Genomic DNA, 57671 nt, shown 5'->3' with positions numbered 1-57671 from the left:
CAGTCACCGCTGCCGGCAAGAAGCACCGGGTTGCGATCACCGAAACCCGCTACCGCAACCTGCACCTGATCACCGCCAGCCCCGACCTCAGCGACCTGCAAGGCAAGCTGGAGAGCAAGTTCAAGATCAACAAGCTGCGCAAGCTGCTGGTGGAACTGGGCGAGGACTACGAGCGGATCTACATCGACACCCCGCCGGCGCTCAACTTCTATACCTTCAGCGCACTGGTGGCGGCCGAGCGGCTGTTGATCCCGTTCGACTGCGACAGCTTCTCGCGCCAGGCCCTGCACTGCGTCATGGCCGAGGTCGAAGAACTGCGCCAGGACCACAACCCGACGTTGCAAGTGGAAGGTGTGGTGGTCAACCAGTTCGCCGGGCGCACCGCGCTGCACCAGACCCTGGTCGAGCAATTGCGCGGTGAAGGCATGCCGGTGTTGCCGGTGTACCTGAGCAGTTCGATCAAGATGCGTGAATCGCACCAGGCCTCGGTGCCACTGGTACATCTGGCGCCGCGGCATAAACTGGCGCTGGAGTTTGTCGATTTGCTGGATGTACTGGAGCGTGCGGCCTGACAGAACCCTGGGTGCGCTTTGCGCCCCTTTCGCGACGCAAGGCCGGTACACAAAGACCGCGCCGCCTTTGAAAGCTGTGCACGGACTTGTGTCGCGATGGGCTGCAAGGCGGCCCCAAAATATCAATCCCGAAGCACTACCCGACCGTTCGTCCGGGTGGTAGATTCGCCGTCATGAAAACCACCCGGCACACCCGCACGCTGACCGCCTGGACGCTCTACGCCAGCGTCCTGTTCAGCCTGGTTCTGTGCGGCCTGCACCATGGCCAGATGGGTGGCCTGCGCCTGGCCGGCCTGGAAGGCGGTTTCTGCTCGATCAACAGCGAACACGGCGTAGCCATCGACCTGGATGGCGCCGGCGGCGACCAGCACATGGCACAGCTCGACTGCCCGGTGTGCTCCTCGTTCGGCATGGCCGTACCGCTCAGCAGCAGCGGCTGGTCGTTCACCCCGGCGCAAACCGTGGCCACCTCGCCCATCGTGGTGCGCAGCTGGGCGCAACCGCCACCGCGCTATCAACGCCCCGCCCTCAACCCCCGCGCCTCCCCCGTCGCTTTCCCCGCAGCCGTACTTCATTTCGCCTGACCTCAGCCGGGCGCGCCTGACTGCGCGCGCTCGCGGTCAGCCATGACCTTTGCGTGGAAGACACATCAACATGCTTCGCAATACCTCCCTGGTGCTCCTCATGGGCACCTGCAACCTTGCCTGGGCGGATGCTGCCCCGGTGGAACTGAACGCCACCACCATCGACGGTAAACGCGACGCCGCCAGCGGCGTGCAACTGGACGAGCCGATCCGCACCGGCTCGCGTCTGGCCCTCACCGCGCGGGAAACGCCGGCCTCGGTCAGTGTCTCGGACCGCCGCCTGATCGAAGAGCGCGGCGCCAAGGACAGCCAGGACGTGATCAACGCCATGACCGGCGTCAACGCCTCGGCCAACCCCGGCTTTGGCGGCTTCGTCGCCTATCGCGGCTTTACCCAGAACCAGGTTACCCAGTTGTACAACGGCATCAACCTGGGCTACAGCAGCGCCACACGGCCCGTGGATGCCTGGGTACTCGACCGCGTCGAACTGATTGGCGGGCCGTCGTCGTTCCTGCATGGTGCGGGCGCGGTGGGCGGCTCGATCAACTACATCACCAAGCTGGCCAGCCGCGATCAGCAGACCATCGATGGCCGCATCCGCTACGGCAGCTTCGACGACAGCGAAGTGGCGTTCGGCATCAACCAGGCTCTGGCCAGCAACCCCGCCGATGCCCGCCACTTCATGCGCCTGGACTTCAGCCGTGGGCATGGCAACGGCTACATCGACCGCAACGAACGGCACACCGACAGCCTGGCCTTCTCGTTGCTGAGCGACCTCACGCCGAACCTCACCCACACCCTGGCCCTGGAATACCAGGAAGACCGCGAAGACAGCCCTTACTGGGGCTCGCCGATCCTGCCTGGGCGCAGCACGATGAAGATCGACAACAGCCGCCGCTTCGAAAACTACAACGTCGGTGACGGGCGCTATGAGCAGCGGGTACGCTGGCTACGCTCGATCCTCGACTACCAGCTCAGCGACAGCACCAGCGTGCAGAACACGCTGTACCACTACAACGCCCAGCGCGATTACCGCAACCTCGAACGTTACAGCTACACCAACGATGACAAGGTACAGCGCAGCAGCCCTTACCTGCAGCGCCACGACCAGAACCTGCTGGGCGACCGCATCGAGCTGCGCCACGACAACCAGCTGTTCGGCCTGGCCAGCCAGTGGTCGCTGGGGTTGGAGTACTCGCGCATGCGCCAGACCCTCTACCCCACCTCGAGCAGCTGGAGCGATGTGGTCGATGCCGAGCACTTCGACCCCGGCAGTTTCGACGACATCCCCGGGGTGAACGCCGGCCTTACCAAGCAACGCCGCCACGAGGTGACCAACCGCGCGGTGTTTGCCGAAAACCGCGTGCAACTCACCGAACGCCTGGCCTTGCTGGCCGCCCTGCGCTACGACTACCTGGACATGCAGGTGACCAACTACGGCGCGGTAACGCCAACCTCGCCGGCGTTCTTCGAACGGCGCTGGGAACCGCTTTCCGGGCGTATCGGCCTGACCTATGCGCTGACCCCGTCCGCCAGTGTCTATGCACAGTACAGTACCTCTGCCGACTTGCCGGCCGGCTCGCTGGCGGCAGCGACCTATTCCAACGTCGGGCTGTTCGACCTGTCGAAGGGCGAGCAGTGGGAAGTGGGCAGCAAGTTCGACTTCCTCGACGGGCGCGGCGCGGCCACGCTGGCGCTGTACCAGATCGTGCGCAAGGACTTTGCCGTGCGCGACTCCAACGACGCCAACCTCACGGTCCAGGCCGGGCAGCAGACCTCGCGGGGTGTCGAGTTGTCCGGGCGCCTGCAGGTGACATCCAAGCTGCTGGCCGAGGCCAACTATGCCTATGTCGATGCGCAGTACGACGAGTTCAACGAGGCCGTCAACGGTGTATCGGTGTCGCGCAAGGGCAACGCACCGGTGAACGTACCCGCCAACGTCGCCAACCTGTGGCTGACCTACAGCCTGACCCCGGCATGGTCGGTGGGGGCGGACGGGCGCTACGTGGGCTCGGTGTATGCCGACAATGCCAACAGCCTCAAGGCCCCGGCCTACACCCTGTTCGGTGCGTTCGCCCGCTACCGGCTGGATGAACACACCACGCTCACCGGGCGGGTACGCAACCTGACCGATGAGGTGTATGCCAAGCAGGCCTACAACAGCCAGTACTACATGGGGCCGCCGCGTACCTTCGAACTGGCGCTGGATATGCGTTTCTGAGCTTATTGCCCGCGTTCCTGTAGGAGCGGCCTTGTGTCGCGAAGGGCTGCAACGCAGCCCCGGCGATGCCTGCGCCCACTTCAAGATCCTGGGGCTGCTGCGCAGCCCGATCGCGACACAAGGCCGCTCCTACAAGGCCTGCGTCAGCTGCATAGCTGGTGGTTGAATCAGGTATCCCGAGGTCGCCCTCGACAAAGCGCCCTGCAGCGCCCGGTTATCTACTGGCAAGCACAACAATGATGGCGCGGCCCGACCGCGCCACTTTCATCATGCCTGCCAATGGAACCGGAGAGCACTCGCATGCCCGCACCTCACGAGGTATCCCCCGCCACCCTGCGCCGGGTGATCGCCGCCTCGGCCATCGGCAATTTCGTCGAATGGTTCGACTTCGCCGTCTACGGCTTTCTCGCTACCCTGATCGCCAGCCAGTTCTTCGCAAGCGAAGACGCCAGCGTGGCCTTGCTCAAGACCTTTGCGGTGTTCGCCGTGGCCTTCGCCCTGCGCCCGCTGGGCGGCATCGTGTTCGGCGCGCTGGGTGACCGCCTGGGGCGCAAGCGCATCCTGTCGCTGACCATCCTGCTGATGGCCGGCTCCACGACCCTCATCGGCCTGTTGCCGACCTACGCCAGCATCGGCCTGGCAGCCCCTGCGCTGCTGACCCTGGCGCGCTGCCTGCAGGGGTTTTCCGCCGGTGGCGAATATGCCGGGGCCTGCGCCTACCTGATGGAGCACGCGCCCAACGACAAGCGCGCCTTCTATGGCAGCTTCGTGCCGGTGTCGACCTTTTCCGCCTTTGCCTGCGCGGCGGTGATCGCCTATGGCCTGGAAGCCAGCCTGTCGGCCGAGGCGATGAATGCCTGGGGCTGGCGCATACCGTTCCTGATCGCCGCGCCACTGGGGCTGGTTGGCCTGTACCTGCGCTGGCGCATGGAAGAAACCCCCGCGTTCCGCGAAGCCATCGCCCAAGGCAAGGAGCATGAACATTCGCCGCTCAAGGAAACCCTGCGCAACCATGGCCGAACGATCCGCAACCTGGGTGCCTTCATCTCGCTGACCGCGCTGTCGTTCTACATGTTCACCACCTACTTCGCCACCTACCTGCAACTGGTCGGCAACCTGACCCGCGCGCAATCGCTGCTGGTGACCACCGTGGCGCTGCTGTTCGCTGCGGTCGGCTGCCCGCTGGCCGGGGCATTCTCGGACCGCGTCGGGCGGCGCAAGACCATCGGCTTTACCTGCCTGTGGGTGATGCTGTGCGTGTTCCCGGCGTACTGGCTGGCCAGCTCCGGCTCGATGTCCGGTGCGCTGCTGGGGGTGATCCTGCTGGCGGTGGGGGCGTTGTGCAGTGGCGTGGTCACGGCGGCATTGCTGTCGGAAAGCTTCCCTACCCGCACCCGCTATACCGCTTCGGCAATTACCTACAACGTGGCCTATACGTTGTTTGGCGGCACCGCGCCATTGGTGGCGACCTGGCTGATCGGGCAGACCGGCAGCAGCCTGGCACCGGCGTTCTACCTGGTGGTGATTGCGCTGGTGGCGCTGGCGGGCGGGTTGGCGTTGCCGGAAACTTCGCGGATTTCGTTGCATGATGAGGCTAGGGGCGACAGTGCAAGAGCTGGGGCTCGTCGTACTGTTTGAGAATTTGGGGCCGCTTTGCGGCCCATCGCGACACAAGGCCGCTCCTACAGGGGATTGCGTCAATTTGCGGCTGATGCGATCCCCTGTAGGAGCGGCCTTGTGTCGCGATGGGCTGCAAAGCAGCCCCAAAACGCTCAACCCTCCTGCACCTCTTCCCGCCGATACGCCCACTGATACAACGCCGGCAACACCAGCAAAGTCAGTGCGGTGGACGACAGAATCCCGCCAATCACCACGGTCGCCAGCGGCCTCTGCACCTCGGCCCCGGTGCCGGTAGCCAAGGCCATCGGGATGAACCCCAGCGACGCCACCAGTGCCGTCATCAGCACCGGCCGCAAGCGCGTCAGCGCGCCCTCCTCGACCGCTGCCCGCAGCGTGCGCCCTTCTTCCCGCAGGCCACGGATAAAGGCAATCATCACCAGCCCGTTGAGCACCGCCACGCCCGACAAGGCAATGAACCCCACGCCAGCGGAAATGGACAACGGAATGTCCCGCAACCACAGCGCCAGCACCCCGCCGGTAAGGGCGAACGGGATGCCGGTGAATACCAGCAGGCCATCCCTGAGGTTGTTGAACATCATCAGCAACAGCGCCATGACCAGCAGCAAGGCCACCGGCACCACCACCTGCAGGCGCTTGGCCGCCGACTGCAGCTGCTCGAACTGGCCGCCCCAGCGAGTCCAGTAACCCGGCGGTATCTGCACCTGCTCGATCAGCGTCTGTTCGGCCTCCTCGACGAACGAGCCCAGGTCACGCCCACGCACGTTGGCGCTGACTACCACCACTCGCTTGCCATCCTCGCGGCTGACCTGGTTCGGCCCTAGCTGCAGGTTCAGCGTGGCTACCTGCGACAGCGGGATAAAGCCGATTTGCCCGGCACCCGCAGCCGTATTGGCCGGCACCGGAATCAGCAGGCTGGCCAGTCCGTCGACATCGGTGCGCAGGGTTTCCGACAGGCGTACCACCATGTCGAAACGGCGGTCACCTTCGTACAGCGTACCGGCCGTGCGGCCACCCACGGCAATGGCAATGGCGCCCTGCACATCACCCACGTTCAGGCCATGGCGGGCTGCCTTGTCGCGGTCGATATCGATGGTCAGCACTGGCAGGCCAGTCGTCTGCTCGACCTTTACCTCGGACGCGCCCGGCACGCCTTGCAGGCTGCTGGCGATCTGCGCGGCAGTGCGGTTGAGCACATCCATGTCATCACCGAAAAGCTTCACCGCCACATCGCTGCGTACCCCGGAAATCAGCTCGTTGAAGCGCAGCTGGATCGGCTGCGACAGTTCATGGTTGCTGCCCGGCACGCTGGCGGCGGCACGTTGTACCTCGGCAATCAGCTCATCACGCGGCTTGCCTGGGTCGGCCCATTGCTCACGCGGGCGCAGCATCACATAAGCATCGGAAATGTTCGGCGGCATCGGGTCGGAGGCGATCTCGGCAGTGCCCGTGCGGGCGAACACCCGCTCCACTTCCGGCACCTGGGCGATGATCGCCTGTTCCAGGCGCCGCTGCATGTCGACCGACTGCGACAGGCTGGTGCCCGGCACGCGCAAGGCCTGCAGGGCGAAGTCGCCTTCGCTGAGGCTGGGGATGAACTCGCTGCCCATGCGGCTGGCCATAACCCCGGACAACAACACCAGGGTAGCGGCGGCAGCGAACGCCAGCTTGCGCCGGCCCAGCACCCAGGCCAGCACTGGGGCATAGCGCTGACGCGCCGTGCGCATTACCAGGCCCTCCTCTTCGTTGACCTTGCCGGTGACGAACAGGGCAATGGCCGCCGGCACGAAGGTAACCGAGAGGATCATGGCACCGAGCAGGGCGGTGACCACGGTAAAGGCCATAGGGTGGAACATCTTGCCTTCCACCCCGGTCAGGGCAAAGATCGGCAGGTACACCACCATGATGATCAGCTGGCCGTAGATCAGCGGCCGGCGCGCCTCACGGGCGGCCGCGAACACTTCATGGAAGCGCTCGCTGCGGGTGAGCATGCGGCCATGGCGCTGCTGGGCGTGGGCCAGGCGGCGGATGGCGTTCTCCACGATCACCACCGCGCCGTCGACGATGATGCCGAAGTCCAGGGCGCCCAGGCTCATCAGGTTGGCGCTGACCTTGTTGCTGAACATGCCGGTGAAGGTGAACAGCATCGACAACGGAATGACCATGGCAGTGATCAGCGCAGCGCGGATGTTGCCCAGGAACAGGAACAACACGGCGATGACCAGGATGGCGCCTTCGACCAGGTTCTTCTTCACCGTGGCGATGGCCTTTTCCACCAGGTTGGTGCGGTCGTACACCGTAACGGCGACCACGCCCTTGGGCAGGTTGCGGTTGATATCGACCAGCTTGGCGGCGACCGCCTGGGACACCGTGCGGCTGTTCTCGCCGATCAGCATGAACACCGTGCCCAGCACCACTTCCCGACCGTTTTCGGTGGCCGCGCCCGAGCGCAGCTCTTCGCCCAGGCCGACCTGGGCAACATGGCTGACGCGGATTGGCGTGCCATCGACACTGGAGATGACGATATTGGCGATGTCCTCGGCCGACGCCACCTGGCCTGGCGCGCGAATCAGCAACTGCTCGCCATTGCGCTCGATGTAGCCGGCACCGACGTTGGCGTTGTTGCGCTCCAGCGCCGCGATCAGGTCATTGAGGGTGAGTTTGTAGGCCGCCAGGCGCTTGGGCTCCGGCGCAATCAGGTACTGCTTGGCATGGCCGCCGATGCTGTTGACCTCGGCCACCCCGGGCACGTTGCGCAGCTGCGGCTTGATGATCCAGTCCTGGATCACCCGCAGGTCGGTCTGGGTGTAGGGCGTGCCGTCCTCCTTCAGCGCGCCCTGCTCGGCTTCCACCGTCCACAGGAAGATTTCACCCAGCCCGGTGGAAATCGGCCCCATGCCCGCTTCGATGCCCTCGGGCAACTGCTCGCGTGCCACCTGCAGGCGCTCGTTGACCAGTTGACGGGCGAAGAACAAGTCGGTGTCGTCGTCGAAAATGACCGTGACCTGGGACAGGCCCGAACGCGACAGCGAGCGGGTCTGCTTGAGCCCGGGCAGCCCGGCCATGGCGGTCTCGATGGCGAAGGTGATGCGCTGCTCGGTCTCCAGCGGCGAATAGCCGGGCGCGGCGGTATTGATCTGCACCTGGACGTTGGTGATGTCCGGTACAGCGTCGATCGGCAGTTTCTGGTAGCTGTGAATACCCATCGCGGCCATCAGGACCACGGCCAGCATCACCACCAGGCGCTGCTCGATGGCGAATTGGATCAGGCGTTCGAACATACAGGTGTCCCCGTGATCAATGGCTATGCTCGGCCGAGCCCTTGCCCAGCTCGGACTTGAGGACAAAGCTGCCGGCAGCGGCCACCTGGGTTCCGGCGGCAAGGCCGGTGGTGATTTCCACCTGGCCGGCGTCGCGGCGGCCGGTCTTCACCGGGCGGGCCTCGAAGCCTTCCTCGGTACGGGCAAACACCACGGTCTGCTCCTCCCAGGTTTGCAGGGCGCTTTCCGGTACCACCACGGCGGCGTCGAAGCGTTCGACGCTGACCGCGATATTGACGAACAGGCCTGGGCGCCAGGCGCCGTTGGGGTTGGCCAGCGTGGCGCGGACAGTGGCGGCACGGTTCTGCTCGCCGAGCAGGCTGCCGACGTAGTTGACCTTGCCCTCGACCTGGGCGCCCAGGTCCGGCGCGCTGACCGTGACATTGCGGCCTGTGGTGACCTTGTCCAGGTCGCGCGGGGCGACGGCGAAAGTAGCCCAGACCCGGCTCAGGTCAGACAGGGTGAAGGCATTGCTGGTCTCATCGACCACCTCGCCTGCGGCCAGGTGTTTTTCCACCACCACGGCATCGAACGGCGCGCGCAGTTCATAGCGGTTGCCGGCGCCGGCCGGGCCCACGGCGGCGACCTTCTGCCGGGCGTTGGCCAAGGCAATCTCGGCTTCCTGCAACGCCTGACGAGCCTGCAGGTAATCCTGCTCGGCGCTGATGCGTTCCTGCCACAGCTGTTGTTCACGCTGGAAGGTCAGGCGCGCCAGTTCCAGGCGGCGCTGGGCAGCCTGCTGTTCGCTGCGCAAGTCGGAAATCTGCTGGCTGGCGATTACCGCCAGCACCTGACCACGCTTGACCGCCTGGCCCAGTTCGGCTTGCACCGACTCGACCACACCAGGCACGCGTGGCACGACGTGGGCGGTGCGGTCCTCGTCGAAGCGGATTTCACCCGGAAAGCTGATGGCGGTGCCCAGTTCACGAGGGCCGGCATCGGCCAATTGCACACCGGCGGCCTCGATCTGGGCGGTGGACAGGTGCAGCTTGCCCTCCTCCTCTTCGTGGCCTTCGCCAGTCTGTTGCTCGCCGTGGCCTTGGCTGTCTTCGCCGTGGTCATCGTGCCGGGTTTCAGTGCTCGACGCGTTGCCGAGGTTGCCGGTCCAGGCCAGGCCACCGAGGCCAAGCGCGGCAATGGCCACGGCCAGTAGGGCGAGCTTGCTTGGGTTGTTCATTGTTGCTCCTGCGGTTGAATGCAAAATCCTGCACTGATGCCATCGCCTGTTGGGGCGGCCTTGCGGCCCGATCGCGACACAAGGCCGCTCCTACAGTGAACCGAGGTCGCCATAAATCCGCTCGACCTGCGCCCGCGCGTCGGTCGCCGAAGCCAGTGCCTCGAGGTACAGCCCGCGCGCCTCGATCAGCGTGCGCTGGGCGTCGAGTACATCGAGAAAGGCGAACTTGCCCATTTCGAAACCGCGTGTGGCGGTGTCCACGGCCTGCTGGGCAGAGGGCAGGATGGTGCGGTCATAGGCCTGCACTTCCTGCATGGCCGTGGCCCACTGGCTCACGGCGCTGCGGGTTTCACTGCGCAGGCGCAGCTCCACGGCGTTGCGCAGGTCACGCGCCTGGTCGGCGCGGCGGGCCGCGGCCAGCACGTTGCCCTGGTTACGGTCGAACAGCGGCAAGGGCATCGACAGGCCCACCACATTGACCCGCTCGCGGTCTTCGCGGCTGTACTGGCTGCCCAGGCTGACGGTGAGGTTGGGAATGCGCAGGGCCTTTTCCGAACCCAGGGTCGCGTCGCCGCGCTCGACCTGGGCAGCAGCCAGGCGCCATTCGACTGTCTGCTCGACCTGATCGAGCAGGGCGTCGGCGCTGGGCGCATCGCCAGGGGACAGGTTGGCTGCCTGCAACTGGTCGAAGCTTGCCAACGGGCTGCCGGTCAACCATGCCAAGGCCTGGTAGGCCACACTGCGCTGGGTTTGCGCACGACGCACTTCGGCCTGGGCCTGAGCCAGCTGCACCTGGGCCCGGGTGGCCTCAACGGGCGATGACTGGCCAGCGGTCACCCGCCCCTGCACCACCCGCAGTCCACGCTCGGTCAATGCCTGCGATTGCTGCGCCAGCTCCAGCGCGGTCTGTGCGCGCAGGGCCGCGTGGAAGGCCTGCACCACATCGGCGCGCAGACCGTTGCGCTGGCGCTCCAGGTCCAGCTTGGCAATGGCTTGGCCGGCACCGGCCACGGCGACACGTGCGCCGCGCTTGCCGCCCAGCTCCAGCGGTTGGCTGAGAGTGACAGTGGTGGTGCCGGTGTCACGGCGGGTGTCCTCGACCTCCCAGGAAAGTTCCGGGTTGGGGATCAACCCGGCCTGGCGCCGCTCGCCATCGGCAATGCCGATTTCCCGGCCAGCCGCGGCCAGCTCCGGGTTCTGGGCAAAGGCGGCATCAAGCGCCTGGGGCAGGCTCAGGCTCTGGTTGCCCTGGGCGCTGGCGGCGCCGGCCAGCAACAGGCAGAGCAAGGCGGTCTTGCGGGGGATGGGCACGAAACAGGTCCTCGTCGGCGAGCTTTGGCGAGGGACTGTAGAAAGCCGTGCTTATCGGGGCGGTGGCGGGAAAATTACAATTTTGTAATTCAGCTGCTCCTACAGAGGGTGTGTTGAGGGTTCGATAATCGCCCACTTTCCGGGTACAGCGGTTTAGTCCAATTGACTAAACTAACCAGGCGGTACAAAACTAAACGCATCCAACAACAACAAAGCGATGCCCGTCATGAAGCCCATTATTCTCGTGCTCAACGGCCCTAACCTGAACATGCTGGGCACCCGTGAGCCTGCCCAATACGGCTACGAAACCCTCGCCGACCTGGCCAAGGGCTGTGCCGATACCGCCCATGCCCACGGCCTGGAAATCGAGTTCCGTCAAACCAACCATGAGGGCGAACTGATCGACTGGATCCATGCCGCCCGTGGCCGCTGCGCCGGCATCGTGATCAACCCCGGTGCCTGGACTCACACTTCGGTGGCCATCCGCGATGCCCTGGTAGCCAGCGAAGTGCCGGTCATCGAAGTGCACCTGTCCAACGTGCACAAGCGCGAACCGTTCCGTCACCTGTCGTTCGTATCGTCCATCGCCGTCGGGGTCATCTGCGGCCTGGGCAGCCATGGCTACCGCATGGCCCTCAGCCACTTCGCCGAAATGCTGCAGGAGCACAGCGCATGAGCCAGCAAGCCATCCTCGCCGGCCTGATCGGCCGCGGCATCCAGCTTTCGCGCACCCCAGCCCTGCACGAGCACGAAGGTGATGCCCAGGCGCTGCGCTACTTGTATCGGCTGATCGATGCCGACCAGCTGCAACTGGACGACAGCGCCCTGCCCGGCTTGCTCGACGCGGCCCAGCACACCGGTTTCACCGGGCTCAACATCACCTACCCGTTCAAGCAGGCGATCCTGCCGTTGCTCGACGAACTGTCGGACGAAGCCCGCGGCATCGGCGCGGTGAACACCGTGGTGCTCAAGGACGGCAAGCGGGTTGGCCACAACACCGACTGCCTGGGCTTTGCCGAAGGCTTGCGCCGTGGCCTGCCGGATGTGGCACGGCGCCAGGTTGTGCAGATGGGTGCCGGTGGTGCAGGCTCGGCCGTCGCCCATGCCTTGCTGGGTGAAGGGGTCGAACGGCTGGTACTGTTCGAAGTGGACGCGGCCCGTGCGCAGGCCCTCGTGGACAACCTGAATGGCCATTTCGGTGCCGGGCGTGCCGTGGTCGGCACCGACCTGGCCACGGCCCTGGCCGAGGCGGACGGGCTGGTCAACACCACGCCGGTGGGCATGGCCAAGCTGCCGGGCACGCCGCTGCCGGTGGAGCTGCTGCATGCGCGCCTGTGGGTGGCGGAAATCATCTACTTCCCGCTGGAGACCGAACTGCTGCGCGCCGCCCGGGCACTGGGCTGCCGCACCCTGGATGGCAGCAACATGGCCGTGTTCCAGGCGGTTAAGGCGTTCGAACTGTTCAGCGGGCGACAGGCGGATGCGGCGCGGATGCAGGCGCATTTTGCCAGTTTCACCTGACAGATCGTTGTTGGATTCTTCGCGGGTGAACCCGCTCCCACAGGGATCGCACAGCTTGCAAGCGGTGCAGTACCTGTGGGAGCGGGTTCATCGAGTCGTCGAACCGCCGCGAAGAGGCCGGCACAGACCACTCACCCTTTCTCATCCAGCAACGCCTGTATAACCTGTTCCTGCCCACCATAATCCCCTTCGCCAAAGTGCACATGGCGCACCTGCCCTTTGCGGTCGACAAAGTAGTGTGCCGGCCAGAACTGGTTGCCCCAGGCGTTCCACACCTTGTAGTCGTTATCCACCGCCACCGGGTAACCGATCCCCAGCCTGGTCACCTTGTCACGCAAGGTGACCACATCGTGCTCGTAGTCGTATTCCGGGGTGTGCACGCCGACCACCACCAGGCCCTGGTCGGCATAGCGCCGCGCCCATTCGTTCACATGCGGCAGGCTGCGTCGGCAGTTGATGCAGTCCCAGGTCCAGAAGTCCACCAGCACCACCTTGCCCTTGAGCCCGGGGCCATCCAGCGGCGCCGAGTTCAGCCACTGGCTGGCGCCCGACAGCGACGGCATGGCACCGTAGCTGTCGCGGGCCATCAGGTGCCCGGCCAGGCCCAGGCCGGCCAGCACCACCGCAATTCCGCCAACCAACAAGCGGCGATCAATTTTCATGGCAACCGCCGGTGGCGTAGGTACGATACTGCACGCTCTGCTGCTGGCCCTTGGAGTCGAGGTAGTCCATGCGGGTATTCACCAGGCCGCAGGCGTCGCTCTGGTCATCCTGTATCGACAGCACTTTCTTCACGTCCAGGTGATCACCGTAGCGGTACTGCATGACCCCGGTGTCGTCCATCGGCATGGTGGAGGCCTGGGCGGCAATGGCGCCGATGCTGAGCACGGCGAACAGACTGGCACGGGCGAAGGTTTTGAAGTTCATGGCATCTCTCCTGTGTAACGCTTGAGGGTGGGGAGTCGTGCTCCCCGGTCGAGAGCCATTTCACGCCGGCCAGGTATCCCGCATGTGTCGCCCGAAGCTGTGATGTGCTTCCTCCTGTGTCTGTACACAGGCGAGATACACTGCAATACAAAGCCCCGCAGGCAAGCGCGAACGCGCTCGGTACACTGCGCCCATCCCTTTTGCACAGGAACGCAGCGCATGGAACATGTCGATCACATTCTGATCGTCGACGACGACCGCGAAATCCGCGAACTAGTCGGCAACTACCTGAAGAAGAACGGCCTGCGCACCAGCATCGTCGCCGACGGTCGGCAGATGCGCGCCTTTCTCGAAGCCAACAGCGTGGACCTGATCGTCCTCGACATCATGATGCCCGGCGACGATGGCCTGCTGTTGTGCCGCGAGCTGCGCGCCGGCAAGCACCGCAATACCCCGGTGCTGATGCTGACCGCCCGCAACGACGAAACCGACCGTATCATCGGCCTGGAAATGGGCGCCGACGATTACCTGACCAAGCCGTTCTCGGCCCGCGAACTGCTGGCCCGTATCAACGCCGTGCTGCGCCGCACGCGCATGCTGCCGCCCAACCTGACCATCAGCGAAAGCAGCCGCCTGCTCGGCTTCGGCCAGTGGCGGCTGGACACCACCGCGCGCCACCTGCTCGACAGCGAAGGCACCCTGGTAGCCCTGAGTGGTGCCGAATACCGCCTGCTACGGGTGTTTCTCGACCACCCGCAGCGGGTACTCAGCCGTGAGCAGTTGCTCAACCTGACCCAGGGCCGCGAAGCCGACATTTTCGACCGTTCCATCGACCTGCTGGTCAGCCGCCTGCGCCAGCGCCTGGGTGACGACGCCCGCGAGCCCAGCTGCATCAAGACCGTGCGCAGCGAGGGCTACGTATTCTCGCTGCCGGTGCAACTGCTCGAGTCGCCATCATGAAGTGGCCACGTACCCTGGCCTCGCGCCTGGCACTGATCTTCTTCACGGGCCTGGTGCTGGCCTACGGCCTGTCGTTCGGCCTGCAGGCCTACGAACGCTACATCAGCAGCCGCTCGATGATGCTCAGCACCCTGGAGCAGGACGTGGCCACCTCGGTGGCCATCCTCGATCGCCTGCCCGCGGCCGAACGCGCCGCCTGGTTGCCGCGCCTGGAGCGGCGTACCTACCGCTACCGGCTGGACCAGGGCCTGGCGGGCGAAGCCATGCCGACCAGCGACCCGCCCATGGCCGCCGACTCGATCGTCAAGGCCATTGGTGCCGACTATCGCCTGTCCTTCCAGGAAATCCCCGGCCCGAATGCGCACTTCCAGGCACACCTGACACTGGCCGATGGTGCACCGCTGACCATCGACGTAACCCCATCGCCGGTCCCTGTGGCACGTTGGCTGCCCGTGGTGTTGCTGATCCAGTTGGCCGTGCTGTTGCTGTGCACCTGGCTGGCGGTACGCCTGGCGATCGGCCCGCTGACCCGCCTGGCCCGCGCGGTGGACAACCTCGACCCGGACAAGCCTGGCGTGCAACTGGATGAAAGCGGCCCGCGCGAGGTGCGCTACGCCGCCGCGGCCTTCAACGCCCTGCAGGCGCGCATCGCTGCCTATCTCAAGGAACGCATGCAATTGCTGGCGGCCATTTCCCACGACCTGCAAACGCCGATCACGCGCATGAAGCTGCGTGTCGAAGTGATGGACGAAGGGGTGGAAAAAGACAAGCTGTGGAGCGACCTTGGCGAGATGGAACACCTGGTGCGTGAAGGCGTGGCCTATGCCCGCAGCATGGACACCAGCACAGAGGCACCGTGCCGGGTCAACCTCGATGCATTCCTCGACAGCCTGGTGTTCGACTATCAGGACAGTGGCGCCCAGGTCGAGCGCCATGGCAGCAGCGGCAGCCTGCTGGAAACCCGCCCGCATGCCCTGCGCCGGGTGCTGGTGAATCTGGTGGACAACGCCCTGAAGTTTGCCGGCGCTGCCGAACTGGAAGTATGCCGCGAGGGTGACATGACCGTGATCCGCGTGCTCGACAACGGGCCAGGTATACCCGGTGGCGAACTGGATGAAGTGCTCAAGCCGTTCTATCGCGTGGAAGGCTCACGCAACCGCAGCACCGGCGGTACCGGGCTGGGGTTGGCGATTGCCCATCAGCTGATCCAGGCCATGGGCGGTCGGCTGACCCTGAGTAACCGGGCAAGCGGCGGGCTGTGCGCGCAGATCGAACTCAAATGAATGGCTCGCAGTCCTTTGTAGGAGCGGCCTTGTGTCGCGATCGGGCCGCAGAGCGGCCCCAGGTTTTCAGCTTCGCAGCATAAATTACCGGGGCCGCTCTGCGGCCCGATCGCGACACAAGGCCGCTCCTACAGGGAACGCGGCGTCTGAGCGCTTTCTACAATCCGATACACAACCCCACCACCGCCGACACACTGCAGATACCCCACCCCGACACACTCCCGGTTACATAACCACACCCCGGGAGCCTCCCTGATGAAACCCCTCACCCTTCCCTCCGGCTGGAGGCTGTTCGCCACGCTCGCCGGCCTGACCCTGGCGATGACCGCCGTGGTGCTGGCCAGCCAACCTGATCCGGACGGCCTGCGCAGCGCAATCCGTGCCACTGCGCGCAGCTCCTTCGCGCTATTCCTGCTGGCCTTCCTGGCCTCGTCGCTGGTGATCTTGCTGCCAGGCACCAGCAGCCGCCGCATCCTGCAGGAACGGCGCTACCTGGGGTTGGCATTCGCCTTTTCCCACACCGTGCATGGGGTACTGATCTACCGCTACGCCCAGCAATTCCCCGAGCTGTTCTGGGCCGGCCGCACGCTCACTTCCAGCCTGCCCGGCACCCTTGGCTACCTGTTCCTGCTGCTACTCACCATCACCTCGTTCAAGGCCCCCATGCGCCTGTTGGGTGGCCGCGCCTGGCAGGCCCTGCACAGCACCGGCATGTGGGTACTGGCCGCGGTGTTCTGCCTGTCGTTCTACAAACGCATCCCCATGGGGGGCTGGTACCCGCTGGCGTTCGCCCTGATGTTCAGCGCCATCGCCGTCAAGCTCACCGCCAAGCTGGCCCGCCAGCAACGCCGTAACGCACGTGCCCTTCCTGAAGAGAGAAAACCAGCATGACCACCTTGACCCGCACCCTGACCACCTTCGACCGTTTCGGTATCTGGAGCGCCGACCTGCCGTTGCGGCTGTTCCTGGCCTGGGAATTTTTCGAATCCGGCTGGGAGAAATTCAATGGCAGCAACTGGTTCGCCGACCTGCAAGCGAACTTCCCGTTCCCCTTCAACCTGCTGCCTGCAGAGCTGAACTGGCAGCTGTCGATGTGGGCGGAGCTGACCCTGCCGTTACTGCTGTTGCTGGGGCTGGGTACCCGGCTGGCCTCATTGGGGCTGATGGTGGTGACCGTTGTGGCGATCGCCGCGGTGCATTGGCCGGCGCACTGGTCGAGCCTGGCCGAGCTGGCCCAAGGGTATGCGATTACCGACCAGGGCTTTGGCAACTTCAAGTTGCCGCTGATCTACCTGGTGGCGTTGCTGCCACTGCTGCTGAAAGGGGCTGGGCGGTTGAGCCTGGATCATTGGCTCAGAGGGCGGTTCGCCAAGTGATATAGCCGGGGGCTGCTTTGCAGGCCATCGCGACACAAGGCCGCTGCTACAGGGATCGCGTACCTCTGTAGGAGCGGCCTTGTGTCGCGATAGGGGCGCAAGGCGCCCCCCGTGCCGCACTCAACATGTACCGACGATAACCCCCTGCTCGCGCAATCCCTCCAGCAACGCCAACCCCTCTTCCACACCACCTCCCAGCGCCTCCAACCGCGCCCGCCCACTGCCCTGCTCCAGTGCCAGCAACCGGTACGCCAGCGGCGCCAGGCGCGCGAAGCGCACCTTCAACTGCCCATCGCGATAAACCAGCAACAAGGTCGGCGCCGCTGGCGCGACCGCTGGCTGGTAATCCGCCCCGATACGTTCCACCGGCCAACGATAGGCCAACACCCGCGCCACGCACGACAACAGCGGCTCCCCTTCCAGCAGGTCGCCTGCCGGGTCATGGGCCGGGTCCTCGGCATCGCTCAGATACAACTGCGCCTCGACCCACTCATAGTGGGCCAGCTCCAGCTGCCAGGGCGCGTCCAGCTCGATGCCTTGCAGGTAATCGACGAACGCTTCGGCAATCTCGGTGAACAACGGTGTCTGACTGCGGTAATTGGCATAGAAATCTCGCACTCGGGCATGCCAGCGCTGTTCGCCCAATGCCTGGCGCATCACTGGGAAACTGCCGGCCAGCAAACCTTCGATAGCACCGTAGAACAACTCTCGATAAACCTTCAGGCGCCGGGCTTCCACACCCGGCGGTGGCGCATGGCGCTGTGGGTCGCGCAGGTGCCGGGCCAAGGTGTACTGCTGCTCACGCAGGGTCTCATTCATTTGCATGCCCTCCCGAAGCACGCTGCGCAGTGCGGATGCGCGCCGTTTCAGCGAGCAGCTCGGCCAGCGGCGGGTAGTTGAAATCACGCTCGAGCACGGTCGGTTGCACACCGAAGCGCGCACAGGCGACCGCGTACAGCGCCCACACATCTTCCTTCACCGCAGCCCCGTGGGTGTCTACCTTGAGGTCCGGCGCTTCATCGTAATGGCCAGCCACGTGCATGCCGGTCACCCGCGACTGGGGCAAGCCGGCAAGGAATTCGCGGGCGTCGTAACCGTGGTTGCAGGCATTGACGAAGACGTTATTGACGTCCAGCAGCAGGTCGCAGTCGGCCTCCTCGAGTACCGCACGGATGAAGTCGAGCTCGCTCATCGCCTGGTACGGCGCGGCGTAATAGCTGATGTTTTCCACGGCAATACGCCGCTCCAGGTGTTCCTGGGCCTGGCGAATCCGCGCAGCCACATGGCGCACCGCTTCGTCGGTGAATGGAATGGGCATCAGGTCGTACAGGTGCCCGTCATCGCTGCAGTAGCTCAGGTGCTCGCTGTACAGACGCACCTGGTGGCGATCAAGAAACTGGCGGGTCTGGCCAAGGAAATGGCGGTCCAGCGGCTCGCTGCCACCCAGCGACAACGACAGCCCGTGGCAGGTAATGGCGAAACGCTCGGCCAACTGCGCCAGGCCCTTGCCATAGGCACCACCCACGGCAATCCAGTTTTCCGGTGCGCATTCGAGAAAGTCCACGGTGCCAGGTTCCAGGGCCAGCAGTTCCGGCAACAGGCCACGGCGCAGGCCAAGCCCTGCCTGTAAGGGAACAGAGGATAAAGATGTGGGGTGCATGAACAGCTCTCCGCAACAGGCACAACGCCCCGCCTGACCAGCAGGAGGGGCGTTGCGCGGTTCATGGGGTAGAAGGTCAGGACTTGCCAGTCAGGTGGCTGAACAAGCCTTCGGGCATGGCCTTGCCATTGGCCTGGTAGATCGCCTTGAGGTGATCCGCGGCCTCCTGTTCGGAGATGAAGCCATCATGGTTGCTGTCGATCTTGTCGAAGTCGCCGGCACGGTCCTTGGCCACCGCCAGGAACTCGTCGCGCGAGACCTTGCCGTCGTGGTTGCTGTCGGTCTTGGCGAACGAGGCATCACCACACTTGCCCTCGCCACACTTGCCTTCGGTACCGGCCTTGGCGCTGGCGCCGCATTTGCCCTCACCGCATTTGCCTTCGCCTTGGGAGGCCTTGGCGCTGCCACCACATTTGCCCTCACCACACTTGCCCTCGCCGGCCACCTTGGCCGAAGCCAGCTGGGAACCCTGGGCCAACGGCTCGACGGCGAAGGCGCTGCTGCTCAATGCCATGCTGCCGATCAGGGCTGCGCCGAGCAGGCCGAGAGTGTTTCGTACTTGAGTCATGGTGTCGCTCCACTGTGGTTGGAATGTGGAGCCATTAGGCCGTTGCGGTATGTCGTGGATGTATCGCGCGGGATGCAGTTTTGTATGGGAATGGGTCTGCGGCGTGGGCAGATACAGAGGGATACACAGCGGCCCCAAGGTGCGTTGGGGCCGTTGTGCCGGGTCAGTCTTCCAGCGGCTTGGGTGGCGCGGCCGGCTTGGCGGGTTTGGCAGGCTTGCTGTCCTTGGCTTTTGCTTCCGGTACCGCGGCAGCCACAGGCTCGGGTGCCGTCACGGCCTTTTCGCTGGCAGGCAGTTCATCGACCGCCTTCAAGATCACCTGCGGATCGATGGCTCCGCCCTCCTCGTCGTCCTTGAGCATGTGCCGCTCGCCGTCCTTGCCCACCAGGATCACCTTGGTGCCTTTGCTGGCACCCAGCTTCAACTCGCGGATCAGGGCCATGGTGGTCTGCTGCTCGAGGTTCTTGTCCTCACGCTTGCCCATCATGTTGGCAACGCTGTAGAGCACCAGATTGCGCTCTTTGAAGGCGGCCTGGGTGGCCGGGTCCTTGAGGGCCTCGTTCAACCCCCGCAACGTCGGGTCGGCGCTGCTGGGCGCAATGACAACCAAGGGCCTGGCCTTGCCCAGTTCCTTGGCCAGCGGCGCGTCACTGTCGGCGGCAAACACAGGGCCGACAAGCGCGAGCAAGGTGGCGAGGGTCAATGACCGGACGAGCATGCGTATCTCCTTATTCTCTCGATAAACCAGAAGACTACAGATCAGAGCGAAAGATCCGACGAGCGAGCGTAAACCACCCAGAGGCCTCCATGTTCAATGAACAGTAACCGGCGGTTACCAAGTGAGATCATTCCCCTTCCCGAGCCGAAAAAGTACCTCTGTCACTTGTAGCTTGAGCATAGTCCAACGCGCCCTTGTCATGCCGGCCGTTGCAGAGCCTTGATGGTCAATTGAAGCTCGGTCTCCTCGGTCCACTGCCTGCTTTCCGCCATCAACCTGTCGGTGTCCTCGGCGCTGGCATCCTCTGCCAACTGGCTCTGAAACCTTGGCGGCACTTCCAGTTCGTATACGTAACGTTTCTCGAGAAAATTTCTCCAGAACGGTTGCTGGAGCATCCACGCTGCGACCGTTTCCTCTGTCTCGTTACGCCTTATCTCATCACTCACGCGCGCCACCGACACGTCGTTAAGGCGCGGGATCCCCGCGTGGAGCATGCTCCGCGCGTTGTCAGGCAGGTCCAGGTCCTCGCGCAAGCGGATCGAATAGGCCAGCGCCCATTCAATCGACTCATTGCCCGCACCTACGGCCTCAGCGTCGCGAAAGGCGATGAAGTCAACCTCCTTTTGCCTCCACAACTGCCGTGCCAGTTTCACCAATGCTCGCTCCTTGCGACCAGAAGGGGCAGCCTGCTCGGCAGCCCACACAAGACAGCGGATTTCAAGCTGCTGGAAGACCACCGTAGCGTTGTCGGCGCAGTTCTCGATCAATGCATTGGCGAAGATTTCATTGGCCAGTGCTTGTGAATCAAGGAGCTTTTCCATCAAGGCCAAAACGCGTGAAGCCAGCATTTCCCCATATCGAGGATGAAGGAAGTCTTTCGAGCGCGTGAGCTGTGCCAGCAGCTGCAAGAAGTTCGTCACCCCATCCATCTGCTCGATGCTGACCCACAGGCTACCCAGATCTTGGCGCTTTTCACCGTCCAGCCGGTCCAACCAACGCAGCTTGTAAGGGACTGAACTAGTCTCCGGAATTTCCCAGGCCTCCTGCACCGCTTCAGTCTGGTGCACCGACACGGGATTGTCTGACAGCGCCACGTAGCCGGTCTGCCACAACCGGGACTGGGTGAAGTCAGGGGGCAACGAGGTGATGACGTTGCTGGAAGCGTCGAGCATGTACAGCCTCTCACACTCCATGATGCCCTCGGGCAGTAATGCCAACCCTGTATTGCGCAAGCGCAGCTCGGCCAACTGGTCCATCTGAGCCACCGAAAAGGTCATGCTCAATCGGTTGTCCGAAAGATTCAGGTAACGTAACCGTCGGCAGAGCGACAGCACTTGAGCTTGAGGCAAATCCAGCGAAATGCGATTGCCGGACAAATCGAGTATGTGCAGTTCATTAAGCAACGTCAGACTGCCTGGCAGCCGTCGCAACCGGTTGTAGCTCAGTTCCAGAGACGTCAGATTGGGGAATGAAAGCAGGAATCGCTCCGGCACCTCCTCCAGCAGCAGGCTGCGCAGGGAAAGTTCGGTAACATGCGGGAAGGTGAAATGTGGCCCCAATTCAGGCAATGAGCGCAGGTCATGCCCGCTGTAGTGCCAAGTTACAGACAGCCGTTGATTCTCAGGGGTAACCTGATCGGGCACCCGTTCCCGCCAGCATTGCATGATTGCTTTGCGAAACCGCTTGCGCTCGGTTCGCTCACCGGCCAGCACCCCTTTCAGCGTCCAGTCTTTCAGGTGCTCGTTCAATCGGCGTGCCTGCTCTTCGAGCATACCGAGCTCAGTGTCGGTATCGCGCCCCGAAGCGTGCAACGTGGTCAGCCAGGCTTCGATCTGCTCATCACTGTACGCTGGGTAAAGATCACGCAGACGCGCCTCAAACGCCCGGGGTCGAGATGCAGGCCGGGCAACGCGCCCCAGGCCGCCACCCAGCGGGTAGCCGACCCTGCCATCCTCCAGGCGCATTGGCGTCAGCAACCATGGCTGTCGAGGGCTTTTGCCCAACACCTGAGCGATAACCTTGCTGTTCCCGGGCATTTGCCGGGCCAACACTGCTCTCAAGCCCGGGCCGTAGGGCTCATCGATACCGAGTGCCGCATGATCAGCCGGGGCAAACGCATCCGCCAAGGTCTCGAACAGCTCGCCGGGGCCGCGCAGCTCGAGGCCTAGCGCGTCCTCAAGTTCGAACCGCCCGTTGTAATGCACCAACCTGTAGTTCTGCCTGTCGCCAGCGGTAGTCATTATCGGCCGCGGGCTATCGCCGTCGTACAGCCGCCAGCTCGGTCTGACCCTACCGACATCCAGAGTCTCCAGCAGAGTCAGTGCGACCTTGGCCTGGTCCAAGGTCTGGGGCGTATCGATGAACAGCGCCTCGCAGGCGCGCGCAACACGTATGCGCAGTACGCTTAGCCTGGCCCTTTCGACCAGGCGAAACGGCACCGTGCCGCTGACCAGTTCCTGAAACTCTGCACCTTCTGCCGAGAGCCCATCCACAAGCTCGCGCGCCGCTCGGCGATGCAGGCTCGGGAATGCCCTGCGCAACGTAGCCACCGCCGCATCGTCTGGCTCCTGCTGCCCGTCATACACCAGTTGAAACAGCTGGCGCCGCCTTGTCGAGACCTGCGCTGCCAATGCTGGCCCGTCGAGCTCGGTGACACCCGACAAGGCGCGCGCCTCCGCCAGCAACAGCGCGTCCTCTGGCACTCGCCCAAGCTGCAGTTCGTTCAGCAGGGCCCGCAGCCGGCGGTCGATCAGCAGCCGCTCTACGGTATCGACCAGCTCGGCCTCAGGCGGCCGGCCGTACACATGCAACGCCCGAAGATGATCTGTATCCAGGGCATGGAGGGCCATGGCCTGGTCAATCTGCTCATCATCCAGGCGAGCGAAACGCTCACCCAGGCGGCGGAACATCCAGTGCTTGTCTGTCCAGCTGGCAGGTTGCTCGGTCCAAAGCCGCCAGGCACCGGCGCCATTATGACGCAACAAAGGTCCATGGCCACCTCGTGGCGCCAGTTGCCACTCTTCATCTGCGCGCTGGACGATTTCGTAGTAACGGCCGTCCATGAGCATCCAGCTTCTGTCTTGTGCACGGTAGATGCCCATGGCGTCGGCCACCGCCCCAGCGGGAGGAGCAGCGCTACGGAACGGTAGCAGGTCTCCATTCCAGAGTTTCTGGGTCCCGTTTTCCAGGCGCGCTGGCAACCACCGGTCCAATTTGGCCCAGGCCCGACTAGCTTCCCGCCATATCACAGCGGTGGCACCAACCACGGCCAGGTCTTTGGTTACGCTGAGCAAATGGTCCATTGCTGCATTGGTATCACCCTCGCGCCAGTCTTCCACCGCCTGGAACAGCTCGCCCAGCAGGTCCCAGATCATTACCGCCAGCAGCAGTGTATTGAGTGCGGGGACGAACACGCCCGCCACCATGGCCAATGTCCATCCCTCGGCAGCCAACCTTTGCTGATGTGCTTCCTGGGCCTGGCGATCCAGGTCTGACACGGGCGTGGCTATAAGCGCGGCATCATCCTTGATGTGAGCAATGCGCGCGGAGGCAAGGTGCTCGAACAAAGGCAGCGGGTAGTCCTGCATGTGCTGGTCCATTTCCCGAGTTGCCCAATCGGCAACGTCCACCAGTTCCTTGGCAACCTTGCAGAAGAACTGCTGGCTGTCACGTCGTCGTACAAAACGCCTGAAGAACGACTGATAGCGCGTATCCCGCAGACGCTTGCCCAGTACCTTGCGGGTGAAGCTTTCCAGATCGGGGCTTACGCTCCAGGGGCCATTGGGGTCATCAGGAATGTAGACAATGACTTTGCGGCTGGCGTTGAACAGCCAACCTTCGTGAAGTACCTCCAGTATCACGATCTGTTGCAAATCACAGCCGAACGCCTTGAGTTGCCGGGCCACCACTTTCGATTCGTAGAACGTGCCGAGCCGTCCGTTCTTGCACAGGTCCAGCACCAGGTCCAGTTCGGCGGCACTCAGTATTCCATCGCTTTTGGCCTTGCACGCATCGATCAACATGACCGAGCTGTACAGTTGGGCAAGCGTCGAAGCCATGCTGCGCCAGCCGCGCGCCTGGGTGCTCGGTGCTTTGAGCACGGTGTCCAGATGCTCTTGATAGCGCCTGCCCAGATCCAGCTGACGGCACACGCGTGCGAAGGCAGGTGCGGTTGGTGAGGTGAGCCGTTGCGACAGGCTGTCGACGATGCAGTTGTCCTTGTGCTGTTCGTTTCGCCCCTCGCCGGGCGTGAAGTTGTCCAGTGCCGCCTCGATCAACGGCACTTCGAAATAGTCCTTGTCCGCTACCGGGTAGCGCCCCCACACAGTGCCCTGGCTTGGAGCTGTGTAGGTGTACCAACGCCTGAAAAACATGCCATCTACATTTTCCCGGATGCCGAATTCTTTTTGCATGGCACGTTGAAGCAACGGCTTGACGAAATGGTCGATACCCTCGATTCGCGCAAGCTCCTTTGCCAGCCACTGTCGACAGGCCAGGCTGTCTTTCAACGCATCGCGCAATGCAGCATGCTGTGATTCATACAAACCGTTGACCGGTATGTTCTGCTCGGTCGGCGATACGATACGCAGCCGGAGAATCCATCTGGGCAGCCGCTTGACGATGAGGCTGTCCTGATAAGCCTGCTCCATGGCCAGCGTATCGGCAGTTGGCGGTAGTTCCTGGCGGGGTGTAGTCACGTTGTTGCGCCTCGGGCTGATCCAAAGGCCCGACATTAGACGCAGGCTCGGCAAGCGATTAGCTAGATAGCTACCACCCCTTCAGAACAGCGCCAGCTGCTGGCCGGTCACCCCTTCGAAACTGTCGCCAACGAACGGCAGGATGCCATCGGCCACCGGCTGCAGCTGCCAGGTCAGGTCAGGTCAGGTCAGGTCAGGTCAGGTCAGGTAATGCTACCTGGGCGCAGCCACCGGTATCATCACAACCGCCAGGTGGCGGCCCATTGCCTCCCGTGTCAGTTGCTTGGTCACATTGAGTTCCCACTGTTGCACGCGATCCTGAAGCCGGTCGATGTCCGCTTGCGCTGCGTCGCGCTCGACCAGCCCTTCCAGTTCGGCATGAAAGAAGTGCGGCGTACTCAGGCGCGTAGCGAAGGCGCGTGCCAGGTGCTCCTTCCAGAACGGTGTGGTCGATAGATAATCGACCAGCGCGTCCCTGGACTGGGCAACCCGCACCAGCTGCGCGGCGGCGTCGATATCCTGCCGCGACAGGTTGGCAACGCCGGGGTTGAGCATTTCGTCGTGCTCGACAGGCAGGTCCAGGTCGTCGGCCAGCGCCAGCCGGTAGGCCAGTGCGAACTCCAGTGACTCATCAGGCCGGCCGGCACGCACGGCGTGCAGGCCGCCTACCTGGTCGAGGGTATCCAGTCGCCAGCATTGCCCGCCCAGATGCAACAGCGCCCGCTCCGGGTCTTCGCCCACGCTGCCGTGTAGTGCTTTCCATTTGCGCACACGTACTTCCAGGTCGCTGAAGCGCAATGTTGCATTGTCCTGGCAGTGCTCGGTCAGCGCATGCGCGTACAGTTCCGTGCGCAACAGTGGTTGTTCGCTCATGGACACCAGCATGCGCAGCACCCTGAGTGCCAGGTAGCGGGCCAGGAATTCCTGCTGGAAATCGGCCGAACTGGTCAAGCGCTGCAGCAGGTGAAAGAAGTCTCTCGACGCCTCCTGGCCATTGAGCTTGCCCCAGATATCGGCCATGCGATCTCGTTTAGCGGGGGACACCAGGTCGACCCAGCGCAGCATCGTCGGCACCTGGTCTTCGAGCACCTCATTCCAGCTATCTTGGTCAAGCAGCAACGGGTTGCCCGCCAGCCGGACCCGCCCCGCGTGCCACAAGTACGAGCGATAGAACCCGTAGGGCAAGGTGCGGATCGCATTGTGGCTCACGTCCAACGTATGAAGGTGCGGCGCTTCCACGACCCCGGCAGGCATCTGTGTCAACTGCGTCCCCCGCAGCATCAGGGCATTGAGCCGGGGCAGGCCTGCCACTGACAGCGCAGTGCGCAACGGGTTGTGGGACAGGTTGAGGTAAACCAGCGAGCGACAGGCCTGCAGCAGGGCCGGCATGCCGCCCTCGGGCCCGATCTGGTTGTTCGACAGGTCCAGCACCTGCAGGCGCTCAGCCATGGCCTGGGTCAACGCCAGCGTACGCAGTCGGCAATTGGTGATATTCAGCGTTCTCAACGTGGAGAAGGCGTGCAGAAACGTATCCGGCACGGTGTTTATCTGCAGTGACCGTAATGCCAGGTCCGACACATGCGCGAAGCTGACCGTCGCCGGGATAGCCGGAAGCGCATCCAGGTCACTGCTGTAGCAACTCAGCAAATAGCCCCGGTCTGCCTCGACAGCCCCCAGCTGTCTGGGCACCAGGTAGCGCCAACAGTCAACGAGGCCTCGAGCGAACTCGCGACGCGCCTTCCAGGCCCAGGCTTTGACCGTACCCACCTGCCAGCCCTTCAGGGTCTGACGCAACGTGCCCAGCTGTTGTTTCAACTCGGCCAGCTCCGTGGCGGGGTCACGTTGCGACGCCCGCAACCGTTCCAGCCAGTGCTCGACTTCGTCATCGTCGAAGCCCGGGTAGAGGTCACGCAGCTCGGCGGCCAGGTTCCTGACCACAGCCCGGTCCAGGCCCAGGCACTGGCGCCAGCCACTCAACGGGTAGCCGATGCGGCCGTTGGCCAGGCGTTGCGGCAAGAACACAGCGCCGTTCGAGGGCCTGATGCCTAGCACTTCGGCGATCACTTCCCGCTGTTGCGCCACCCGCCGCGCCAGCTCGCTGCGTAGCTGCAAGGCGAACGGTTTGCCAATGGCCAGTGCCGCGCGCTGCTCACGGGTATAGCCGCTGGCTATCTGCTGGAACAACTCCCCCGCTGCGCCCAACGGCCCCTGGTCATCGCTGAGATGGAACAGGCCGTCCCGGAACCTGAGCTGCAACTGCCGCCCGCCCCCATGGGTGCCGAGCAGTGGCGTACCGGCGTCACCGTCGAACAATTGCCAGTGCGGACCGATGTCCACGCCAGGCATGCGGTCTAGCATGCCCAGGGCGAAGCGCGCAAGGTCCAGGGTTTGCGGCGTATCGAACACCAAGGCTTCGTGTACACGTATGCAGCGAATACGTTTGACTAGTGCCGCAGCCGAGATCCACAGGTCGTCCGGGCTTGCCGTAGCCAGCAGGTGTTCCGCTGCCAGCCGGTGCAGGCTGGCAAAATCGCGCTGTAACGCCTGCGTATCGCCGGTCACCGGGTACTGTTCGTAGTACAACTGCCCCAGCAACGAACGGCGACGGTTCCACAGGTAATCGGCCAGCTCGTCATTCGCCACACCCTCTGTATCCTGCCAGCGCTGTGCCCGGGCAAGCAGTGCCGTATCGGTCACCGCCCCGCCTGCGCGCAGCTGGCTGACCAATACCTTGATGCGATTCGCCAGCCTGACCCGGCTGACGGTGTCCACCAGGCAGGCATCCGCCGCCTGCCCGCAGACATGCAAGCCGCGCAAGTCGTCCGGTTCCATCCCATGAATGGCCAGCACGTGATCGATCTGGTCGCCTTCCAGTTGCTGAAACTCACCGCCCAGCCGCCGGAACATGGCGTGCGTGTCATCCCACTCCACCGGCTGCTCGCACCATACCCGCCAGGCACCGGCGCCGTTGTGGCGCAACTGGGGCCCGTGCCCTTGCCTGGGCAGCATGCGCCATTGATCGTCGTCGCCTTGTACCACTTCGTAGAAGTAGCCCTGGATGTTCACCCAGCGACGCTCACCCAGGCGATACACACCCTCGTCATCGGGCTGAGCTTGCAGCGCTGGCGGCTCGGTGCGAAAAGGGGCCAGGTCGAAGCGCCAGAGCTTTTCGCTGCCATCCTCGAGCCGCGCCGTGACCAGTTGCTCGACCAGGTCGGTCTTACGCATCACCGCGCCGGCCAGCACGGAGGTGATACCCACCGTGATGAGCGTCCTGGCGATGTTCAACAGGTGCTCGACCGCAGCACGGGTATCGTCCTCTCGCCAGCTTTCCACTGCATGGAATGCGTTTTTGAGCATGTCCCAAGCCATGGCAGCCACCATCACCGCACCAATGGCCGGCACGAACACCCCCACTACCCCTGCCCCAGCCCAGGCACTGGCCACCAGACGTTCACGCTGTGCCTGTTGAACGCCGCTGTCGATCATGCGCACCGGTACCGCGATGAACGCCGCGTCATCCTTGATCACATCGATACGCGCCTGTGCCTGATGGTCGAACAAGGGCAAATTACAATCAGCCAGGTGCTGCTCCATATCCCGCGAAACTGCTTCGGTCACATCCGCAAGTTCGTCGGTAACCCGGGTAAAAAAACCGGCCTGATCCCGCAGGCGCACGAAACGCCTGAAGAAACGCTGGTACTGAGGGTCGGCAAGGCGTTTGCCCAAGGTCCTGCGAATAAACGTGTCGAGATCTGGCGCGGCACACCAGGGGCTGACCGGGTCGCCGGGCAGGTACACCAGCACGCGTCTGGTGCTGGTAAAACCCAGTGTCGTGCGGGTGACATGCAGCACGATGACCTGCTCCAGCGTGCACCCAAAGGCTTGCAGACGCCTGGCGGCGACTGGGTCGCCCTCGAACCTGCCAGGTGCGCCGCTGTTGCACAACCCCAGGATCAGAGCCAGTTCTGCACGGGTCAGGGCCGCCTCGGTCATTGCCTTGAAGGCATCTACCTGCATGTTCGACACCAGCTGCGCCTTGAGCGTGGCTTGCAGGCCCTCGGCCCCCTTGGCGGGCGGGTACAGAACGGTATCCAGGTGCTCTTGGTAACGCCCCCCCAGGTCCAGTTGGCGGCACATCTTGGCCAACGCCGGCGCGCTCACCCCCGGCACCATCAAACCCGCCGCATCCACCAGGCAGTCGCTACGCGGCAGGTTGCCCGGTCTCGCTTCATCCTCGGTGAAATTGGCCAGTGCAGCGTCGACAAGTGCGATGTCGTAGTGATTCTCTTCCTGTTGCGCCAAGTGGCCTGTGGCCAGTTCGGGATCAGGCGAAACGGTGAAGTAGGTGTGGCGGTAGAACAACGTATCCGGGTCGTGCAGGGAATGCAGTTTCTCCTGCAACGCCCGCTGCAGCAGCGGTTTGCAGAACGCGTGAATGCCTTGCAGCGGCGCCAGTTGGCGCTGCAGGCGCTGGCGGCAGTCGAAACTGTCTTGCAGGGCCTGCAGCAGCGTCGTCAGTTGTTCTGCTGTGACCGAAAAATGCGACTGCGACGCCCTGTCGGGGCTTGCCAGGCGCACCCCGCTCAGCCAGGCCGGCAAGCGGCGGGCAAGGATGCCGTCCTGAAAGCCTCGCTCCAGGTCCAGGGTGGTGGGTAATGCTCGGGTCGGATTCAGACGGTTCTGCATGTCGCGCCTCCAGGGTAAAAGGAGGTGCGAAACTAGTAGCTGCCACTGGCCAGCGAGTGTTAGCCAGGTACCACCGCGTCAGAACAACAGGAGCTGGCGATCGGTCAGCGCAGCGAAATCATCCCCCACGAACGGCAGGATGGCATCGGCCACCGGCTGCAGCTGGCGGCTCAGGTAATGATCGTAATCGATGGGCGCCTGTGGGTTCTCCAGCGGCTCGGGCCCCGCGGTGGTCATCAGGTAGCTGATCCAGCCGCCGCGCTGGTACTGCTTTGGCCGGCCCAGGCGGCTGTTGTAGTCATCTGCCAGGCGCGCAGCGCGCACATGGGGGGGCACGTTGCGTTGATAGTCGGCCAGCGGCCGGCGCAGGCGCTTGCGGTACACCAGCAACGCGTCCAGTTCACCGGCCAGCGTCTGCCGCACGTAGTCACGCACGTAGTCGCGGTACGGCTCACCACGGAAGATCCGCGCGTACAGCGCTTGCTGGAACTGCCGGGCCAGCGGCGACCAGTCGGTACGCACCGACTCCAGGCCCTTGTAGACCATCTGCTCGCTGCCATCGGCCCGCTGCACCAGCCCGGCATAGCGCTTCTTGCTGCCTTCGTCCGTACCGCGGATGGTTGGCATCAGGAAGCGCCGGTAATGCACCTCGAACTGCAGCTCCAGCGCGCTTTCCAGGTTCATCTGCTCGCGCAGGTGTTCGCGCCACCACTGATTGACTTGCGCCACCAGCTCGCGGCCAATGCGTGCTGCAGCCTCCTCGCCGTGGGCGCCCTTGAGCCAGACGAAGGTGGAGTCGGTATCGCCGTAGATCACCTCGTAGCCCCTGGCTTCGATCAGTGCACGGGTCTGGCGCATGATCTGGTGGCCGCGCATGGTGATCGACGAAGCCAGGCGCGGGTCGAAGAAGCGGCAGCCGCTCGAACCCAACACTCCGTAGAAGGCATTCATGATGATCTTCAGCGCCTGCGACAGCGGCGCGTTGCCCTCGCGCTTGGCTGCTTCCCGGCCCTGCCATACCCGCTCGACAATGGCCGGCAGGCAATGCTCGCTACGGGAAAAACGCCCGCCCCGGAAGCCTTCCACCGAGTGTTCATCGTCGGGCAGGCGCAAGCCTTCGACCAGCCCCACCGGGTCGATCAGGAAGGTGCGAATGATCGACGGGTACAGGCTCTTGTAATCCAGCACCAGCACCGAGTCGTACAGGCCCGGGCGTGAATCCATGACGAAGCCACCGGGGCTGGCCTCGTCGGGGCGGCTGCCGAGGTTGGGGGCGACGAAGCCCAGGCGGTGCATCTGCGGGATGTACAAGTGGCAGAACGCGGCCACCGAACCACCGCTGCGGTCCACCGCAAGGCCGGTGACCGAAGACCGCTCCAGCAGGAATTCGAGCAGGCGGGTGTGGGCGAAGATGCGCGTCACCAGCTCGCAATCCTTGAGGTTGTAGCGCGCCAAAGCCGGCTTGTCCTCGGCGAAGCGGCGGTTGATTTCATCCATGCGCTGGTACGGCGTGTCGATGGCCTTGCCTTCACCGAGCAAGGTCTGGGCGACACTTTCAAGGCTGAACGACGGGAAGCTCCAGGTCGCCGAGCGCAGCGCCTCGATGCCGTCGATCAGCAGCCGCCCCGGGGCATCAGCGAACACGTGGCCACCACCGGCATGGCTGCGCAAGGTCATCGGCGCGCCGTTGCGCCCCAATGCCAGCGGTACCTGCAGCAGCTTGGCGTGCTCATGCAGCAGGCGCAGGTCGAACTGGATCAGGTTCCAGCCGATGATTGCATCCGGGTCGTGCTCGGCCATCCACTGGTTGAGGCAGGCCAGTATGTCGGCGCGGTCGGCGCAGTAGTGCAGGTCGAAGTCGAGGTCATCAGCCGTGCCGTTGGCCGGCCCGAGCATGTACACCTGGCGCTGGCCACAGCCTTCCAGGGCAATGCTGTACAGCTCGCCCCGCTCGCTGGTCTCGATGTCCAGCGACACCAGGCGCAGCGGCGGGCGATAACCCGGCAGGGGCTTGAGCTGGGCATCGCAGAACACGCCTTGGGCATCCGGTTGGCCGGTGAACTGCACCGGGGCGGTGATGAAGCGCTCCATCAGGTAGCGCTCTGGCGGGCGAATATCGGCTTCGAACACCTCGATACCGGCCGTGCGCAGGCGTTGCTCCAACTGCATCAGTTGCCGGTGCTGGCGGCAGTACAGGCCCAGCACCGGGCGCTGGTCAAAGTCCTTCAGCTGCAGCGGCCGCAACTCGACACCGGCTTCGTTGGCCAGCAGCACCCGCGCATGTGCTTTCTGCGCCTGGGGGATGAATGCCACCGATACCTGTGGCGCCAGGCGCAGTTGTCGTGGCCCCTGGTCGGTGGCCAGCCAGAATTCCACGCAGGTGCCTTCGGGCGTGTCATGCCAATGTCGGGTCAGGACAAAGCCCTGCTGCAACTCCACCGCGTCGACCTCTGAATCGTTTGTCCAGGGGGGATTCTACCTCCATGGCGGCTGTTTGCGCTGGGCATGCGCCATGCATGAAGAGCGACTGCCTTACCTAAAACCTTGAAACCGATACGGTCGATGTGGGAGCGGGTTCACCCGCGAACACCGGCGCAGCCGGTGCCATCCATCACATCGCTTGGTTCAAAGACCGGCCTGTGACCACTTATTACATCCCCAACACCCTGTAACGTCACGAGTCGAACTTTCCTACACATTTTTCGGAAGCCGGACTAGCGACCCGGAACCCTTGCCTCGTTAGTGTCCGGTGCTTGCACCCCGTGCAATTCACCACACGTGCCCGCATGCGCCAGGAGGCTGCATGCCGGCGTTCACCTGCCCGATGGAATGAACAGCAGGAACACTAATGAGCGCACAACACACTCTACGCGTTACCCCAAATACCCTCACTCCAGCCTGGATGATTCATCCCGTCACCTGGGGTACCCACCATGGATAAATGCTCCGGCGGCGTCGCCCCCACCGAGACCTTCGACCAGGACGATGTCGGCGCCAGCACCGAATTGCTGGCGCAATGGCTGACTGACCTCACCGGCCATCTGGTCAACTGGCGCACCGTCATCACCGTCGCGGAGGTAATGCCCGTCGCCGGTTCGGTATTCGCCGCCACCGACGCCATCGGGGACATCATCAGCCTTGTCCAGGGCACTCCGGAATACCGGGCCGACCTGTTCAACTGGGTTGGCCTTGGCATCAACCTGTTCGCCATTGCACCGATACCCGGCATGGGTCCCGCTCGCAAAGTGATGCGGCCGGTGTTGAAGTCCGCGAGGGCTTCCTCCAAGGACGGCATGGCCCAAGCCCTGCTGATCGCGATGGAAAACGCCCTCGCCGACGTCTGCCGGGGCGACCTGGAAAACTTCGTCAAGGAAATCGACCGGCAGTTACAAACCATCCTGGCCAGCTTTGCGCAGAAGGTCGTGGATATCTGCCAGTTCTTCGCAGACCTTATCCGCTCGGCCGCAGACGGCACCGTCAAAAGCACTGCCCTGACCGTTATCTTCCCGGGGTTAGGCCTGGTTGCCGAAGCCTCCGATTACGCCAAACGCAAAACCGGCTACGGCTTGAGCAGAGACCAGCTTGGCCTGGGGCCGGACCCAAAACTGCTGGCACTGCTCGAACCCATTGCGCTCAGCCTGGAAAGCCTCGGCCGAATGGCAGGTAACAAGATCGCCCAGATCGGCAACAAGGCCACCCCAGGCAGCCTGGCGGCGATCCTGGATGCGTTGAAGCTGGCCCTGAGCAAGCGCAAGCCTGTAGTGATGCGGGCCAACGTGAATGTCGACGGCAGGGTCACCCAAGTGCGGCGCGTTCACCCACAGAACGGCACCGAAGCAGCCGCGCGGCAACGCCCTGCCCGTGCCGACCCCAACTGCCGCAAAGCCGGGGTCGCCGGTGCCACAGGATGCAGCATCAGTTTTGCCCTGGGCAGCGAAACGATCAGCCACATGGACTTCGCGCTACCCGGCGTGTTTCCCATCAACTGGAACAGAACCTATCGCTCGACTCTAGGCGCCTACGACCATAGCCCGTTCGGCGCCCGCTGGATCACGCCGTTCTCCAGCCGCTTCGACCTGGCCGGGGACGAGCTCGTGTACCACGGCATCGATGGCCGTAGCCAGCACTACCCCTTGCCTGATGTCAGCAAGCATCACCACGACCCGATCGAAAACCTGTGGGTCGGACGACCAGAGGCTGACAAGCTGGTGCTGGCGCGCGGGCATGTGATGCATGAGGTGTACGTGCGCGACGGTGACCAGTTCCGGCTGGAGCTGATCTCGCATCAGGGCGGTGCACGCATCGCACTGTTCTATGAGCACCGCCATGCCGACCGCTCTGTGCTGTCCGACCTGGTGACCTACCAGTACGAAACCGCCCACCAGCACATCCACACGCAACTGGACGATCACGGCCGGATCGTCGCCCTGTGGTTGATGCGTGATGGCCAGCCAGAGCGTCAAGTCGCTGGCTATGAATTCGATGCCCAGGGCGACCTGTGCAGTACGCGTGACGAACATGGCGCGCAATGGACCTACCAGTACGCCCATCACCTGATCACCCGCTACACCGACCGTACGGGCCGGGGCATGAACCTTGAATGGGCCGGCGAAGGCTCCGACGCCAAGGCCATCCGCGAGTGGGCCGACGACGGCAGCCTGGATACCCGATTGAACTGGGACCCAGATGTTCGCCTGACCTGCGTGACCGATGCCAACGGCAACCAGACCCAGCACTTCTACGACAGCTTGGGTTACACCTACCGCATCATCCATCCGAATGGTGACGAAGAATGGCTGTACCGTGACAGGGACAAGAACGTTACCCAGCATGTGCATACTGATGGCACCGCTGACCACTACGTCTATGACAATCGCGGCAATCTACTGCAGCACACCCGCCCGGACTACACGACCGTCCACCACGCCTACGACGACCTGGACCAGCGCTTCAAGACCCGCGATGCCGAGGGCGGCCTGTGGAAGTACGATTAAGACCAGCGCGGCAACATCATCGAAACCCAGGACCCACTGGAGAACAAGACCCTCTATACCTACAACAGCGACAACCTGCCCATCGCCATCACCGACGCCAACGGCGGTGAGAAGACGTTGGCCTATAACCCTGATGGCCAGCTGACGAGCTACACCGATTGCTCAGGCAAGACCACGCAGTGGAAATACAACGCGTTGGGGCAACTGGCCAAACTGATCAACGCCGCCGGCGAGGTTACCGAATACCAATACGAAGCAGGTCAGCTGGTGTTGCTCATCCACCCGGACAAGACCACCGAACGCTTCGAACGTGATGCCGAAGGCCGCTTGCTCAGCCATACCGATGCCCTGTATCGCCGAACCGCCTGGACCTACAACGAAGCAGGGTTGATTCACCAGCGTCACAACGCCAACGACACCACCCTCACCTACCACTGGAACAAGCTCGGCCAACTGGTACGCCTGCGCAACGAGAACAACAGCGAAGCCAGCTTCAAATATGACCCTGTCGGGCGGCTGCTCAAGGAAACCGGCTTCGACAAAGAGACCACTCACTACCTCTACGACAACAGCAGCAACCTGCCCACCCGCCGCGTGGATGGCGACCGGACCACGCACTTCGAATACGACCCCATGGGCCGGCTCATCCAGCGCAAGGCCGCTCGGCGTGGCGGTGACAAGTGGGAGGTTGAAACCTTTGCCTATGACGGCAATGGCAACCTGCTGGCGGCCAACAATGAGGCCTGCAGGCTGCAATGGTTCTACGATGCTGCCGGCAACAACACGCGCGAGCATCAGTGGCTGGATTATCTGGTCAAGCCACAGGTTGCCGTGTTCAGGCATGAGTACGACGCCCTCAACCAACGCATCGCCACCACCCGCCCCGATGGGCATCGGGTCAGTTGGCTGACCTACGGCAGCGGCCATCTTCTGGCGCTCAAGCTCGATGACCAGGAGCTGATCAGCTACGAGCGAGATGATCTGCACCGGGAGATCGGCCGCGTGCAAGGCAATGGCCTGGTCCAGCGCCAGACCTGGAGCCCGAATGGCCAGTTGCTGGAGCAGACACTGGTTCGCCAAGGTGAATCCAGACGTATCGCGGCGCGCAGCTACCGCTACGACGAAGCCGGCCAGCTGTGCCACATCGACGACCTGAACCGTGGCGACCTGCACTATCGCTACGACCCGGTTGGCCGTTTGCTTGAAGCCAGCCGCAATTACGAGAAGGAAACCTTCGCCTTCGACCCGGCGAGCAACCTGCTGGACCCCGAGGCACCACCCAATCCTAATCCGCACTCGCCGCACAAGTTGATGGACAACGTGCTGCGCAGCTACTGCGGCACGCAGTATCGGTACGACGAGCGCGGCAACCTGCAGGAGCGGATTGAGAACGGCAAGACAGGCAAGTTTACCTGGGACCTGTATGACCGGCTGCGGCGCTACGAGGATGAGCGGCTGGTTGTCGAGTTCGGGTATGACGCGTTAGGCCGCCGGGTGTACAAGGACTCACGCTCGAAATACCGCAAACGGTTACAAGCAGGGCCGGTCTGGAACGAGAATGCGCGGCGTGCGCTGGATGAAAAGCTGGGCTGCGATCTGACGCTGTTCATCTGGGACGGCGATACGCTGGCGTTCGAGCAGCGCGGTCGGGATGGTAAGGGAAAGACCACGCACTATGTGTTTGAACCGGGGACCTTCGTTCCTGTGGCACAGGGAGTGATGAATCATATTGAGGAGATGCTGCATCAGCCGAGCTATGATTTCCCCTATAACATCAACCGGGATCCGGTATGGCAGGAAAAACCAACGCCGAAGCCGTTTGACACTCTTGGCTGGTACCAGTGTGATCAGCTCGGCACTCCAATGGAAACTACCGGCGCCAGCGGCCAGGTATTTTGGAAGGGAAGCTACAAAGCCTGGGGATCCACAGCAGATCAGATCAGTATCGACCCGCCAGAGAATGGATACACCAATATCCGCTTCCAAGGTCAGTATTTCGACATCGAAACCAAGCTCCACTACAACCGATATCGATATTACGACCCGAGTATTGGCCGCTTTGTAGGCAGAGATCCAATTGGTTTCTCCGGCGGGTTAAACATCTTCATCTTTGCAGTCAATCCAGTCCAGTGGATTGACCCATACGGGCTTAAGAAGAAAGCCGTATCCTCTTGCTGCCCAATAGAGATTGACCCCTGCGCCGATGACGGCAAGACTCACATCGTATATCAAGCTCCAGACCCAAAACATACCGATGCAGACGGAAATCCATTAATTTATACAGGAAAAGGCTCAGGCTACGGGGTACCAACAAGCGTTCTCAGTAGACGTTTCAGCGGTGGCCATCACCGCAAAATTGACCTAAGTTCTGTCACTATCATACACACTACAGACTCATATGCAGCGGTAAGGGGCATTGAGCACATGGAAAAGGTTCAACTCGGAGACAGAGCGACCAAACAGAATAACCCTATTGGGAATCGAAATAAAAACAAACCGACCTATATAGAATGTGCAGAAAGGCACCTATCAAAATGAAATCGAAAAAAATTAGAATTATTACCGGAGACGTATTCGCGGTTCCACTGTCAACACGAGAGCCGCTTTACGGCTATATCCGGGCATATCAAGACCCCGACATAGCAATTCTCCCTATAATCTCAAGAGAAATATTATTAAATGCTTCAGACTTTGCTGATCTAACATCTTACCAAGATGTCCTGACCATACGAAAGCCCATGGAGAGCGGTGAATGGCCAAGAGTCGTAAATATTCCATTCCCAAACGAAGACTCAGCATGGCCACCCCCAAGGAAGCAGGTATCTGAGATCAGGCCCGACATTCGCCTAGTTGTATCAAAGGGACAGCTTATTCCAGCCAATGTGTTTGGAAAATTCGACGAACTCCCGCCGCTTATCAAACTAAATAGCAAGGCACTCATCGAGAGAATTCTTGAGCTTTCAGAGAAATTCAAGCTAATTAATATCCATGACAGCAAGTGACCCAGAACCATGACATCTCAGGAACTAACACCAGACGGCAGCGTCCATCGCTAAAGTGCGAAAAACAAGCGGAGGCGGCGGTATGGCATTTCACCAAAAATCCTGTACCGCCGCCCCCAACTCAAGCCAGCGGTGAGGAAATACCTTGGGTCAGCTGGCCAAACTGATCAACACCGCCAGCGAGGTCTTTGCGGCCCGATCGCGACACTAGGCCGCTTCTGAAGCAAAGGCGCGCCCCCTTCGCCTCGACCTCGATATTGTGCCGGACAAAAAAGGCGATCGCGCGCGTTGGCACAGGCGTTACTGGCCAGAAACAGATGTAGGAGCAGCCTTGTGCTGCGAAGCGCCGCGCGGGCGGCGCTCGATCTCACAGGCGCTGAAAATGTAGTGCCGGACACATAGTAGCCCTGACTCCAACCTCTCGCCCTACACCCCACAGCCAACAAAGCCATCCTGTAAGACATTTCTGAACATGAAACCAAATGCTTCAGAATGAACCCGCTTAGGAATTATCCTACGCGCGCTGCCGAACTATCGCTGTTGTCGGGGAAACACCTCACGGATAACGTTTCCGGGTCGCTTCGGTGACCGGGCATGAGAACCCGACAGATAAGCTAGCAGCACCTCTATGGTGGCCGTACGTGGGCGGGCTTTCGCCTGGCCGGGTCTTTGCTAGCTTCTTCTCGGCTTTCTCACACCCGCGTACGGCTGCCACCCTCAAATCCATGAGAAAGATTCGGGTGGTAGTTCCTTTGTGCTAAGAAGCTGGAATTACACAATGAAAAAGATCGTCCCCAATTCACCACGCCGTCCCGTCAATACCCCGTTCTTCACCGTCAAATCCGACATCTACCCTCCCCACGCCCTCGCCCACGTCATCGAACTACTACGCGGCGTTATCGATACCCTCGACGAACACTGCCGCACTTACGCTGGCGAGCCCGGCCTGTGCAATGCCTTGCATGCAACTGAAATCGCTCACTCGCTGGTAGCGCATTCACATGCGTGGCTGTTCGGCGCAAAGGAAAAGGAAGAGGAGTGACGACATGACAGACGAACCCAAAGTCATCCTCACCATCGGCGCAGAGACCTTCCTCGAGGTCGGCAACCCGCCGATCAATCTGCTGCGGGTCCAGCCGGGCATTCCTATTGATGATGCCTACGAGCAAGTGTCGATCCTGCTGAGCTATATCAAGCACCTGCTGCGCGAAGGCGATATGGAGGACGACCACAAGTTCCTGGGCGCCGCCGATTACCTCACGACACTGGCCAAGGCCTTGATGAACGAGGTTGAGCTGACCAAGAATACCTTGCGCTGAAGCTCAGGGATTTTAAAGGCAACTGCCTTACATCAATTTCCTGGCCTTGCGCGGGCTTTTGGAGCAGCCTTGTGTCGCGGAAAGGCTGCAAAACAGCCCCAGCACTTGTGCGTTTGCGCTGGAAACCTGGGGCTGCTTCGCAGCCCTTTCGAGACACCAGGCCACTCCTACAGACCGGAGCAGCTTCTGTAGGAGCTGGCTTGCCAGCGATAGTGCTGTGACAGGTACTGCCCGTCTAGCGGGCTCCCAACACAAACCCACTGCGACGCCCAGCCCAAGCCAGCAGCCAGGCCAGCGCGATCAGCCCCAACACCACCCCGGCAAACCACTCTACCCCCGCCCCGTTCAGCAACAACCCGCCAATGATCCCACCCAGGGCGATGGCGCTGTTCCATACCGTTACCAGTATCGATTGCGCCACATCACCACCCTCGCCCGCAGCATCGGCGCAGGCAGTCTGCAGGAGGGTCGGCGCACCGCCGTAGGTCACGCCCCACAAGGCAATGCTCAAGTACATCGCCCACGGCGACGCCTGCCCCATTACCAGCGTGGCCAAGGCAAAACCGGCCAGGCTCAGCAGCACCAGGGTTCGCAGATGCCGGTCGACCAGCAGCCCCACCAAGCCGATTCCGGCCATGGCCGCCAGGCCGAACACCATCAGCACCGGACCGATGTCGGCAGCCATGCCGGCCGACGCCAGCAGTGGCACGATGTAGGTGTAGAGAATGTTGTGGCCAAGGATCCAGCTGAGGATTACCAACAGCACGATCAACACCCCCGGCGTGCGCAACACCTGCAGGGCCGCAGGGCGTTTACCAGCGGCATGCCCCGGGTAGTCCGGCACCGACCGCAGTACCCAGGCTACCAGCAGCAGCGCCACCACCGTGACCACCACGAAAGTGGCCCGCCACCCCAGCCCCGCCCCCAGCCAGGTGGCTATCGGCAGCCCGAGCGACAGGGCAATGGGCTGGCCGAGCATTGCCATGGCCATGGCCCGGCCCTGCAACGCCACCGGCACAATGCGCCGGGCATGGCCGGCAATCAGCCCCCAGGCCAGCCCGGCCGCGGCGCCAGTGAAAAAACGCAGCACCAAGGTCAAAGTGTTGGAAGTCGACACGGCGGTCAACCCGTTGAACAACACGAAACCCACGATCGCCAGCAACAGCGCACGGCGGCGGTACCAGCCCTGGGTCAGGGTCACCAAGGGGATGGCGGTCAGCAACGAGCCGAGGGCATACGCCGTGACCCATTGCCCGGCCATGGCTTGGCTGATGTGCATGCCATCGGCGATCTGGTCGAGCAGGCCGGCCGGCAGGGTTTCGCTGAGGATGGCGATAAAGCCGGTCATAGCCAGCGCCAGCAGCCCACTGGTGGGCAAGCGTTCGCTGCCGTTGGCCAGCAGCGGTGCGGAAGATGTCTGGGACATTGCAGATGCCTTGATTGGAAAACGAGGCGAACAGTCTGCAAGCCAAAAGCATTATGGAAAAAGATGGGTACAATGCCGCTTACCCAGGACGTCAATGTCCGCAATCAGGAATGCAGCATGGACAGCCTCAGCGGCTTCGTGGTCTTCAACCGGGTGGCTGAAACCCGCAGTTTCGTCGCCGCCGGCCAGTCGTTGGGCATCAGTGCCTCGGCCGTGGGCAAACGCGTGGCGCGGCTCGAAAGCCGCCTGGGGGTACGCCTGTTCCACCGCAGCACGCGCAGCATTACCCTCACCGCCGAAGGCACGCTGTTCCTTGAGCGCAGCCGGCGCATCCTCGCTGAAATCGAGGCCACCGAGCAGGAGCTGTCCCAGGCCAGCGCGACCCCGACTGGCCGCCTGCGGGTGAGCATGCCGCAGGTCACCGGGCTGGTGATGCCGGCACTGGCCGAGTTCATGGCGCGGTACCCACAGGTGGAGCTGGACCTGGATTTTTCCGACCGCATGGTGGATATCGTCGGCGAAGGCTTCGACGTGGTGATGCGAGGTGGGCAGCCGGTGGACTCGCGGCTCAACGCCAAGTTTCTGGGGTACTTCCAGCACTGCCTGGTGGCTTCGCCCGAGTACCTGCGCGAACGCGGCACGCCGCTGCACCCGCGCGATCTGGCGGCGCATACCTGCCTGCATTACCGCTTTCCCAGCAACGGCAAGCTGGAAACCTGGCCGCTGCGCCAGGAACACCCCGAGCAGGGTTACGACATTCCTATCTCGATGGTCTGCAACCACGTCGAGACGCGCGTCTGCTTTGCCGTCAACCACCGCGGCATCACCTGCCTGCCGGACTTCACCGTACGCCGCGAACTGGCCAGCGGTGCGCTGGTCAGCGTGCTCGACGACTTCATGGAGCGGCGTGGCAGCTTCTACCTGCTATGGCCGTCCGGGCGGCAGATGCCGCCGAAATTGCGGGTTTTCATCGACTTCATGCTCGAACGCGTATTCAACCGTACAGGTAATTGATGTCCTTGCAGGCCAGCGGCGGCACCTGGCCCAGCAGGAACTCGCGCAGCTTGTGCATCTGCCGCGCCTTGGGGCTGGCCTTGAGCCAGGTCATGTAATAGCCGTCGCCGGTGGCCACCGCGTGCTTGAACGGCGTTACCAGGCGCCCGGCCAACAGGTCGGCGCTGGCCAGCACCAGGTCGACCACCGAAATACCCAGGCCTTGCTGTGCGGCCGAGATGCCCTGGTCGAGGGTATCGAACACTTGCCCGTGGTCGATGCTGATGTCCAGCGCATCCATGCGAGCCAGCCAGCGCCGCCAGTCTCGTCGGTCAGGGGACGGGTGCAGGAATTCGCACTGGGCCAGGTCGGCAAGGACCGGTTGAGCCTGGGCCATGTAATCCGGGTGGCACACCGGGATCAGCCATTCATCGAACAGCTTGAAACTCTCGATATCGGCGGGAAAACGCCCGTTGGCCAGGAGGATCGCACAGTCGTAGGGCTCGGAGTAGAAGTCCACGCTGTCGATGTCCATCCACACGCTGGACAGCTGCACGCTGCAGTTGTCCTCGACCTTCTTGAACGCATCCAGCGCCCGCAGCAGCCAGCGCACGGTCAGCGTGGACGGCGCCTTCAGACGCAGGCCGTAGCGGTCCTGACGCAGCAGGGCGCAGGCATTTTCGATGATCTTGAAGCCAACCTTGAGTTCCTGCGCCAGCAGGCGGCCGTGCTCGGTCAGGGCCAGCTTCGGCCCGCGGCGTTCGAACAGGTCGCAGCCGAACATGGCTTCGAGGGTCTTGATGTGGTGGCTGACGGCGCCCTGGGTCAGGGCCAGCTCTTCCGCGGCACGGGTAAATGAGCCATAGCGAGAGGCCACCTCGAAGGCACGCAGCGCGTGCAAAGCCTGAATCCGTTCCGACATGGCGACGCCCTGAGCATGAGTAAGACTAATAGTAGGTCATAGTTCCACGCGTTTTACAACGCCAAGGACGTCTCGGAAAATGCAGGTAAATAACAAACATAACCAAGATCCTGCCTGCATGTGACTTGAACGTTCATAGAATTTACGCCTGGGGAAATCATGTCGACGGGTTATGGAACTTGCTATCGCCTGGATGCGCTAGAGCTGGCCGCTGACCATGTGCGCAACACGCAACATTGGACCTACAAAGCCGTAGAACATTTTCGCAGTGTCCTCGCCAACCCCGAGTTTCCCTGCCTGTTCGGCCGCAAGGCGGTAAACGGCGCAACCTGCCACATCCTCTTCGCCCGCGCCGGGCAACTGGCCGATGACATCGCCATGGGCCTGGCCGACTACGTGCGCACAGTCGCACCTATCCCACCCAAGCAGCGTATCGGCAGCCCACTGGTGGTGTTTCTCGAAACCGCCGCCGACTACACACTGGCCGAGCAACAGGCGCTGGCCTGGAAGGTGTTGCGTGGCGTGCACGCGCGCGACCCGCAGCCCTGGCCGCAGGGCATCCCGACCGACCCCGACGACAACGCCTGGTCGTTCTGCTTTGCCGGCATGCCGCTGTTCATCAACATGAACTTCCCCGGCCACCAGCAGATGAAAAGCCGCAACCTGGGGCCACACATCACCTTCGTCATCAACCCGCGGGCGAACTTCGACGAAGTGGCCAACGTCAACACCGAAAGCGGCCATCGTATCCGCGAACGCATCCGCGAGCGCGTGCACCACTACAACGACGGCGTCATGCCCGACACCCTTGGTTTCTTCGGCGATGCCGACAACTACGAGTGGAAGCAGTACCAACTGCAGGAGGCAGGGTCGCTCAACCCGTCCCGCTGCCCGTTCCACGCCCATGCCGTACAGCCGGCAACACCCGACATACTGATCGAGACCTGACCGTGAATACCGCACTCACCGCTACCTACGCCCTTACTGTCCTGCTACTGATCGCCACCCCCGGCCCGGTGGTGGCACTGATCGTCAACACCGCGGCCGCCTCCGGTTCACGCAAGGCCATGTTCACGGCTGTCGGCACCAACTGGGCATCACTGGTGCTGATCGGCGCGGCGGCCTGGATCATCCTCACCAGCGCCGCCATCGACAAGGCCTGGCTCAGCGCCATGAGCCTGCTGGGTTGCCTGTTCATCGGCTACATTGCCGTCGGCACGCTGCGGGACGCCCTGCAGGCGCCAGCAGCCGAGGCACCGGGCGAGCTCGCCAAGCCTGGCCGCGGCGGGCTGCTGCAAGGTTTCATGGTGGGCATTTCCAACCCGAAGGACATCATCTTCTTCATCGCCTTCTTCCCGCAGTTCATCCAGATCACCGAGTCGTTCGGCAAGAGCATGGTGGTGCTGTCGATGCTGTGGGTGGCCATCGATTTTGCCGTGCTGAGCCTGTACATCTTCGCCATCGGCAAGATCGCCTCGCAACGCAGCAACCGCATGATCAGCCTGGCCTCGGGGGTCGCCCTGCTGCTGATCGCCGCTGGCGGCCTGCTGTACAACGTCAAGGAGCTGGCGGCCTGAATGTGATGCAAAGCGCCCGCTGCAACAGAAGGAGAACCCATGACCGCGACTGACACGAGCCCTTCGCCTTCGCCGTTGCAACAGGACTACCAGCGCTTTCTGCTGCTGGGCAGCCGGCGTGCCCCGCACACCGTGCATGTGCACGAAACCGGCTACCGCTCCGGCACCATCAACACCGATGCCCTGGGCCTGCGTTACAGCCACTGCGCCGGCAAGCGCTTTTCGGTGGCCGAACGCGGTGGGGCGTCACGCATCAACCTGCTGGTCGGCGGCTCCGCTGCCCTGGGCATCGGCGCCAGCTCCGACGGACACACAGTGGCCTCGCACCTGTCGATGCTTACCGGCGAAGTCTGGCTGAGCCTGGCCGGCTGCGGGCTGAATGCCAGCCAGGAACTGCTGATGTTCCTGACCCACCAACATCGCCTTGGCCAGCTCGGCCATGTGGTGGTGCTCAGTGGCCTCAACACCCTGGCCCACGAAGCCCTCTGCGAGGTCCTCGCCAACCTGAATGACCCTCAGCACGCCAAGGCCTACCAGGATTTTCTCAACAGTTTCAGCGAAGGCATGCAGCCCTCGACGTCGCCCCGCCGGCAATCGCTATGGCAGCGTATCGGCCAGGCGTTGGCCACGCCCTCGGTCGCAACACCTGCGACCTGGCCGCTGTCGCCCCCGGAAAAGCGCCTGGCCCGTGCCGCCGACAGCATTGGCCGGACCTTGCGCCAATGGGACCGGCTGCTGGCAGACAGCCATTCCACCCTCACCTTCATCCTGCAGCCGTTGCTGCCCTGGTGCCGGGATAGCCTGCCCGCTGGCGAGCAGGCCATGCTGGACGCGCTACAGCGGCGACCGGCGAATTTCGACCGGCTGCTGGACGGCGCGTTCGACAGCCAGTTGCACTCGGCCTTCTTCCGCCGTATCAAGAGCCAGGCCGAACCGGTCCCCTGCTACGACATGAACTGCATGCTCAGCAGCTCACCGGTGTTCGGCGCCGACCTGTTCATCGACCGCCTGCACCTGAACGACCTGGGCAACAATGCCCTGGCCAAGGTCATTACCGCCAAGCTTGGCCTGGCCCAGGAAAAACATGCCCAGCGCAAGGTCACGCCGATCAAGCTCGTCTGACAGTTGCCGGGTGGACTTTCGGCCAGACCCTTTGGGTGGCTAGAATAGGCCGTCGTTCCGATCTGCCCGAGGCGCACGCTTGACCGCCATGAACATCGAAGCCATCCATCAGTACCTGGCACCCCATGGAGCTTGCCTGTGAGCCGCATGCTGCGCTTGCCCCCACTGTTGATCGCCCTGATGCCACTGGCCACGCATGCGCTGGAAGTGCGCATCGACCCTCATGCCGACCTGCTCTACCGCCAGGCCTTGCCCTTGCTGGAGCAGGCAGACAGCCAGGACGACGGCGCCAGCACGCTGCGCACGGCCATCGGCGGCGACCCGGAGCTCAGCCGCCAGGGCCAGGCCATGGCCCACACCCTGCCGACAGCAGTCGCCTTGCTGAAAAAGTCCGTGGAGTTGGGCCACCCGGTCGCACAGTACCGCCTGGCGCTGTACTACATGACCTACCTGCCCGCCGCGCAAATCCCGGATGCCGCCTGCCCGCTGCTCGAAGCCAGCCTCAGGCAGGGCTTTGCCGCACCAGCCCCGGCCATCGCTACCTGGTGCCCGCCCTATAACGTCAGCAACGAGTACCGGACTGCGCTGGAGGCCATCCCCAACATGGCCACCTTGTATGCGCCCTATTACCCACAGCCGGCCACGCGCCTGGCCTGCAACCGCAACCGGCCACAAGGCCTGGAAATGCAGTGGGGGCGCCAGCGTGACTACCAGGCCGAGGTCTACCGCCTGCTCGGCGACCTGGACCCGCAGCATCGCCAGAGCCTGCTGCAGAAGGCCGTGGACACCAACGGCTGCGTGACGGCGCAGAAGCATCTGACCAGCCGTCCGTAACACGGACACGGTTTCCGTGTAGGAGCGGCCTTGTGTCGCGATGGGGCGCGCAGCGGCCCCAGGATTTCAGCTTCGCCGCAGATATTGCCGGGGCCGCTGCGCGCCCCATCGCGACACAAGGCCGCTCCTACAAGGGAACGTGCCAGGCATAGCAAGATCGTTCAAGCCATCCCCCGCCCCGTCTGGCATGCTGGCCTACCACCTACACGCACTGCAGCCACCATGCCCCACATCGCCCGCCAAGCCTTTCTCCACGGCGCCATCGCCATTCTCCCGTTGTCCCTGGCCGTTGCCCCCTGGGGCCTGCTGGCCGGCTCCATGGCCATCGAAGCCAACCTCAGCGCCTGGCAGGGGCAAGGGCTGTCGGCCATCGTCTTCGCCGGTGCCGCGCAACTGGTGGCCATCGGCATGCTCAAGGGCGGCGCCAACCTGGCGTCGATCCTGCTGACCACCCTGCTGTTGACCTCGCAGCACCTGCTGTATGGCCTGACAATGCGCCCGGTGCTGTCCAGCCAGCCGCTGCGCTGGCGACTGGGCCTGGGCTTCCTGCTGACCGACGAGTTCTTCGCCCTGACCAGTCAGTACGACCAGCAGCAGTTCAACCGCTGGTACGCCTTGGGCGTGGGCCTGACCTTCTACGTCGCCTGGAACCTGTTCACCCTGGCCGGTATCCTGCTGGGGCAGAACATTCCGCACCTGGACCAGCTCGGCCTGGACTTCTCCATCGTCGCCACCTTCGTCGCCCTGATCGCGCCACTGGTGCGCAACCTGGCCACGCTGGTGTGCGTGGCGGTGTCGCTGTTCTGTTCGGTGCTGTTCAGCTACTGGCACTGGGAAACCGCCCTGGTGGCCGCAGGCCTGCTGGGCATGAGCGCCGGTTTCATCTGCCAGAAATTCGCCGGAGCCCGCGCATGACCTGGATCCTTATTTTCGCCATGGGCGCCATCGTGTTCCTCAACCGCTATGCGTTCCTGGAGCCGCGCCTGCCCTTGCGCCTGAGCTCCAACGCACGGCAATTCCTCGGTTTTGCCGTGCCGGGCATGCTCACCGCTATCTGCGGCCCGATCATCTTCATGCCCGAGCACCAGCTGAACCTGAGCCTGCTCAACCCCTACCTGCTGGGCTCGCTGGTGGCCATTGCCCTGGTGCTGTTGACCCGCAGCGTGCTGCTGAGCATGCTGGTGAGCATGTTGATCTTCTTCCTCCTGCGCAGCTGGCTGGCATGAGCACGCCCCTGCGCGAGCAGACACACCTCTGGCAGGCGCCGGCACTGGGCGACGTCGAGATGCTGCACGCGCGCTATTTCCAGCAGCGTTTCGCCCCGCATGTGCATGAAGGCTATGTCTTCACCGTGATCGAGTCGGGCGCACAGCGCTTCTGGCATCGCGGCAGCGAGCACCTGGCGCCGGTCGGCAGCATGGTGCTGATCAACCCCGACGAGCTGCATACCGGTGCCACCGCCCACGAAGCGGGCTGGCGCTACCGTGGGTTCTACCCGGAACATGAACGGGTAACCGGGGTGCTCGACGAACTGGAACTGGGCCGCCACGGCATGCCCAGCTTCAAGGACAGCGTGATCCACGACCCGGCCTTGGCGATTGCCTTCAGCCAGTTGCACCAGCTGTCCGAAGCCGGCGCCAGCGCCCTGCAGCAGCAGACCGCCTGGCGCCAGGCGGTGCTGGCCCTGGTGCAACGGCACGGGCAATGCGCGGAACCAGCCGCCCCTGGCCACGAACCGCTGGCAGTGGCCCGCGCCCGTGAGCTGCTGGAAAGCCAACTGGCCGACCCGCCCTCGCTCGAGGCCCTGGCGGCGGCGGTCAACCTGTCGCCGTTCCACTTCGCCCGGGTGTTCCGCCAGGCCACCGGCCTGCCGCCACATGCCTGGTTGAAGCAGCGGCGCCTGGCCCGTGCGCGGGAAATGCTCAAGCGTGGCTGGGCTGCCTCGGAAGTGGCGTTCGACCTGGGCTTTGCCGACCAGAGCCATTTGAGCCGGCAGTTCAAGCAGGCCTATGGGGTAACGCCAGGGGCCTATCGCAGCGCCTGCCTGCAGGGCTGAGCTGCGACAGCCGGCCTCAGGCAGGCCGGCCAGCCACTGCTACACTGACAAGGCTGAATGGAGGATCCTGCCATGTCCGAAAGAGAGCTCACCACCCTCCTGTCGCTGATGAACCAGCGCCAGGCCTGCCTGAGCAGTGCCTGCAAGGAGATAGCCGACTGGATCGACCGGCAGGGCGACGTGCCCGCCGCCGGCAAGATCCGCGCAAGTCTCAAGGCCCTAGAGGCCGATGAGGCCCAGGTCCGCAAGACCTTGACCTCGCTGACCCTCGACAGGCCGCTGCCCAAGTTTCGCAGCTGATTGAACCGGGGGCTGCCTGGCAGCCCATCGCGACACAAGGCCGCTCCCACAGGGGATAAGCGTTCTCCTGTGGGAGCGGCCTTGTGTCGCGATGGGGCGCAAAGCGCCCCCAAAGGGTTCAGCCTGATCAGTGCTTCATGTGCATGTGATCATGCCCACCGCCCGCCTCGGCGTTGAGCGCACGCACTTCGGCCTGCACATCCAGGGTTTCCTTGGCCCCCTTGGCATCTTCGATGGTCAGGGTCAGTGGCACTTTCTCGCCTTCTTTCACCTGATTGTTCAGGCCCATCAGCATCACGTGCAGGCTATTCGGGTCGAGGGTCACCGCCTGGCCGGCCGGTAGCTCGACCGCCTTGACCTCACGCATGCCCATCACGTCGCCGTTCATGGTCATCTCGTGCACCTGCACGGTCTTGGCCACAGGCGAAGCCACGCCCACCAGCTTGCTGTCGCTGCTGGCGGTCAGGGTCATGAAGGCGCCGGTGGACTGCTGGTGCGGCACAGTCGCACGGACCCAGGCGTCGCTCACGGTGGTCTGGGCCAGGGCCGGCAGCGCCAGGCCCAACAGGGCCAGGGCAGCCAGGCCTTGCTTGATCGGTTGCATCGACATTCAGCAGATCTCCATCAGGGTGACCAAGTCTTCGGCGCATTCCTGGGCGGTCAGGGAATGGCCCAGGCTCAGGCGCAGGGTGCCACGCGTATCGTAGACGTAGCTGGTGGACGAGTGAGAGACGGTATAAGTGTCACCGGCCGGGACTTTCTCGTAGAACACCTTGAATTCCTTGGCCACCGCGGCGATTTCCTCGGGGGTGCCGGTCAGCGCGGTGAACGATGGGTCGAACGCCTTGACGTAGGCATCGAGCACTTCGGGGGTGTCGCGCTCCGGGTCCAGGGTAATCAACACCACCTGGAACAGGTCGCGATCGCGGCCGCGCAGCAGCTTGCGGATTTGCGCAGCGCGCGCCAGGGTGGTCGGGCAAACCGCCGGGCACTGGGTGAAGCCGAAGAAGATCATCGGCATGCTGCCGTAGAAGCTCGACAGGGTGCGCACGTTACCCTGGGTGTCCTTGAGGCTGAACTTGCGCCCAAGGATTTCATTGCTCATGTTCTTGCCGTACTTGAACTCGAGCCCCCGGGCCGGGCTGCAGCCTGCCAGCAGGCCAAGCCCGAGAACGCCCATCCCGGCGACAACTGCGCGCCGGGTATATAGATCATTCATGAAACCATCCTTTACAGGGAAGGTGCCGGCCCTCGGGACGGGCCGGTCGAAAAACGGGGGCATTCTGGCACGGCACCCTGAGGGGTTCTACCCGACGAAGGCGAGGATCGGCTGCAGCCCTTTGAATACGGGCTGCGGCCTGTTGTCGCAGGGGTTGAAACAGTAACACTTTGTTGCTAAGGAAGTGGGTTCAATGCGATCCCTGCAGGAGCGGCCTTGTGTCGCGAAAGGGCCGCGAGGCGGCCCCGGCAATACCAGCTTCGCCGCCAATATCCCGGGGCTGCTCCGCAGCCCTTTCGCGACGCAAGGCCGCTCCTACACATGACAGAGCGCGTCAGCCTCAGTAGTAGGCGTTCTCTTTCTGGCTGTGGTCAGTCACGTCACGCACGCCCTTCAGCTCGGGAATACGCTCGAGCAGGGTGCGCTCGATGCCTTCCTTCAGGGTCACATCGGCCTGGCCGCAACCCTGGCAACCACCACCGAACTGCAGCACGGCAATGCCGTCGTCGACCACATCCACCAGGCTCACCTGGCCGCCGTGGCTGGCCAGGCCGGGGTTGATCTCGGTCTGCAGGTAGTAGTTGATGCGCTCGTTGATCGGGCTGTCTTCGTTGACCATCGGTACCTTGGCGTTCGGCGCCTTGATGGTCAGCTGGCCACCCATGCGGTCGGTGGCATAGTCGACCAGCGCGTCTTCCAGGAACGGCACGCTGACCGCGTCCAGGTAAGCGGTGAAGCTCTTCAGACCCACGGCGGTGTCGTCAGGCTTCTCTTCGCCCGGCTTGCAGTAGGCGATGCAGGTTTCGGCGTACTGGGTGCCCGGCTGGGTGATGAAAATGCGAATGCCGATGCCAGGCGTGTTCTGCTTGGAAAGCAGATCGGCCAGGTAGTCATGGGCGGCGTCGGTAATGGTTATAGCGCTCATGTAGGTTCCTCACAGACTTGCGGCCAAGTGTACGCCAACCCGGCCTTCGAACAAAGTCCTAGTATTTGACTCGGGAAAGCGCATATTCAGGGGCTCGCCCCCGTGGCGCCGCCAGCCAGGCCTGCATGCGCCGGTAAAGGCCGCGCTCGAGCCACTGGTAGCTGAACCACGACATTAGTCCAATGGACGGCACGCACAGGGCAAACACCAGGTACGGGTTCAACTGCAGGCGCTGGCTGGCGAACCAACCGGCATACAGCACCAGCACATGAACCAGGTACACCGAATACGAACAGTCGCCCAGCGCCTTGAGCAGCCGGTTGCCACGGAACACCGGCTCCAGGGCAACGAAGGCCAGCACGATCATTGCGCTCGGCACGCCCCAGTGCAGCAAGCGCCGGGAAGCGTCCAGGTGGTAGATGGCAAGGCCCGCCGCCGCCAGCAGCACCAACGGCAGCCAGCGGCCCTGCTGGATCAGCCCGCGCCGGTGCAACACGCCCAGGCCGATGCCGAGCAGGAATTCGTAGATGATGTCGTTGCTGTAGAAGCGGCTGAGCACGCCCAGCCGGCCCAGTATCTCGCTGGCCAGCAGCAGCACGGCGGTGACCAGCAGCTGGTGATGACGCTGGCGCACCAGGAAAGCAAGGCCGAACAGCAGGTAGAAGAACATCTCGAAATTCAGTGTCCAGCCCACGTTCAGGGTCGGGTACAAGCCGTAGCCACCGGGGTTTTCTGCCGGGATGAACAGCAGCGACAGCAGCAGGTGGTGCCAGGTGAATGCCTGGTGCGGCATCCATTGGCTGAAGGCCAGCAGCAGGGCTGCCATCAATGCCGTATAGAACCAGTAGGCCGGGACGATACGCAGCACCCGGTTGAGCAGAAACTGGCGGGGCTCGATGGCCTTGTCGCAGGTCGACAGGTAGATGACCAGCCCGCTGATGACGAAGAAGATGTCGACGCCTGCGGCGCCACGGTCGGTGAGCAGTTGGCCGATGGGGCCGGAGGCTTGGAAGTCGAAGAAGATTTGCATGAAATGGTGGCAGACCACCACCCAGGCGGCGAACGCCCGCAGTGCTTGAAGCGAATACAGCATGGAGTACCCTGCGATTGCCGGTGCATTGAGGCCCAGGCTCGAATGCAAGGGCGAGCGCTACGCGCCCGTTCGCGGGTAAACCCGCTCCCACAGGATTAGTGCTGTCCTCGAGAGTCGTGCCATTCCTGTGGGAGGGTTAGCGCTGACCTCGAGAGTGGTGCCATGCCTGTGGGAGCGGGTTTACCCGCGAAGGGCTGCACAGCAGCCCCTTGCAATCGATCAGGACCACCCGACAAGTCCGACCGCAGGGTAATCGGAAAGGTCAGCCCAACCGATCAGAGGTTCTCGTAGCGGTTCATGTCCAGCACGCCCGCCTCGACCGGCTCGGTCTCCTTGATGAAGCTGGTCAGGTCATGGAAGTAGCGCCAGAACTCTGGGTGACTGCGGCGCACACCCCAACGCATGACGATGCGCTCGAACCTGGCCGGGTCATCTTTCGCATACTCCATGTCCTCGACGAACTCCGGCACATCCTTGGTCGGGATGTTGAAGATGAAGTTGGGGTAGCTGCTGAGCACGCCCGGGTACAGGGTCAGGGTGTCCAGCCCCGGCTGGTAGCGGTATGCCTCGCCCAACAGGAACGCCACGTTGCTGTGCGCGCGGTTGCGCAACAGGCTGTACACCTGGCGCTGGCCACCCTGCCCTTCGATGCGCAGCATGGTCGCCTCGGGCAGCTGGTTGATCACCTTCAACCCGGCAGCCGGGCGCGACACCAGGCGGCTGAGCGACTGCTCGGCATTGCGGAACTCTTCGCTCACCTGCGGCCGTGAGCAGAACGCGCCCTGGCAGCGGTTGATCGGGTCAGGCGCGGCATTCAGGCTACCGGTACGCTGCAACAGCTTCAGGCCGAAGTCGCGCTTGGGGTTGCGCGGGTCGAGCTGGATACCGCTCGGGGTGTCGGTGTCGATGTCTTCATAATCCATCCACATCTTCACCTTGCCGCTGGTCTGGTACCAGTCGCCGAGGATCGCCTTGCGCTGGTCGGCCGGCATCAGGCGCAGGAAGTTGACCTCGGCGCCGTTGCGGATCAGGTCGAAGTACAGGCGCGTCTGCAACTGGTGCGAGACGTTGCCGAATACATCGAAGTTGACCGCCAGCTGGTAATAGGTGCGCTCGAACAACGGGTAGTCGAAAAGCCACACGGTCAGCGGCACGTCACCGACCAGGCCCTTGGTCACCGCAGCGCTGTCGAAGTGGCGGAAAATGCTCAGCAGCGCGTTGTCGTTACCGGCCCACAGCGTCGCCCAGCCCGGTGCCGGCATGTCGGCATAGGCTTCGCGGCGCAGTTTTTCGTACTCGTTGCGCTTGTCACGGTAGGCGTGCCACAGGCTCAGCACGCTGCCCACGTCATCGATCTGCCCAGGCATGGCCAGCAACGGCGTGGCCTCGCCACGGTACTTGGCATCGGTGATGTAGCGGTCGTGGGCCGGTTCCTGGAACAACGCCCAGAAGTTGTCGCGGATCACGTCGGTGGCGATCTGCCCACGGCATACCGGGCCACGGATGAAGGTGCGCACGAAGTACTCGGCGTTATCCAGCATGAACTGGTAGCGCGCCACGGCCGGGATCGCTTCGAAGGTTTCGAACGGGTTGGCCCGGTGGCGCGGGCCGTAGCCTGGCAGTGCAGTGGCATGCCAGTCGCCGGCGTAGAACAGTTGCTTGACCCGCTTGAGCTTCTGCGGCCCCATCGGGTAGGTGATGTGCGTCTTGTGCACGATCACGCCCTGCACCGGAATCAACCGGTAGTAGAAGTCGGTGCCCGGTGGGTCATTGGGGCGGCGCGTGGCGATCAGGTCGACTGGCTGGCCGCTCGGTGTACGCGAACGTACCCACTGGAAGAAGTGGCCCTGCTCGCCACCCACGAAGTAGATGTGCGCCAGGAACAGGTGCTCGTACAACCAGCGGCCGACCAGCGCCTCGGTGGAACCCGGGCGGTTGAGCAGCTCTTCCCAATCGGCAATCTGAGTGGCTTCGGCCGCGCTTGGCTTGATCGGCTGGTGCTCGACCGGTGCACCTGCGGCCAGCCAGCGGCGCATGGTGTCGTATTCCTTGTCGGTCAGGCCGGTCACCGCCAGTGGCATGCCTTCCTTGGGGTGGGCGCCGGCATAGGCATCGAACTCATGCGGCAACGGGCACATGTTGTTGCGGTTCAGGCCCAGGACGATTTCCTCGGGCAGCTTGGCGTTGGGGGTGAGCGGGGTCTTGTGCCCCAGCTCGAGCATGCGCGCCATCAGCGCAGCCTGGCTACCCTGGTTATCGAGCACCGAGTAGAAGCCCTTCTTGCGCCATTCGCCCTCGCTGTGGGCGTCGTAGAACAGCCGCGTGGTGGGCACTGCCTTGCTGCGCTCACCCTGGTACACCGGAACCTTGGTAGCGCCGCGCACCGCGCCTTCGGGGCTTTCCAGCTTCAGCTGGCAGGCCGCGTCGTTGCAGGCGTGGCAGGCCACGCATTTCTCGGTGAAGATCGGTTGAATGTCCCGGGTGTAGGAAATAGCCGGGCTCGACTGGGGGGCTTGCCCGAACGCCACACTGCTGATGAGCAGGGCGAAAACGCCGGCAAGAATACGATGCACCATGTGCGGAAAGTCCTGGGTATGAAAGCCATCACGATTTGTTGCCTGGTCGTCCTTGGGTGCCCTGCTTTGCCGACGCCCGCCCAACATGAGGCATTTTCATGCAAATGGGCGATGCACCTAAAAACCGCGCAGCTTTGTTATGATTCTGCACCTTCTGAAATTCGCCCGACCAGGTAGTTCCTATGTCCGACCGCAGCGCTCGTCTCCAAGCACTCCAGAACGCACTCGAAGAGCGCATCCTGATCCTCGACGGCGGCATGGGTACTATGATCCAAAGCTACCGGCTCGAGGAACACGACTATCGTGGCACGCGGTTCGCCGATTGGCCAAGCGATGTCAAGGGTAACAACGACCTGTTGCTGCTCAGCCGCCCGGATGTGATCGCCGCCATCGAAAAGGCCTACCTGGATGCCGGCGCCGATATCCTCGAGACCAACACCTTCAACGCCACGCAGATTTCCCAGGCCGACTACGGCATGGAGTCGCTGGTCTACGAGTTGAACGTCGAGGGCGCGCGCATCGCCCGCCAGGTGGCCGATGCCAAGACCCTGGAAACCCCGCACAAGCCGCGCTTCGTCGCCGGCGTGCTCGGCCCTACCAGCCGCACCTGCTCGATTTCCCCGGACGTCAACGACCCCGGCTACCGCAACGTCACTTTCGACGAGCTGGTAACGAACTACATCGAGGCTACCCGCGGCCTGATCGAAGGCGGCGCCGACCTGCTGCTGATCGAAACCATTTTCGACACCCTCAACGCCAAGGCGGCGATCTTCGCCGTACAGCAGGTGTTCGAGGAAGACGGCATCGAACTGCCGATCATGATTTCCGGCACCATCACCGATGCCTCGGGCCGCACCCTGTCGGGCCAGACCACCGAAGCGTTCTGGAACTCGGTGCGCCACGCCAAGCCGATTTCCGTGGGCCTGAACTGCGCCCTCGGCGCCAAGGACCTGCGCCCCTACCTGGAAGAGCTGGCGACCAAGGCCGACACCCATGTCTCGGCCCACCCCAACGCCGGCCTGCCGAACGCCTTCGGCGAATACGACGAAACCCCGGCGGAAATGGCCGTGGTGGTCGAGGAATTCGCCGCCAGCGGCTTCCTCAACATCATCGGCGGCTGCTGCGGCACCACTCCGGGCCACATCCAGGCCATCGCCGAGGCCGTGGCCAAGTACAAGCCGCGCAAGATTCCGGAAATCGCCAAGGCCTGCCGCCTGTCCGGCCTGGAGCCGTTCACCATCGACCGCCAGTCGCTGTTCGTCAACGTCGGCGAGCGTACCAACATCACCGGCTCCGCCAAATTCGCCCGGCTGATCCGTGAAGAGAACTACACCGAAGCGCTGGAAGTCGCCCTGCAGCAGGTCGAGGCCGGCGCCCAGGTGATCGACATCAACATGGACGAGGGGATGCTCGACTCCCAGGCCGCCATGGTCCGCTTCCTCAACCTGATCGCCGGCGAGCCGGACATCTCGCGCGTGCCGATCATGATCGACTCGTCCAAGTGGGAAGTGATCGAAGCGGGCCTCAAGTGCATCCAGGGCAAGGGCATCGTCAACTCCATTTCCATGAAGGAAGGCGTCGAGCAGTTCAAGCACCACGCCCGCCTGTGCAAGCGCTATGGCGCTGCCGTGGTGGTGATGGCGTTCGACGAAGTCGGCCAGGCCGATACTGCAGCGCGCAAGAAGGAAATCTGCCAGCGCAGCTACGACATCCTGGTCAACGAAGTGGGCTTCCCACCGGAAGACATCATCTTCGACCCGAACATCTTCGCCGTCGCCACCGGCATCGAAGAGCACAACAACTACGCCGTCGACTTCATCGAGGCCTGTGCCTACATCCGTGACCACCTGCCGCACGCCCTGAGTTCGGGCGGTGTGTCCAACGTGTCGTTCTCGTTCCGGGGCAACAACCCGGTGCGCGAAGCCATCCACTCGGTGTTCCTGTACCACGCTATCCAGAATGGCCTGACCATGGGTATCGTCAACGCCGGCCAGCTGGAAATCTATGACGAGATCCCGGCTGCACTGCGTGAAAAGGTCGAGGACGTGGTGCTCAACCGTACCCCGCATGGCACCGACGCACTGCTGGCCATCGCCGACGACTACAAGGGCGGCGGCGCAACCCGGGAAGTTGAAAACGAAGAGTGGCGCTCGCTGCCGGTGGAAAAACGCCTGGAGCACGCACTGGTCAAGGGCATCACCGCGTTCATCGTCGAAGACACCGAGGAATGCCGCCAGCAGTGCGCACGCCCGATCGAAGTGATCGAAGGCCCGCTGATGAATGGCATGAACGTGGTCGGCGACCTGTTCGGCGCGGGCAAGATGTTCCTGCCCCAGGTGGTCAAGTCGGCCCGCGTGATGAAACAGGCGGTAGCACACCTGATCCCGTTCATCGAAGCCGAGAAAGGCGACAAGCCGGAAGCCAAAGGCAAGATCCTGATGGCCACGGTAAAAGGCGATGTGCACGACATCGGCAAGAACATCGTCGGCGTGGTGCTGGGCTGCAACGGCTACGACATCGTCGACCTCGGCGTGATGGTGCCGGCCGAGAAGATCCTGCAAACCGCCCGCGACGAGAAGTGCGACATTATCGGCCTGTCCGGCCTGATCACGCCGTCGCTGGACGAAATGGTCCACGTTGCCCGCGAAATGCAGCGCCAAGGCTTCCAGTTGCCGCTGATGATCGGCGGTGCCACCACTTCCAAGGCGCACACTGCGGTCAAGATCGAACCGAAGTACAGCAACGACGCCGTAGTCTATGTGACCGACGCCTCGCGTGCGGTCGGCGTGGCCACTCAGCTGTTGTCCAAAGAACTGAAGCCGGGCTTCGTCGAGAAAACTCGCCAGGACTATGTGGAAGTACGCGAGCGCACCGCCAACCGCAGCGCCCGCACCGAGCGCCTGAGCTATGCCCAGGCTGTCGCCGCCAAACCTCAGTACGACTGGGCTGGCTATCAGCCAGCGGTGCCCTCCTTCACCGGCGTCAAGGTGCTGGAAGACATCGACCTGCGCACCCTGGCCGAGTACATCGACTGGACCCCGTTCTTCATCTCCTGGGACCTGGCCGGCAAGTTCCCGCGCATCCTCACCGACGAAGTGGTCGGCGAGGCTGCCACGGCGCTGTACAAGGATGCCCGCGAGATGCTCGACAAGCTGATCGACGAAAAGCTCATCAGCGCCCGCGCGGTGTTCGGCTTCTGGCCAGCCAACCAGGTGGCCGATGACGATATCGAAGTGTACGGCGAGGACGGTCAGGCCCTGGCTACCCTGCATCACCTGCGCCAGCAGACCATCAAGCCGGACGGCAAGCCCAACTGGTCGCTGGCCGACTTCGTCGCGCCGAAGGCCAGTGGCGTTACCGACTACGTCGGCGGTTTCATCACCACTGCTGGCATCGGTGCCGAGGAAGTGGCCAAGGCCTACCAGGACAAGGGCGACGACTACAGCTCGATCATGGTCAAGGCCCTGGCCGACCGCCTGGCCGAGGCCTGTGCCGAATGGCTGCACGAACAGGTGCGTAAAGAGCACTGGGGTTATGCCCGCGACGAACACCTCGACAACGAAGCGCTGATCAAGGAGCAGTACCGCGGCATTCGCCCGGCTCCCGGCTACCCGGCCTGCCCGGACCACACCGAGAAGGAAACCCTGTTCCGCCTGCTTGATGGCACTGCCATCGGCGAGACCGGGCCGAGCGGCGTGTTCCTCACCGATCACTTCGCGATGTTCCCGGCGGCGGCAGTCAGCGGCTGGTACTTTGCTCACCCACAGGCGCAGTACTTTGCCGTGGGCAAGGTCGACAAGGACCAGATCGAGCGCTACAGCGCGCGCAAGGGCCAGGATGTGAGTGTCAGCGAGCGCTGGTTGGCGCCTAACCTCGGGTACGACAGCTAAATCGGCGTTGGCTTCTTCGCGGGCTTGCCCGCTCCCACGGGGACCGCACTGCTCTTCAGGGCTGCGCAGTACCTGTGGGAGCGGGCAAGCCCGCGAATAGGCCGGCAAAGCCAACCTCACCCTCATTGCCTACACTGTCCCTGATTGCCTCTGATTTCCTCAGGAGCCACCATGGACGATTCCAGCCAGGGCAAGCCCCCG

Annotated in this window: 44 protein-coding genes (1 of these 44 running past the window's edge); 25 read left to right on the top strand and 19 right to left on the bottom strand. The window is 63.2% G+C overall.

The window, feature by feature from the left end; translation table 11 throughout:
• The 4 genes from J5M58_RS13285 to J5M58_RS13270 all read left to right on the top strand — a co-directional run.
• Positions 1-572: the 3' portion of a ParA family protein gene (locus J5M58_RS13285; protein WP_112252399.1), read on the top strand. It extends 205 nt beyond the left edge of the window; the window shows 572 of its 777 coding nt (coding positions 206-777); its start codon lies beyond the left edge, outside the window; its stop codon occupies positions 570-572.
• Between the two features lie 173 nt (positions 573-745).
• On the top strand, positions 746-1156 hold the full coding sequence (locus J5M58_RS13280; RefSeq protein ID WP_207878362.1) for a DUF2946 family protein: 411 nt from the start codon (positions 746-748) through the stop codon (positions 1154-1156).
• A 70-nt stretch (positions 1157-1226) separates the two neighbouring features.
• The gene (locus J5M58_RS13275; RefSeq protein WP_207878360.1) at positions 1227-3377 is read left to right on the top strand and encodes a TonB-dependent siderophore receptor; all 2151 of its coding nucleotides are present in this window, start codon (positions 1227-1229) and stop codon (positions 3375-3377) included.
• Between the two features lie 300 nt (positions 3378-3677).
• The gene (locus J5M58_RS13270) at positions 3678-5015 is read left to right on the top strand and encodes an MFS transporter (protein WP_207878358.1); all 1338 of its coding nucleotides are present in this window, start codon (positions 3678-3680) and stop codon (positions 5013-5015) included.
• Between the two features lie 134 nt (positions 5016-5149).
• Here J5M58_RS13270 and J5M58_RS13265 read toward each other — a convergent pair whose 3' ends face one another.
• From J5M58_RS13265 to J5M58_RS13255, 3 genes are all read right to left on the bottom strand, one after another.
• A complete protein-coding gene (locus tag J5M58_RS13265) occupies positions 5150-8296 on the bottom strand; it encodes an efflux RND transporter permease subunit (RefSeq protein ID WP_112252396.1) in 3147 nt (1048 codons plus the stop codon).
• Positions 8297-8312: 16 nt separating this feature from the next.
• A complete protein-coding gene (locus J5M58_RS13260) occupies positions 8313-9512 on the bottom strand; it encodes an efflux RND transporter periplasmic adaptor subunit (protein ID WP_207878356.1) in 1200 nt (399 codons plus the stop codon).
• 90 nt (positions 9513-9602) lie between these two features.
• Positions 9603-10823: a TolC family protein gene (locus J5M58_RS13255; RefSeq protein WP_112252394.1), complete on the bottom strand. Its 1221-nt coding sequence runs from the start codon at positions 10821-10823 to the stop codon at positions 9603-9605.
• A gap of 226 nt (positions 10824-11049) precedes the next feature.
• Between J5M58_RS13255 and aroQ the strand changes: the two genes are divergently transcribed.
• On the top strand, positions 11050-11499 hold the full coding sequence (aroQ, locus tag J5M58_RS13250) for a type II 3-dehydroquinate dehydratase (RefSeq protein WP_112252393.1): 450 nt from the start codon (positions 11050-11052) through the stop codon (positions 11497-11499).
• A complete protein-coding gene (locus tag J5M58_RS13245) occupies positions 11496-12344 on the top strand; it encodes a shikimate dehydrogenase (RefSeq protein ID WP_207878354.1) in 849 nt (282 codons plus the stop codon). The genes aroQ and J5M58_RS13245 overlap by 4 nt, the downstream gene beginning before the upstream one ends.
• Before the next feature lie 131 nt (positions 12345-12475).
• On the opposite strand, the gene J5M58_RS13240 is transcribed toward J5M58_RS13245, so the two are convergent.
• Entirely contained in the window at positions 12476-13006 is a 531-nt protein-coding gene (locus J5M58_RS13240; protein WP_112252391.1) for a thioredoxin family protein, read from the bottom strand.
• Entirely contained in the window at positions 12996-13271 is a 276-nt protein-coding gene (locus J5M58_RS13235; protein WP_112252390.1) for a DUF2790 domain-containing protein, read from the bottom strand. Before J5M58_RS13235 ends, J5M58_RS13240 begins: the two co-directional genes overlap by 11 nt.
• Positions 13272-13490: 219 nt before the next feature.
• Here J5M58_RS13235 and J5M58_RS13230 point away from each other — a divergent pair, with 219 nt between their 5' ends.
• The 4 genes from J5M58_RS13230 (at position 13491) to J5M58_RS13215 (ending at position 16890) form a co-directional block, all read left to right on the top strand.
• A complete protein-coding gene (locus J5M58_RS13230; protein WP_003250463.1) occupies positions 13491-14231 on the top strand; it encodes a response regulator in 741 nt (246 codons plus the stop codon).
• Positions 14228-15514: a HAMP domain-containing sensor histidine kinase gene (locus tag J5M58_RS13225; protein ID WP_112252389.1), complete on the top strand. Its 1287-nt coding sequence runs from the start codon at positions 14228-14230 to the stop codon at positions 15512-15514. Before J5M58_RS13230 ends, J5M58_RS13225 begins: the two co-directional genes overlap by 4 nt.
• A gap of 255 nt (positions 15515-15769) precedes the next feature.
• Positions 15770-16405, top strand: coding sequence for a ferric reductase-like transmembrane domain-containing protein (locus J5M58_RS13220; protein WP_112252388.1), 636 nt, complete (start codon positions 15770-15772; stop codon positions 16403-16405).
• Complete coding sequence (locus J5M58_RS13215; RefSeq protein WP_112252387.1) at positions 16402-16890, top strand: DoxX family protein; 489 nt, start codon at positions 16402-16404, stop codon at positions 16888-16890. Before J5M58_RS13220 ends, J5M58_RS13215 begins: the two co-directional genes overlap by 4 nt.
• A 120-nt stretch (positions 16891-17010) precedes the next feature.
• On the opposite strand, the gene J5M58_RS13210 is transcribed toward J5M58_RS13215, so the two are convergent.
• From J5M58_RS13210 to J5M58_RS13180, 7 genes are all read right to left on the bottom strand, one after another.
• Positions 17011-17709: a DUF2063 domain-containing protein gene (locus J5M58_RS13210; protein ID WP_207878352.1), complete on the bottom strand. Its 699-nt coding sequence runs from the start codon at positions 17707-17709 to the stop codon at positions 17011-17013.
• Positions 17702-18550, bottom strand: coding sequence for a DUF692 domain-containing protein (locus tag J5M58_RS13205; protein ID WP_207878346.1), 849 nt, complete (start codon positions 18548-18550; stop codon positions 17702-17704). The genes J5M58_RS13210 and J5M58_RS13205 overlap by 8 nt, the downstream gene beginning before the upstream one ends.
• 76 nt (positions 18551-18626) lie before the next feature.
• Positions 18627-19118, bottom strand: a complete 492-nt coding sequence (locus J5M58_RS13200; protein WP_207878344.1) for an EF-hand domain-containing protein — start codon at positions 19116-19118, stop codon at positions 18627-18629.
• A gap of 163 nt (positions 19119-19281) precedes the next feature.
• Positions 19282-19836: a DUF4174 domain-containing protein gene (locus tag J5M58_RS13195; RefSeq protein ID WP_112252383.1), complete on the bottom strand. Its 555-nt coding sequence runs from the start codon at positions 19834-19836 to the stop codon at positions 19282-19284.
• Positions 19837-20033: 197 nt separating this feature from the next.
• Positions 20034-24533, bottom strand: a complete 4500-nt coding sequence (locus tag J5M58_RS13190) for an NEL-type E3 ubiquitin ligase domain-containing protein (protein WP_252378859.1) — start codon at positions 24531-24533, stop codon at positions 20034-20036.
• 213 nt (positions 24534-24746) lie between these two features.
• Positions 24747-29222: an NEL-type E3 ubiquitin ligase domain-containing protein gene (locus J5M58_RS13185; RefSeq protein WP_207878340.1), complete on the bottom strand. Its 4476-nt coding sequence runs from the start codon at positions 29220-29222 to the stop codon at positions 24747-24749.
• 78 nt (positions 29223-29300) lie between these two features.
• Positions 29301-31661, bottom strand: a complete 2361-nt coding sequence (locus J5M58_RS13180; RefSeq protein ID WP_112252380.1) for a DNA polymerase II — start codon at positions 31659-31661, stop codon at positions 29301-29303.
• Positions 31662-32155: 494 nt separating this feature from the next.
• Between J5M58_RS13180 and J5M58_RS13175 the strand changes: the two genes are divergently transcribed.
• From J5M58_RS13175 to J5M58_RS13155, 5 genes are all read left to right on the top strand, one after another.
• Positions 32156-34216: a DUF6531 domain-containing protein gene (locus J5M58_RS13175; protein WP_207878338.1), complete on the top strand. Its 2061-nt coding sequence runs from the start codon at positions 32156-32158 to the stop codon at positions 34214-34216.
• 117 nt (positions 34217-34333) lie between these two features.
• Positions 34334-36754: an RHS repeat-associated core domain-containing protein gene (locus J5M58_RS13170; RefSeq protein WP_207878336.1), complete on the top strand. Its 2421-nt coding sequence runs from the start codon at positions 34334-34336 to the stop codon at positions 36752-36754.
• Positions 36751-37218 carry a hypothetical protein gene (locus tag J5M58_RS13165; RefSeq protein ID WP_207878334.1) on the top strand — a complete coding sequence of 156 codons (468 nt, stop codon included), beginning with the start codon at positions 36751-36753 and terminating at the stop codon, positions 37216-37218. The genes J5M58_RS13170 and J5M58_RS13165 overlap by 4 nt, the downstream gene beginning before the upstream one ends.
• Positions 37219-37996: 778 nt before the next feature.
• Positions 37997-38260 (top strand): hypothetical protein, encoded by a 264-nt coding sequence (locus J5M58_RS13160; protein ID WP_112252378.1) that lies wholly within the window; start codon positions 37997-37999, stop codon positions 38258-38260.
• 4 nt (positions 38261-38264) lie between these two features.
• A complete protein-coding gene (locus J5M58_RS13155; RefSeq protein WP_112252377.1) occupies positions 38265-38537 on the top strand; it encodes a DUF3077 domain-containing protein in 273 nt (90 codons plus the stop codon).
• 235 nt (positions 38538-38772) lie between these two features.
• On the opposite strand, the gene J5M58_RS13150 is transcribed toward J5M58_RS13155, so the two are convergent.
• The gene (locus J5M58_RS13150) at positions 38773-39963 is read right to left on the bottom strand and encodes an MFS transporter (protein WP_112252376.1); all 1191 of its coding nucleotides are present in this window, start codon (positions 39961-39963) and stop codon (positions 38773-38775) included.
• A 117-nt stretch (positions 39964-40080) separates the two neighbouring features.
• Here J5M58_RS13150 and J5M58_RS13145 point away from each other — a divergent pair, with 117 nt between their 5' ends.
• A complete protein-coding gene (locus J5M58_RS13145; protein ID WP_112252440.1) occupies positions 40081-40977 on the top strand; it encodes a LysR family transcriptional regulator in 897 nt (298 codons plus the stop codon).
• Here the strand turns inward: J5M58_RS13145 and J5M58_RS13140 are convergent.
• Positions 40958-41878: a LysR substrate-binding domain-containing protein gene (locus tag J5M58_RS13140; protein WP_085592215.1), complete on the bottom strand. Its 921-nt coding sequence runs from the start codon at positions 41876-41878 to the stop codon at positions 40958-40960. The genes J5M58_RS13145 and J5M58_RS13140 overlap by 20 nt on opposite strands.
• A 159-nt stretch (positions 41879-42037) precedes the next feature.
• Here J5M58_RS13140 and J5M58_RS13135 point away from each other — a divergent pair, with 159 nt between their 5' ends.
• The 8 genes from J5M58_RS13135 to J5M58_RS13100 all read left to right on the top strand — a co-directional run bounded on the left by J5M58_RS13135 (position 42038) and on the right by J5M58_RS13100 (position 47767).
• On the top strand, positions 42038-42826 hold the full coding sequence (locus J5M58_RS13135) for a YqcI/YcgG family protein (RefSeq protein ID WP_207878332.1): 789 nt from the start codon (positions 42038-42040) through the stop codon (positions 42824-42826).
• Between the two features lie 2 nt (positions 42827-42828).
• On the top strand, positions 42829-43455 hold the full coding sequence (locus J5M58_RS13130; RefSeq protein ID WP_025338491.1) for a LysE family translocator: 627 nt from the start codon (positions 42829-42831) through the stop codon (positions 43453-43455).
• A gap of 39 nt (positions 43456-43494) precedes the next feature.
• On the top strand, positions 43495-44577 hold the full coding sequence (locus tag J5M58_RS13125; RefSeq protein ID WP_112252374.1) for a hypothetical protein: 1083 nt from the start codon (positions 43495-43497) through the stop codon (positions 44575-44577).
• Positions 44578-44715: 138 nt separating this feature from the next.
• On the top strand, positions 44716-45411 hold the full coding sequence (locus J5M58_RS13120) for a sel1 repeat family protein (protein WP_112252373.1): 696 nt from the start codon (positions 44716-44718) through the stop codon (positions 45409-45411).
• Positions 45412-45633: 222 nt separating this feature from the next.
• On the top strand, positions 45634-46326 hold the full coding sequence (locus J5M58_RS13115; RefSeq protein ID WP_112252372.1) for an AzlC family ABC transporter permease: 693 nt from the start codon (positions 45634-45636) through the stop codon (positions 46324-46326).
• Entirely contained in the window at positions 46323-46637 is a 315-nt protein-coding gene (locus J5M58_RS13110; RefSeq protein ID WP_112252371.1) for an AzlD domain-containing protein, read from the top strand. Before J5M58_RS13115 ends, J5M58_RS13110 begins: the two co-directional genes overlap by 4 nt.
• Positions 46634-47467: an AraC family transcriptional regulator gene (locus J5M58_RS13105; protein WP_112252370.1), complete on the top strand. Its 834-nt coding sequence runs from the start codon at positions 46634-46636 to the stop codon at positions 47465-47467. Before J5M58_RS13110 ends, J5M58_RS13105 begins: the two co-directional genes overlap by 4 nt.
• A gap of 72 nt (positions 47468-47539) precedes the next feature.
• Positions 47540-47767, top strand: a complete 228-nt coding sequence (locus tag J5M58_RS13100; RefSeq protein ID WP_003260451.1) for a hypothetical protein — start codon at positions 47540-47542, stop codon at positions 47765-47767.
• 127 nt (positions 47768-47894) lie between these two features.
• Here J5M58_RS13100 and J5M58_RS13095 read toward each other — a convergent pair whose 3' ends face one another.
• The 5 genes from J5M58_RS13095 to J5M58_RS13075 form a co-directional block, all read right to left on the bottom strand.
• On the bottom strand, positions 47895-48377 hold the full coding sequence (locus J5M58_RS13095) for a copper chaperone PCu(A)C (protein WP_112252369.1): 483 nt from the start codon (positions 48375-48377) through the stop codon (positions 47895-47897).
• Positions 48378-48986, bottom strand: coding sequence for an SCO family protein (locus J5M58_RS13090; protein ID WP_024086651.1), 609 nt, complete (start codon positions 48984-48986; stop codon positions 48378-48380).
• Positions 48987-49326: 340 nt separating this feature from the next.
• Complete coding sequence (gene nfuA / locus J5M58_RS13085; RefSeq protein ID WP_003250416.1) at positions 49327-49911, bottom strand: Fe-S biogenesis protein NfuA; 585 nt, start codon at positions 49909-49911, stop codon at positions 49327-49329.
• Between the two features lie 58 nt (positions 49912-49969).
• Entirely contained in the window at positions 49970-51004 is a 1035-nt protein-coding gene (locus J5M58_RS13080; RefSeq protein WP_112252368.1) for an acyltransferase, read from the bottom strand.
• A 275-nt stretch (positions 51005-51279) separates the two neighbouring features.
• On the bottom strand, positions 51280-53580 hold the full coding sequence (locus tag J5M58_RS13075; protein ID WP_112252367.1) for a fatty acid cis/trans isomerase: 2301 nt from the start codon (positions 53578-53580) through the stop codon (positions 51280-51282).
• Positions 53581-53762: 182 nt separating this feature from the next.
• Between J5M58_RS13075 and metH the strand changes: the two genes are divergently transcribed.
• On the top strand, positions 53763-57470 hold the full coding sequence (gene metH / locus J5M58_RS13070; protein WP_112252366.1) for a methionine synthase: 3708 nt from the start codon (positions 53763-53765) through the stop codon (positions 57468-57470).
• Positions 57471-57671 lie beyond the last annotated feature (201 nt).

It is taken from the genome of Pseudomonas sp. 32_A (assembly GCF_017490905.1).
In the GTDB taxonomy this organism is placed as follows: Bacteria; Pseudomonadota; Gammaproteobacteria; order Pseudomonadales; family Pseudomonadaceae; genus Aquipseudomonas; species Aquipseudomonas inefficax.
Note: the sequence above shows the minus strand (reverse complement) of the source record. Positions and strands in the feature narration are given on the sequence as shown.

Excerpts from the sequence above, each read along its gene's own strand:
- J5M58_RS13280 (WP_207878362.1), top strand. The coding sequence starts at position 746 with ATGAAAACCACCCGGCACACCCGCACGCTGACCGCCTGGACGCTCTAC.
- J5M58_RS13275 (WP_207878360.1), top strand. The coding sequence starts at position 1,227 with ATGCTTCGCAATACCTCCCTGGTGCTCCTCATGGGCACCTGCAACCTT.
- J5M58_RS13270 (WP_207878358.1), top strand. The coding sequence starts at position 3,678 with ATGCCCGCACCTCACGAGGTATCCCCCGCCACCCTGCGCCGGGTGATC.
- J5M58_RS13265 (WP_112252396.1), bottom strand. The coding sequence starts at position 8,296 with ATGTTCGAACGCCTGATCCAATTCGCCATCGAGCAGCGCCTGGTGGTG.
- J5M58_RS13260 (WP_207878356.1), bottom strand. The coding sequence starts at position 9,512 with ATGAACAACCCAAGCAAGCTCGCCCTACTGGCCGTGGCCATTGCCGCG.
- aroQ (WP_112252393.1), top strand. The coding sequence starts at position 11,050 with ATGAAGCCCATTATTCTCGTGCTCAACGGCCCTAACCTGAACATGCTG.
- J5M58_RS13245 (WP_207878354.1), top strand. The coding sequence starts at position 11,496 with ATGAGCCAGCAAGCCATCCTCGCCGGCCTGATCGGCCGCGGCATCCAG.
- J5M58_RS13240 (WP_112252391.1), bottom strand. The coding sequence starts at position 13,006 with ATGAAAATTGATCGCCGCTTGTTGGTTGGCGGAATTGCGGTGGTGCTG.
- J5M58_RS13235 (WP_112252390.1), bottom strand. The coding sequence starts at position 13,271 with ATGAACTTCAAAACCTTCGCCCGTGCCAGTCTGTTCGCCGTGCTCAGC.
- J5M58_RS13230 (WP_003250463.1), top strand. The coding sequence starts at position 13,491 with ATGGAACATGTCGATCACATTCTGATCGTCGACGACGACCGCGAAATC.
- J5M58_RS13225 (WP_112252389.1), top strand. The coding sequence starts at position 14,228 with ATGAAGTGGCCACGTACCCTGGCCTCGCGCCTGGCACTGATCTTCTTC.
- J5M58_RS13220 (WP_112252388.1), top strand. The coding sequence starts at position 15,770 with ATGAAACCCCTCACCCTTCCCTCCGGCTGGAGGCTGTTCGCCACGCTC.
- J5M58_RS13215 (WP_112252387.1), top strand. The coding sequence starts at position 16,402 with ATGACCACCTTGACCCGCACCCTGACCACCTTCGACCGTTTCGGTATC.
- J5M58_RS13210 (WP_207878352.1), bottom strand. The coding sequence starts at position 17,709 with ATGAATGAGACCCTGCGTGAGCAGCAGTACACCTTGGCCCGGCACCTG.
- J5M58_RS13205 (WP_207878346.1), bottom strand. The coding sequence starts at position 18,550 with ATGCACCCCACATCTTTATCCTCTGTTCCCTTACAGGCAGGGCTTGGC.
- J5M58_RS13200 (WP_207878344.1), bottom strand. The coding sequence starts at position 19,118 with ATGACTCAAGTACGAAACACTCTCGGCCTGCTCGGCGCAGCCCTGATC.
- J5M58_RS13195 (WP_112252383.1), bottom strand. The coding sequence starts at position 19,836 with ATGCTCGTCCGGTCATTGACCCTCGCCACCTTGCTCGCGCTTGTCGGC.
- J5M58_RS13185 (WP_207878340.1), bottom strand. The coding sequence starts at position 29,222 with ATGCAGAACCGTCTGAATCCGACCCGAGCATTACCCACCACCCTGGAC.
- J5M58_RS13175 (WP_207878338.1), top strand. The coding sequence starts at position 32,156 with ATGGATAAATGCTCCGGCGGCGTCGCCCCCACCGAGACCTTCGACCAG.
- J5M58_RS13165 (WP_207878334.1), top strand. The coding sequence starts at position 36,751 with ATGAAATCGAAAAAAATTAGAATTATTACCGGAGACGTATTCGCGGTT.
- J5M58_RS13160 (WP_112252378.1), top strand. The coding sequence starts at position 37,997 with ATGAAAAAGATCGTCCCCAATTCACCACGCCGTCCCGTCAATACCCCG.
- J5M58_RS13155 (WP_112252377.1), top strand. The coding sequence starts at position 38,265 with ATGACAGACGAACCCAAAGTCATCCTCACCATCGGCGCAGAGACCTTC.
- J5M58_RS13150 (WP_112252376.1), bottom strand. The coding sequence starts at position 39,963 with ATGTCCCAGACATCTTCCGCACCGCTGCTGGCCAACGGCAGCGAACGC.
- J5M58_RS13145 (WP_112252440.1), top strand. The coding sequence starts at position 40,081 with ATGGACAGCCTCAGCGGCTTCGTGGTCTTCAACCGGGTGGCTGAAACC.
- J5M58_RS13140 (WP_085592215.1), bottom strand. The coding sequence starts at position 41,878 with ATGTCGGAACGGATTCAGGCTTTGCACGCGCTGCGTGCCTTCGAGGTG.
- J5M58_RS13135 (WP_207878332.1), top strand. The coding sequence starts at position 42,038 with ATGTCGACGGGTTATGGAACTTGCTATCGCCTGGATGCGCTAGAGCTG.
- J5M58_RS13125 (WP_112252374.1), top strand. The coding sequence starts at position 43,495 with ATGACCGCGACTGACACGAGCCCTTCGCCTTCGCCGTTGCAACAGGAC.
- J5M58_RS13115 (WP_112252372.1), top strand. The coding sequence starts at position 45,634 with ATGCCCCACATCGCCCGCCAAGCCTTTCTCCACGGCGCCATCGCCATT.
- J5M58_RS13110 (WP_112252371.1), top strand. The coding sequence starts at position 46,323 with ATGACCTGGATCCTTATTTTCGCCATGGGCGCCATCGTGTTCCTCAAC.
- J5M58_RS13105 (WP_112252370.1), top strand. The coding sequence starts at position 46,634 with ATGAGCACGCCCCTGCGCGAGCAGACACACCTCTGGCAGGCGCCGGCA.
- J5M58_RS13100 (WP_003260451.1), top strand. The coding sequence starts at position 47,540 with ATGTCCGAAAGAGAGCTCACCACCCTCCTGTCGCTGATGAACCAGCGC.
- J5M58_RS13095 (WP_112252369.1), bottom strand. The coding sequence starts at position 48,377 with ATGTCGATGCAACCGATCAAGCAAGGCCTGGCTGCCCTGGCCCTGTTG.
- J5M58_RS13090 (WP_024086651.1), bottom strand. The coding sequence starts at position 48,986 with ATGAATGATCTATATACCCGGCGCGCAGTTGTCGCCGGGATGGGCGTT.
- nfuA (WP_003250416.1), bottom strand. The coding sequence starts at position 49,911 with ATGAGCGCTATAACCATTACCGACGCCGCCCATGACTACCTGGCCGAT.
- J5M58_RS13080 (WP_112252368.1), bottom strand. The coding sequence starts at position 51,004 with ATGCTGTATTCGCTTCAAGCACTGCGGGCGTTCGCCGCCTGGGTGGTG.
- J5M58_RS13075 (WP_112252367.1), bottom strand. The coding sequence starts at position 53,580 with ATGGTGCATCGTATTCTTGCCGGCGTTTTCGCCCTGCTCATCAGCAGT.
- metH (WP_112252366.1), top strand. The coding sequence starts at position 53,763 with ATGTCCGACCGCAGCGCTCGTCTCCAAGCACTCCAGAACGCACTCGAA.